The organism is Desulfurella amilsii (assembly GCF_002119425.1).
Classification (GTDB): domain Bacteria; phylum Campylobacterota_A; class Desulfurellia; order Desulfurellales; family Desulfurellaceae; genus Desulfurella; species Desulfurella amilsii.
On record NZ_MDSU01000001.1, the window covers coordinates 1 to 57,671 of the forward strand.

General features: G+C 33.7%; 58 protein-coding genes, 2 tRNA genes and 2 rRNA genes (1 of these 62 running past the window's edge). 34 read left to right on the forward strand and 28 right to left on the reverse strand.

The genetic code is table 11. The features are described 5' to 3' along the window. The 3 genes from DESAMIL20_RS00005 to DESAMIL20_RS00015 form a co-directional block, all read left to right on the forward strand. Positions 1-560 (forward strand): 23S ribosomal RNA (locus tag DESAMIL20_RS00005); the annotation flags it as partial. A gap of 35 nt (positions 561-595) precedes the next feature. Beyond that, positions 596-710: ribosomal RNA gene (gene rrf / locus DESAMIL20_RS00010) — 5S ribosomal RNA — on the forward strand. Between the two features lie 49 nt (positions 711-759). After that, positions 760-1,215, forward strand: coding sequence for a tRNA (cytidine(34)-2'-O)-methyltransferase (locus tag DESAMIL20_RS00015; RefSeq protein ID WP_086033093.1), 456 nt, complete (start codon positions 760-762; stop codon positions 1,213-1,215). On the opposite strand, the gene queA is transcribed toward DESAMIL20_RS00015, so the two are convergent. From queA to DESAMIL20_RS00040, 5 genes are all read right to left on the reverse strand, one after another. Further along, positions 1,208-2,233 carry a tRNA preQ1(34) S-adenosylmethionine ribosyltransferase-isomerase QueA gene (gene queA, locus DESAMIL20_RS00020; RefSeq protein WP_086032833.1) on the reverse strand — a complete coding sequence of 342 codons (1,026 nt, stop codon included), beginning with the start codon at positions 2,231-2,233 and terminating at the stop codon, positions 1,208-1,210. The genes DESAMIL20_RS00015 and queA overlap by 8 nt on opposite strands. Beyond that, positions 2,230-2,673: a PaaI family thioesterase gene (locus DESAMIL20_RS00025; protein ID WP_086032834.1), complete on the reverse strand. Its 444-nt coding sequence runs from the start codon at positions 2,671-2,673 to the stop codon at positions 2,230-2,232. The genes queA and DESAMIL20_RS00025 overlap by 4 nt, the downstream gene beginning before the upstream one ends. Before the next feature lie 70 nt (positions 2,674-2,743). Next, positions 2,744-4,735, reverse strand: a complete 1,992-nt coding sequence (locus tag DESAMIL20_RS00030; RefSeq protein WP_086032835.1) for an elongation factor G — start codon at positions 4,733-4,735, stop codon at positions 2,744-2,746. A gap of 15 nt (positions 4,736-4,750) precedes the next feature. After that, on the reverse strand, positions 4,751-5,290 hold the full coding sequence (locus DESAMIL20_RS00035) for a hypothetical protein (RefSeq protein ID WP_086032836.1): 540 nt from the start codon (positions 5,288-5,290) through the stop codon (positions 4,751-4,753). A gap of 2 nt (positions 5,291-5,292) precedes the next feature. Next, positions 5,293-5,880 carry a DedA family protein gene (locus DESAMIL20_RS00040; RefSeq protein WP_086032837.1) on the reverse strand — a complete coding sequence of 196 codons (588 nt, stop codon included), beginning with the start codon at positions 5,878-5,880 and terminating at the stop codon, positions 5,293-5,295. 315 nt (positions 5,881-6,195) lie between these two features. Between DESAMIL20_RS00040 and aroF the strand changes: the two genes are divergently transcribed. Beyond that, a complete protein-coding gene (gene aroF, locus DESAMIL20_RS00045) occupies positions 6,196-7,224 on the forward strand; it encodes a 3-deoxy-7-phosphoheptulonate synthase (protein WP_086032838.1) in 1,029 nt (342 codons plus the stop codon). 27 nt (positions 7,225-7,251) lie between these two features. Here aroF and DESAMIL20_RS00050 read toward each other — a convergent pair whose 3' ends face one another. Beyond that, a complete protein-coding gene (locus tag DESAMIL20_RS00050; protein ID WP_086032839.1) occupies positions 7,252-7,848 on the reverse strand; it encodes a 4Fe-4S dicluster domain-containing protein in 597 nt (198 codons plus the stop codon). 12 nt (positions 7,849-7,860) lie between these two features. After that, positions 7,861-10,185, reverse strand: coding sequence for a molybdopterin-containing oxidoreductase family protein (locus DESAMIL20_RS00055; protein WP_158090462.1), 2,325 nt, complete (start codon positions 10,183-10,185; stop codon positions 7,861-7,863). 669 nt (positions 10,186-10,854) lie between these two features. Here DESAMIL20_RS00055 and DESAMIL20_RS00060 point away from each other — a divergent pair. Together DESAMIL20_RS00060 and DESAMIL20_RS00065 are read left to right on the forward strand one after the other, a co-directional pair. Next, entirely contained in the window at positions 10,855-11,226 is a 372-nt protein-coding gene (locus DESAMIL20_RS00060) for a hypothetical protein (protein ID WP_086032841.1), read from the forward strand. 139 nt (positions 11,227-11,365) lie between these two features. Further along, on the forward strand, positions 11,366-12,358 hold the full coding sequence (locus DESAMIL20_RS00065) for a potassium channel family protein (RefSeq protein ID WP_086032842.1): 993 nt from the start codon (positions 11,366-11,368) through the stop codon (positions 12,356-12,358). Between the two features lie 436 nt (positions 12,359-12,794). On the opposite strand, the gene DESAMIL20_RS10735 is transcribed toward DESAMIL20_RS00065, so the two are convergent. Further along, positions 12,795-12,917 carry a hypothetical protein gene (locus DESAMIL20_RS10735; protein WP_275074196.1) on the reverse strand — a complete coding sequence of 41 codons (123 nt, stop codon included), beginning with the start codon at positions 12,915-12,917 and terminating at the stop codon, positions 12,795-12,797. A 117-nt stretch (positions 12,918-13,034) separates the two neighbouring features. Between DESAMIL20_RS10735 and DESAMIL20_RS00070 the strand changes: the two genes are divergently transcribed. From DESAMIL20_RS00070 to DESAMIL20_RS10535, 10 genes are all read left to right on the forward strand, one after another. Further along, positions 13,035-13,110, forward strand: a tRNA-Lys gene (locus tag DESAMIL20_RS00070). A 6-nt stretch (positions 13,111-13,116) separates the two neighbouring features. Continuing rightward, a tRNA-His gene (locus DESAMIL20_RS00075) sits at positions 13,117-13,194 on the forward strand. A gap of 8 nt (positions 13,195-13,202) precedes the next feature. Further along, positions 13,203-13,778 carry a Sua5/YciO/YrdC/YwlC family protein gene (locus tag DESAMIL20_RS00080; RefSeq protein ID WP_086032843.1) on the forward strand — a complete coding sequence of 192 codons (576 nt, stop codon included), beginning with the start codon at positions 13,203-13,205 and terminating at the stop codon, positions 13,776-13,778. Further along, positions 13,775-14,533 (forward strand): fumarylacetoacetate hydrolase family protein, encoded by a 759-nt coding sequence (locus DESAMIL20_RS00085; RefSeq protein ID WP_086032844.1) that lies wholly within the window; start codon positions 13,775-13,777, stop codon positions 14,531-14,533. Before DESAMIL20_RS00080 ends, DESAMIL20_RS00085 begins: the two co-directional genes overlap by 4 nt. Positions 14,534-14,536: 3 nt before the next feature. Continuing rightward, complete coding sequence (locus tag DESAMIL20_RS00090; RefSeq protein WP_086032845.1) at positions 14,537-15,688, forward strand: LL-diaminopimelate aminotransferase; 1,152 nt, start codon at positions 14,537-14,539, stop codon at positions 15,686-15,688. Then, on the forward strand, positions 15,685-16,170 hold the full coding sequence (gene folK / locus DESAMIL20_RS00095) for a 2-amino-4-hydroxy-6-hydroxymethyldihydropteridine diphosphokinase (RefSeq protein ID WP_086032846.1): 486 nt from the start codon (positions 15,685-15,687) through the stop codon (positions 16,168-16,170). Before DESAMIL20_RS00090 ends, folK begins: the two co-directional genes overlap by 4 nt. Before the next feature lie 127 nt (positions 16,171-16,297). Next, on the forward strand, positions 16,298-17,092 hold the full coding sequence (gene panB, locus DESAMIL20_RS00100) for a 3-methyl-2-oxobutanoate hydroxymethyltransferase (RefSeq protein WP_086032847.1): 795 nt from the start codon (positions 16,298-16,300) through the stop codon (positions 17,090-17,092). After that, positions 17,085-17,930 (forward strand): pantoate--beta-alanine ligase, encoded by an 846-nt coding sequence (gene panC / locus DESAMIL20_RS00105; protein WP_086032848.1) that lies wholly within the window; start codon positions 17,085-17,087, stop codon positions 17,928-17,930. The genes panB and panC overlap by 8 nt, the downstream gene beginning before the upstream one ends. A gap of 8 nt (positions 17,931-17,938) precedes the next feature. Beyond that, positions 17,939-18,304, forward strand: a complete 366-nt coding sequence (panD, locus tag DESAMIL20_RS00110) for an aspartate 1-decarboxylase (RefSeq protein WP_086032849.1) — start codon at positions 17,939-17,941, stop codon at positions 18,302-18,304. A 134-nt stretch (positions 18,305-18,438) separates the two neighbouring features. Next, complete coding sequence (locus tag DESAMIL20_RS10535) at positions 18,439-18,879, forward strand: L-lactate permease (protein ID WP_204218534.1); 441 nt, start codon at positions 18,439-18,441, stop codon at positions 18,877-18,879. On the opposite strand, the gene DESAMIL20_RS10540 is transcribed toward DESAMIL20_RS10535, so the two are convergent. Beyond that, complete coding sequence (locus tag DESAMIL20_RS10540; protein ID WP_204218535.1) at positions 18,874-19,023, reverse strand: hypothetical protein; 150 nt, start codon at positions 19,021-19,023, stop codon at positions 18,874-18,876. The genes DESAMIL20_RS10535 and DESAMIL20_RS10540 overlap by 6 nt on opposite strands. Positions 19,024-19,135: 112 nt before the next feature. On the opposite strand from DESAMIL20_RS10540, the gene DESAMIL20_RS10545 reads away from it, so the two are divergent. Then, a complete protein-coding gene (locus tag DESAMIL20_RS10545) occupies positions 19,136-19,576 on the forward strand; it encodes an L-lactate permease (protein ID WP_239393337.1) in 441 nt (146 codons plus the stop codon). A gap of 16 nt (positions 19,577-19,592) precedes the next feature. Then, positions 19,593-20,564 (forward strand): class 1 fructose-bisphosphatase, encoded by a 972-nt coding sequence (gene fbp, locus DESAMIL20_RS00120; RefSeq protein ID WP_086032850.1) that lies wholly within the window; start codon positions 19,593-19,595, stop codon positions 20,562-20,564. Here fbp and kdsB read toward each other — a convergent pair. The 10 genes from kdsB to DESAMIL20_RS00170 are packed head-to-tail and all read right to left on the reverse strand — an operon-like array spanning position 20,551 to position 29,560. Next, entirely contained in the window at positions 20,551-21,270 is a 720-nt protein-coding gene (gene kdsB / locus DESAMIL20_RS00125) for a 3-deoxy-manno-octulosonate cytidylyltransferase (RefSeq protein WP_086032851.1), read from the reverse strand. The genes fbp and kdsB overlap by 14 nt on opposite strands. Continuing rightward, on the reverse strand, positions 21,267-22,193 hold the full coding sequence (gene rfaE1, locus DESAMIL20_RS00130; protein ID WP_086032852.1) for a D-glycero-beta-D-manno-heptose-7-phosphate kinase: 927 nt from the start codon (positions 22,191-22,193) through the stop codon (positions 21,267-21,269). The genes kdsB and rfaE1 overlap by 4 nt, the downstream gene beginning before the upstream one ends. A gap of 1 nt (position 22,194) precedes the next feature. Beyond that, a complete protein-coding gene (locus DESAMIL20_RS00135; RefSeq protein ID WP_086032853.1) occupies positions 22,195-22,875 on the reverse strand; it encodes a flagellar brake protein in 681 nt (226 codons plus the stop codon). Positions 22,876-22,878: 3 nt separating this feature from the next. Continuing rightward, positions 22,879-25,416, reverse strand: coding sequence for a [protein-PII] uridylyltransferase family protein (locus DESAMIL20_RS00140; protein WP_086032854.1), 2,538 nt, complete (start codon positions 25,414-25,416; stop codon positions 22,879-22,881). After that, entirely contained in the window at positions 25,413-26,123 is a 711-nt protein-coding gene (locus DESAMIL20_RS00145) for an HAD family hydrolase (protein WP_086032855.1), read from the reverse strand. Before DESAMIL20_RS00145 ends, DESAMIL20_RS00140 begins: the two co-directional genes overlap by 4 nt. Then, on the reverse strand, positions 26,120-27,097 hold the full coding sequence (locus DESAMIL20_RS00150; protein ID WP_086032856.1) for a BUD32 family EKC/KEOPS complex subunit: 978 nt from the start codon (positions 27,095-27,097) through the stop codon (positions 26,120-26,122). The genes DESAMIL20_RS00145 and DESAMIL20_RS00150 overlap by 4 nt, the downstream gene beginning before the upstream one ends. Next, positions 27,094-27,843 (reverse strand): YebC/PmpR family DNA-binding transcriptional regulator, encoded by a 750-nt coding sequence (locus DESAMIL20_RS00155; protein ID WP_086032857.1) that lies wholly within the window; start codon positions 27,841-27,843, stop codon positions 27,094-27,096. Before DESAMIL20_RS00155 ends, DESAMIL20_RS00150 begins: the two co-directional genes overlap by 4 nt. Before the next feature lie 23 nt (positions 27,844-27,866). After that, complete coding sequence (gene dcd, locus DESAMIL20_RS00160; protein WP_086032858.1) at positions 27,867-28,430, reverse strand: dCTP deaminase; 564 nt, start codon at positions 28,428-28,430, stop codon at positions 27,867-27,869. Between the two features lie 3 nt (positions 28,431-28,433). Further along, a complete protein-coding gene (locus tag DESAMIL20_RS00165) occupies positions 28,434-28,727 on the reverse strand; it encodes a hypothetical protein (RefSeq protein ID WP_086032859.1) in 294 nt (97 codons plus the stop codon). Further along, on the reverse strand, positions 28,727-29,560 hold the full coding sequence (locus tag DESAMIL20_RS00170) for a methylenetetrahydrofolate reductase (protein WP_086032860.1): 834 nt from the start codon (positions 29,558-29,560) through the stop codon (positions 28,727-28,729). The genes DESAMIL20_RS00165 and DESAMIL20_RS00170 overlap by 1 nt, the downstream gene beginning before the upstream one ends. 250 nt (positions 29,561-29,810) lie before the next feature. On the opposite strand from DESAMIL20_RS00170, the gene tig reads away from it, so the two are divergent. From tig to DESAMIL20_RS00235, 13 genes are read left to right on the forward strand one after another with little or no spacing between them, the layout of a single operon-like run. Then, complete coding sequence (tig, locus tag DESAMIL20_RS00175) at positions 29,811-31,118, forward strand: trigger factor (RefSeq protein ID WP_086032861.1); 1,308 nt, start codon at positions 29,811-29,813, stop codon at positions 31,116-31,118. After that, positions 31,115-31,711 carry an ATP-dependent Clp endopeptidase proteolytic subunit ClpP gene (gene clpP / locus DESAMIL20_RS00180; protein ID WP_086032862.1) on the forward strand — a complete coding sequence of 199 codons (597 nt, stop codon included), beginning with the start codon at positions 31,115-31,117 and terminating at the stop codon, positions 31,709-31,711. Before tig ends, clpP begins: the two co-directional genes overlap by 4 nt. Before the next feature lie 2 nt (positions 31,712-31,713). Then, positions 31,714-32,967, forward strand: coding sequence for an ATP-dependent Clp protease ATP-binding subunit ClpX (gene clpX / locus DESAMIL20_RS00185; protein ID WP_086032863.1), 1,254 nt, complete (start codon positions 31,714-31,716; stop codon positions 32,965-32,967). A gap of 3 nt (positions 32,968-32,970) precedes the next feature. Beyond that, the gene (gene hslV / locus DESAMIL20_RS00190) at positions 32,971-33,513 is read left to right on the forward strand and encodes an ATP-dependent protease subunit HslV (RefSeq protein ID WP_086032864.1); all 543 of its coding nucleotides are present in this window, start codon (positions 32,971-32,973) and stop codon (positions 33,511-33,513) included. Continuing rightward, positions 33,510-34,877, forward strand: coding sequence for an ATP-dependent protease ATPase subunit HslU (gene hslU, locus DESAMIL20_RS00195; RefSeq protein WP_086032865.1), 1,368 nt, complete (start codon positions 33,510-33,512; stop codon positions 34,875-34,877). The genes hslV and hslU overlap by 4 nt, the downstream gene beginning before the upstream one ends. A 49-nt stretch (positions 34,878-34,926) precedes the next feature. Beyond that, positions 34,927-36,009: an HlyD family secretion protein gene (locus tag DESAMIL20_RS00200; RefSeq protein ID WP_086032866.1), complete on the forward strand. Its 1,083-nt coding sequence runs from the start codon at positions 34,927-34,929 to the stop codon at positions 36,007-36,009. Positions 36,010-36,018: 9 nt separating this feature from the next. Next, positions 36,019-37,563 (forward strand): DHA2 family efflux MFS transporter permease subunit, encoded by a 1,545-nt coding sequence (locus DESAMIL20_RS00205; protein ID WP_086032867.1) that lies wholly within the window; start codon positions 36,019-36,021, stop codon positions 37,561-37,563. Next, positions 37,560-38,231, forward strand: a complete 672-nt coding sequence (locus DESAMIL20_RS00210) for a response regulator (protein WP_086032868.1) — start codon at positions 37,560-37,562, stop codon at positions 38,229-38,231. The genes DESAMIL20_RS00205 and DESAMIL20_RS00210 overlap by 4 nt, the downstream gene beginning before the upstream one ends. After that, positions 38,212-39,573 (forward strand): sensor histidine kinase, encoded by a 1,362-nt coding sequence (locus tag DESAMIL20_RS00215; RefSeq protein WP_086032869.1) that lies wholly within the window; start codon positions 38,212-38,214, stop codon positions 39,571-39,573. The genes DESAMIL20_RS00210 and DESAMIL20_RS00215 overlap by 20 nt, the downstream gene beginning before the upstream one ends. 58 nt (positions 39,574-39,631) lie before the next feature. After that, complete coding sequence (locus DESAMIL20_RS00220) at positions 39,632-40,969, forward strand: TolC family protein (protein WP_086032870.1); 1,338 nt, start codon at positions 39,632-39,634, stop codon at positions 40,967-40,969. 13 nt (positions 40,970-40,982) lie between these two features. Next, positions 40,983-42,032 (forward strand): efflux RND transporter periplasmic adaptor subunit, encoded by a 1,050-nt coding sequence (locus DESAMIL20_RS00225; protein ID WP_086032871.1) that lies wholly within the window; start codon positions 40,983-40,985, stop codon positions 42,030-42,032. After that, positions 42,029-45,079: an efflux RND transporter permease subunit gene (locus DESAMIL20_RS00230; protein ID WP_086032872.1), complete on the forward strand. Its 3,051-nt coding sequence runs from the start codon at positions 42,029-42,031 to the stop codon at positions 45,077-45,079. The genes DESAMIL20_RS00225 and DESAMIL20_RS00230 overlap by 4 nt, the downstream gene beginning before the upstream one ends. Positions 45,080-45,113: 34 nt before the next feature. Next, a complete protein-coding gene (locus tag DESAMIL20_RS00235) occupies positions 45,114-45,917 on the forward strand; it encodes an HD domain-containing protein (RefSeq protein WP_086032873.1) in 804 nt (267 codons plus the stop codon). A gap of 77 nt (positions 45,918-45,994) precedes the next feature. Here DESAMIL20_RS00235 and DESAMIL20_RS00240 read toward each other — a convergent pair whose 3' ends face one another. From DESAMIL20_RS00240 to DESAMIL20_RS00280, 9 genes are read right to left on the reverse strand one after another with little or no spacing between them, the layout of a single operon-like run. After that, positions 45,995-46,336, reverse strand: a complete 342-nt coding sequence (locus tag DESAMIL20_RS00240) for an ATP synthase subunit c family protein (RefSeq protein ID WP_086032874.1) — start codon at positions 46,334-46,336, stop codon at positions 45,995-45,997. Between the two features lie 27 nt (positions 46,337-46,363). Further along, positions 46,364-47,038: a F0F1 ATP synthase subunit A gene (atpB, locus tag DESAMIL20_RS00245; RefSeq protein ID WP_086032875.1), complete on the reverse strand. Its 675-nt coding sequence runs from the start codon at positions 47,036-47,038 to the stop codon at positions 46,364-46,366. Next, positions 47,038-47,388: a hypothetical protein gene (locus DESAMIL20_RS00250; RefSeq protein ID WP_086032876.1), complete on the reverse strand. Its 351-nt coding sequence runs from the start codon at positions 47,386-47,388 to the stop codon at positions 47,038-47,040. Before DESAMIL20_RS00250 ends, atpB begins: the two co-directional genes overlap by 1 nt. Further along, complete coding sequence (locus tag DESAMIL20_RS00255) at positions 47,366-47,620, reverse strand: AtpZ/AtpI family protein (RefSeq protein ID WP_086032877.1); 255 nt, start codon at positions 47,618-47,620, stop codon at positions 47,366-47,368. Before DESAMIL20_RS00255 ends, DESAMIL20_RS00250 begins: the two co-directional genes overlap by 23 nt. Continuing rightward, the gene (gene hemL / locus DESAMIL20_RS00260) at positions 47,617-48,918 is read right to left on the reverse strand and encodes a glutamate-1-semialdehyde 2,1-aminomutase (protein ID WP_086032878.1); all 1,302 of its coding nucleotides are present in this window, start codon (positions 48,916-48,918) and stop codon (positions 47,617-47,619) included. The genes DESAMIL20_RS00255 and hemL overlap by 4 nt, the downstream gene beginning before the upstream one ends. A 2-nt stretch (positions 48,919-48,920) precedes the next feature. Further along, positions 48,921-49,586 (reverse strand): phosphoribosylformylglycinamidine synthase I, encoded by a 666-nt coding sequence (gene purQ / locus DESAMIL20_RS00265; RefSeq protein WP_086032879.1) that lies wholly within the window; start codon positions 49,584-49,586, stop codon positions 48,921-48,923. Then, a complete protein-coding gene (purS, locus tag DESAMIL20_RS00270) occupies positions 49,567-49,809 on the reverse strand; it encodes a phosphoribosylformylglycinamidine synthase subunit PurS (protein ID WP_086032880.1) in 243 nt (80 codons plus the stop codon). Before purS ends, purQ begins: the two co-directional genes overlap by 20 nt. Positions 49,810-49,822: 13 nt before the next feature. Further along, the gene (locus DESAMIL20_RS00275) at positions 49,823-51,892 is read right to left on the reverse strand and encodes a sodium-translocating pyrophosphatase (protein WP_086032881.1); all 2,070 of its coding nucleotides are present in this window, start codon (positions 51,890-51,892) and stop codon (positions 49,823-49,825) included. Between the two features lie 13 nt (positions 51,893-51,905). After that, positions 51,906-53,204: a DRTGG domain-containing protein gene (locus DESAMIL20_RS00280; RefSeq protein ID WP_086032882.1), complete on the reverse strand. Its 1,299-nt coding sequence runs from the start codon at positions 53,202-53,204 to the stop codon at positions 51,906-51,908. Positions 53,205-53,356: 152 nt separating this feature from the next. On the opposite strand from DESAMIL20_RS00280, the gene DESAMIL20_RS00285 reads away from it, so the two are divergent. The 3 genes from DESAMIL20_RS00285 to DESAMIL20_RS00295 all read left to right on the forward strand — a co-directional run. Beyond that, a complete protein-coding gene (locus DESAMIL20_RS00285) occupies positions 53,357-54,700 on the forward strand; it encodes a GGDEF domain-containing protein (protein ID WP_086032883.1) in 1,344 nt (447 codons plus the stop codon). A gap of 70 nt (positions 54,701-54,770) precedes the next feature. Beyond that, positions 54,771-55,628 carry a complement resistance protein TraT gene (locus DESAMIL20_RS00290; RefSeq protein ID WP_158090463.1) on the forward strand — a complete coding sequence of 286 codons (858 nt, stop codon included), beginning with the start codon at positions 54,771-54,773 and terminating at the stop codon, positions 55,626-55,628. 74 nt (positions 55,629-55,702) lie between these two features. Next, a protein-coding gene (locus tag DESAMIL20_RS00295) for a helicase-related protein (protein WP_086032885.1) crosses the window boundary here: on the forward strand, positions 55,703-57,671 show its 5' portion. 1,103 nt of this gene lie beyond the right edge of the window; only the first 1,969 of its 3,072 coding nucleotides appear in the window; the start codon lies at positions 55,703-55,705; its stop codon lies beyond the right edge, outside the window.

Consider the following 57,671-nt stretch of genomic DNA (forward strand, 5'->3'; position numbering starts at 1 on the left):
ACTGTGAGAGGGACACCTCGATCAGACACGAAAGTGGGCCTTAGTGATCCGGTGGTTTCCGTATGGAAGGGCCATCGCTCAACGGATAAAAGGTACTCTGGGGATAACAGGCTGATACCGCCCAAGAGTTCATATCGACGGCGGTGTTTGGCACCTCGATGTCGGCTCATCACATCCTGGGGCTGGAGAAGGTCCCAAGGGTTCGGCTGTTCGCCGATTAAAGTGGTACGCGAGCTGGGTTCAGAACGTCGTGAGACAGTTCGGTCCTTATCTGCCGTGGGCGTAGGAGATTTGAGGGAATCTGTCCTTAGTACGAGAGGACCGGGATGGACGCACCTCTGGTGTAGCAGTTGTGGCACCAGCCGCAGGCGCTGCGTAGCTATGTGCGGATATGGATAACCGCTGAAAGCATCTAAGCGGGAAGCCAATCCCAAGATGAGATCTCCCAAGCCGTTAGGCTTCTAAAGGTCCCTTGGAGACTACGAGGTTGATAGGCGCAAGGTGTAAGTGCAGTAATGCATTAAGCTGATGCGTACTAATAGACCGTGTGGCTTAAACTTTTTTGCTCTTTAATAGTTAGATGCAAAACAATCCCTCTGGTGGCGATAGTATAGCGGGAAACACCCGATCCCATCCCGAACTCGGCAGTTAAGCCGCTATGCGCCGATGGTAGTCTGGGAGCGCCCAGGCAAGAGTAGGTACTGCCAGGGGGATAAAAAAATCATGCAAAGGACATTCGTTTTAGATAACTTCAAAAATATTTTTTTAAATATAGTATTGTGCTGTCCGGATATCCCTCAAAATACCGGAAATATTGCCAGACTATGCGTAGGAACTGGAGCAAGACTTCACTTAATCAAGCCTTTTGGCTTTACTCTTACAGATAAAAAACTAAAACGCGCAGGCCTTGACTATTGGGATAATCTTGATCTTGTAGTTTATGATTCAGTAGAAGATTTTTTTGAAAAAAATAACAATGTCAATTTTTACATAGCTACTACAAAAGCAAAAAACTTCTATTATGAAGTTAAATACACTCAGAATGATTATTTAATTTTTGGGTCAGAAACCAGCGGTTTTGCGCTTAAGTATGTTGATAGGTATTTTGATAGATGTATAAATATACCCATGAAATCGACTGTAAGATCGCTTAACCTTGCCAATTCAGTTGCAATTGTTTTATATGAAGCTCTAAGACAAATACTGTTTAAATAACTAAAAATGCATCTCCATAGCTAAAAAATCTGTACCTTTCTTCAATGGCTTTTTGGTAGCAAAAATGTGTGTTTTCTACACCTATTAGGGCACAAATGAGCATAATCAGTGTCGATTTTGGCAGATGGAAATTAGTTAAAATATTTTTTACTGTTTTAAACTGATAGCCAGGATAGATAAATATATCTGTTTTTGTTGAGATTGGTTTTAAAAATCCTTGAGTATTTGAAGCGCTTTCAAGCGCTCTTACTACCGTCGTGCCCACAGGCAGAATAGTTCGATTTTCTAATAGTGCTTTATTGTATATTTGTGCTGTTTTTGGCGATATTTCAAAATATTCTTCGTGCATTTTGTGTTCTTTTATGTTTTGTGTTTCTACGCTTTTAAATGTGCCAAGACCCACATGGAGTGTGATGTAGGCTATTTTAATACCTTTTTGCTTTATTTTTTCGAGCAACTTACTTGTGAAGTGTAAGCTTGCAGTTGGTGCAGCAATTGAGCCTTCAATTTCAGCAAAAACTGTTTGATAGTACTGTTTATCAAGCGCATCAAGCTGATTGTCTTTTCTTTTAATGTAAGGCGGCAAGGGCATTGAACCAATATCATATAAATAATCTTTGATATCAGAGTTTATCTCAAACTTTATAATTTTTTTTTGCTCATTTGTTTGTAAAATCGTAGCTTTTAGGCTTTTTGGTAAAATGACTTTTGTATCGTGCTTAATTTTGCCTTTAACAAAACAATAATAAATATTTTTTTCGATTTGCTCAATTAGCAATATTTGAAGTGAACCACCGCTTTCTTTAGTTGCAGATAGTTTTGCTGGTATAACTTTGGTATTGTTTAAAACAATTAAATCGTTTGGTGACAAGTAGTCTATTATATCTCTAAAAATCTTATGCGATATTTTTTTTGTTTTTTTGTTATAAATAAAAAGCTTGCATTCATCAGGTGGTATATGTGGGCTTTGAGCAATTAGTTCTTTTGGAAGAGCATAATCAAAAATATCTAAATTCATTGGACAATATAGAATGTACCAATCCCTACTGCTACGATATCATCTTGATCATCTTTTACATAACATTGGGCTACAATTGTTGTAAATCCCAGATGGAGGATTTTAGTTTGAGTAATAAGTGTACTGTGATTTGTTGCTTTAATAAAGTTTACTTTTAATTCAAGTGTGTAAAATTTTTTATCTTCACCAATGGTTTTAGAAATTTCAGCGCCAAGTGCTATATCGATAAGGCTGCAAATGGCTCCACCATGCACCACGCCGTATATGTTTTTATTGTTAATACCTGGCTTTAAAGTTACGCTATTTTCTCTTTTTATTCCAATTAGTTTATCAAAGCAGCGCAAATTTGAGCCATCTAAGCTTTTTATTAATTCACTTAAGAAATCTAGTTCTTCCTGTTTTGCATTGTTTATAAACTCAATTAGTTCTTTTTTACTCACAAGTTTTAATTATAATCATTTAATTTAAAAAATCAAATGAATAAGGAGGCTAAAGTAGAGCCCCCTTGAGTTATTCTTGAGCTTTAAAGCTTTCTATAATTTTTTGAGCTTTTTGAGCTGGTACTTCTTCGTACCCAAAAAATTTTGCTCTAAAAAAGCCCCTTCCCGCTGTTAAAGAGCGCAGCGTTGGAGCGTATTCTAAGATTTCAGCCTCTGGTATCAAAACTATTACTTGCTTGAAGTTATGCCTTTTCCCATAAGTTTCCATTTTTAGCATTTTACCTCTTCTTGCATTAATATCGCCTATTATGTCACCTACATTTTCTTCTGGTACAAAAACTTCCATTTCAAGAATTGGTTCTAAGAGAGTGGGTCTGCATTTTAAAACACCTTCTTTAAAAGCTATGGATCCTGCCATTTGAAATGAAAAATCACTTGAATCCACGGGGTGATACATACCATCAATGAGCTTAACTTTAATGTCTGTCATGGGATATCCTACCAAAGCTCCTTTTTCCATAGCAGATTTGACGCCTTTTTCGACAGAGGGTATAAATTGACGCGGTATAGCACCACCTACAATCATATCAACAAACTCAAAGCCAGCCCCCCTTGGAAGAGGTTCAATTTCAATGGTAACATCTCCAAATTGGCCATGGCCACCCGTTTGCTTTTTGAATCTTGCTTTGTACGTTGTTTTATCTTTTATCGTTTCTTTGTAAGCCACTTTTGGTAACTTTAACTTTATATCAAGACCAAATTTTTTCAGACGAGAAACTACTACTTCCAAGTGATTAGTACCCATTCCAGTTAATATAAATTCGTTTGTTTCCGTATTTTTTTTAAATGAAAGTGTTAAATCTGATTCAAGGATTTTACTCATGTATGTAGAGATTTTTTCATCATCATTTTTGGATGAGCCATAGACTGCATAAGAGATAAAAGGCAGCGGCATCTTTACAAATTCAATAGGCGTATCTTTTTTGTCGTTTGATAACGTATCTGCAGTTTGAGTGTATTTTAATTTAGCTACAGCAATAATATCACCTGCCTCAGCAGATGTCATATTGGTTGGGTTTTTTCCAATTAGCGTTTGAATAGAGCCAATGCGTTCTTCCTGGTCTTTATTGAGATTGTAATATATAGTATCGGGTGTAAATTTACCACTTAAGATTCTAAGAAGGCTTAATTTGCCTGATTGAGGATCATTGTAGGTTTTAAAAACAAGAGCCTTTGAAGTGTTTTCTTCATTTTTTGCTGACGGCAGATAAGCATTTGCAAATTCTATTAATTTTTGTGTATTGTACCCAGATAGTGCGCTGCCAACAAGTATAGGGATAATTTTTTGTGAAGATATGGCTTCTTTTAATATAGCATTGAAAAGCTTGTTGTTAAGTTCTTCGCCTGATAGATAATTCTCCAACAGCTCATCATTTAGAGATGACACTTCTTCTATTATCTGGGAATGGTAATTATTAGCCTCTTCTGTAAGCTCGCTTGGTAAATTAATCTCTTTTTGGTTAAAATCATAAGCTTTTAAATTTAATGTATCGATATAACCAACAACTTTATCATTTTCTTTAATGGGTATTTGGAAAGCGACAGCTTTAAACAATTCATTTATAGATTTAAAAGCATTTGCAAACTGGCTATTTTCTTTGTCTATTGCATTAACAAAAACAATAAAGGGTTTATTTTCTCTTTCAATATCATAATAAAAACGCTCTGTTTGGGCTTTAACACCTTCTTGTATGTCAACTACCAAAATAGCACTATCAGATGCCCTAATACCACATAGAGCATCGCCTATAAAATTGTGATAGCCTGGTGTGTCAATTAAATAAATTGTTGAGTTGTTTTGCGATATATTTGCTATAGAAAGCTGTATTGAAACTTTGCGCTCAATCTCTTCACTGTCAAAATCCATCGTGAGGTTGCCTTTTTCCGTTGAGCCTTTTCTTGTGATTTTCTTATTTACAAATAATATATCTTCTACTAATGTGCTTTTACCACAACCACCTGCTCCGCATATTGCAATGACCTTTTTATCTACCTCTGCCATAACTTCCTCCCCTTTTTAAGAAAGTGATTTTTGTCTTAGCTGCAAGCAGTAGTCTTTGTATTGCGAAAAATTGTTTTCTTTTGAAGAAATTGCCTCATACCAATCTTTAAGCCATTCAGCATATTCTGGATGGTTTTGACTATTGGAACGCAAAATCTTGTTTTGCAGATTGTATGCTATTATTTTATCTGAGACATCTATGGCATCATTTGTTGATACAAAATGTGCTTTTTGAGTAGTTATTTGATACTTGCCTGGCGCAATTTCTTTGATGTCTAAAGTATCTGCTTCGTAAAAACCAATAATTAAGTGCTTAATTTGCTCATTGCGCATAATTGCCCTAAATAGAATAATTATAGGACTATGTTCGTTTTTAGATACTCTTTGTAATTTTTCGAACTCTTTAAAACCAACAATACAATCTAATTTGCCATCTAGATTAAAACCTTCAGGGTAGGGACCATATTCGAAACCATTTGACTTGGTAATTCTTGCTGCAAATTCGTCGTGTGAGTTTGCAGCAAAAAAAGGGATGCTCAAGATAAGCTTTTCCATGATTACCTCCTTTTTGATTTGTATTTATAAAAAATGTACAAAACCAAAATTCCACCAATAAGCATAATTATGCCAATTATACCAAGGTATTTTTCAACTTCTTGAAACTGCAAACCTAGAAAATAGCCCAGATACACATAAAAAATACTCCACAAGACAGCACCTATTGCATCGAAAATGAGAAATGTAATAAAATTCATTTTTGACATACCGGCGACAAGAGCAGTAAAACTTCTCAGAAGTGACAAGAATCTGCTAAATAAAACAGATATACCACCATATTTGTCAAAAAAGTATTGTGTAGGCTTATAGTATTTATCTTTTAACAGTTTTTTTCTTATGATAATATCACCAAAGTAGCTTCCCAAAAGATAGCTTGTTAAATAGCCTAGAAATGCTGAAATTATAACAACAACAAAAAGATAATCAATTTTTATGTATCCTTTTGAAGCCATCATGCCTGCTATTACAATCACAGTTTCGCCTGGTATTATAAGGCTTGCAAATGCGACAGTTTCTAAAAAGGTAAAAATAAATACAAAGAGTAAACCATATTTTTGAATGTAGGTTGTTAGCTCAGATATTTCCATAAATTCATCCTTATTTTTAAATATAAACTAAATTTATTCTAATATCAAGAAGTTTGTTAAAAATTTGTAAAAAGCTTATTGTTTAAGCTTAATGTTTTTTGGGATTTTTTTCTTGAAATACGAAAAATTTTATGATATAAGAAAGCTTATGGAAAAACTAACTGTGTTTTCGCCGATTATAAATGTATCTTATTGGTGGTATTACTTTAATAGCTGGCAGGAGTAGTCTATCCTTTTTTTTAGGCTTTAATTGGCCGGTTGGGGTGGACTACTCCAACCGGCTTTTTTTTTGCACAAAATTTACGAGGAGGTTTTATGATAGTGATAATGAAAAAATTTGCAAGGGACGAGCAGATTGAGGGTGTTGTTAAAAAGATTAGTGAACTAGGCTTTGTGAGTCATGTAAGTAAAGGCAGTGAGCGCACTGTAATAGGCGTTGTTGGGGAATTTTCAAAAGATAAACTCAAAATAGATCCTTTATCGTTATTATCTATGGAAAACGGCGTAGAGACAGTTTATAGAGTTTCAAAACCATACAAATTAGCAAGCATAGAAAACAGACCCGAGCCTACGACAGTGTATGTAGATGGTGTTGCTATTGGTGAGGGGAAGTTTACGGTTATCGCAGGTCCGTGTTCTGTGGAAAACCATCATCAAATGATAACTACAACAAAAGGTGTAAAATCAGCTGGCGCAAAATTATTAAGGGGCGGTGCGTATAAGCCTCGAACAAACCCATATACTTTTCAGGGTCTTGGAGAGGAAGGTTTAAAGCTTTTAAAAGAATCTAAAGAATTAACTGGTTTGCCCATTGTGACAGAAGTTATGAACCCAAAAGATCTAGATTTAGTTTTAGAGTATGCTGATGTGTTGCAAATTGGAGCAAGAAGTATACAAAATTTCGCCCTACTTAAACTTGTAGGTCAAACTACAAAGCCAGTTTTACTAAAAAGAGGCATGTCAACGACCATAGAAGAGCTATTGATGAGTGCTGAGTATGTAATGAGTGAAGGCAATGCAAATGTTATACTGTGCGAAAGAGGCATTAGAACATTTGAAACAGCTACGCGAAATACACTTGATATATCTGCAGTGCCGGTTTTGAAAAAATTGACACACCTGCCTGTTATCATTGACCCCTCGCATGCGGCAGGAAAACGAGACTATGTTCCAGCGCTATCAAAAGCGGCTATTGCAGTTGGCGCAGATGGTCTTATTATTGAAGTACACTATAAGCCGGAAATTGCAATTTCAGATGCTTCGCAGCAGCTAACAATACCCGAATTTGAAAACTTAATGAAAGATCTTAAAAAAATAGCGCAAGTTTTAGGAAAAGAAATGTAAAAAAAGGGGCTAATTAGCCCCTTTTTTTTATTCAACTTTTGCAGAGTTACTAATGTAGAAATCGTTAGGGAAAGTACCGTCTTCAGGCTTTAAGACCCAGTAGTTTGTAGCTTCTTTTAATAGTTTTGATACTACGGAGTTTGGATCATTTAAATCGCCAAAATTTCGAGAGCCACCAACGCATGTTTGAACGCAGGCAGGCTCAAGACCACTTTCAAGCCTTGGTAGGCAGAATGTACATTTATCCACTGCGCCTAATTCTTCATTATAGTATCTTGCATCATATGGACATGCTTCCATACAGGCTTTACAGCCAATACACATATTTGGTGTAACTAATACTATACCATCGCTTTTTCGCTTATAGCTTGCACCAGTTGGGCATACCCAAACGCATGGTGGATTATCGCATTGATTGCACAAAATGGGCATAAATATCATTTTGCGCTCACTATTTTCTACCTTATCAATATCTAAAACTTTTGTACGGTAGTTTAGCTTTCCATCTGGCACTTCCCACATTGCTTTGCATGCAACTTCACAAGCTTTGCAATCGACGCATCTATCTTGAACAATAACCATTGCGTAATTTTTTTCTTTTTTTGGTCTTTCAAATAAAGCCATTTTAACCTCCTATTATACCTTCTCAATGCTAACAAATGAATTCAGAAAAGCTGCGGCGCCACTCAAAGGATCAGTGTCGTTTGAGCAAAATTCAGCATCTGAAACACCTTTTTCGTAGCATCTTGTTGTATATGGAGAAAATCTTCCCCATCCGTGTACTATAAATACCGTGCCTTGTATTATTTTATCAGTGACTTTAGCTTTGACGGGGTAGAGTGATTTGAGGTTACCTTTAACCAATACTACCTTATCACCATCTTTTATATTTATTGATTTTGCATCTTGGGGGTTAATCCACACGTTGTTGTCATCATAATGCTCAAGCAGCCATTCGTTATCCTGCGTTCTTGCATGAGTATGTACTGCTACTCTGCCAAAAATAAGCCTAAACTCATTTTGTTTTTTTGGTTTGTTTGGTGGTGTATAGTTTGGTAGTGGATCAAAACTATTTCCAGCAAGAGAATCGCTGTAAATATCAATTTTCCCACTGCCAGTGTTGAAGCTTACATCTTCACCTAAAGCAATCGGGTATGGATTGAATGGTGCTTTTTTGTATGCATCGAGCATTTTTTGATAAGCTACCTTTGGATCGATATCACCGCTTAAATCAGCATCTTCTGGTATAGGCCCAAGTGAGATCACACCGTCTTTGAGCAGTTTATCTCTTTGATCTTTTGGCATTTGGTTGAGTGAACTGTATAGTACACCTTTTGCATCACTGAATGGAAAAAATTCACCAAGCCCCATATGTTTTGCAATACCGTGTGCTATTGCCCAAATATCTCGTGTGTCATAAATCGTATCTACTGCTGGTTCTCTAAAGTTAACATATGGATACTTCCAACCTATAGATTTGAGCGCAGCATACATTTCAAGATACGTAGATTCGGGAAATACTATATCAGCATAAAGCGTATGTTCCCATGGTAAAATATCTACAACCATATAGAAATCAAGTTTGCTAATCGCTTCTTTTACTTTGTTAGAGTCACCAGTATGGAATAATGGATTTGTAGCATAGCTTATCATTGCCTTGATTGGGTATGGTTTTTGGGTTCTAATTGCTTCCCATAAGATATTATCAAGCCCAAGCACGCCTACAATCTCTTGTGTAGTAGTTGGAAGGTTTGTGAGCGATAAAACGGCATTTGCTGCATTTTTTTGCTGGGCTAGCTGGGCATATTTTGATTCTTCTACATCTGGCATATCGGCATTTGGAACTTTAATCTTATTTGGTTTGAAAAAGCCACCTGGCTGAAACCAGTTACCAAGCAGTACGTTTGCTATGGCAATAGCTCTTGCAAATTGCGTATCATCACCATACCTTGTGGACCTTCTTGGGGGAACTATGATACAGTTTGGCGCAAAAGAAGAAATCTCTCTTGCAATCTGGATGATTTCTTCTGCTTTGATGCCAGTTTGCTCTTGAGCCCACTGTGGGGTGTATTTTGCTATGTGTGGCTTCAGTTTATCATAGCCCGTTGTATATTTATCTACAAAATCGTGGTTAATTAGATCTTCTGTTACCATAACATTTATAAGAGCCAAAACAAAAGCAGCATCTGTGCCTGGTTTAATCTGTAAATATTTATCAGCTTTTGCTGCAGTATGAGTATACCTTGGATCAACATAGACTATTTTTGCCTTATTACCAATGGCTTTTGAAAAGTGATAAAGCTCGCTCACATGAAGCGACTCCGTCTCATTTCTACCAAGCATTATAATGTATCTGCTGTTTGATAAATCAAATGGCTCATGTCCACCAAGAGCTGCACCAAATGTATAATAAAAGCCTACATCTCGTGAGCCTGTGCACTGAGAGTATGCAGGTATAGCAAAGTTTGTCGTACCGCCCAAAACTTCAAATAGCCTGTGGATTCCAGGCTCACCTGTGCCGTGCATTTCAAGCCCAATTGTTTCTGGACCGTATTTATCTATTACTTCTTTGAATTTTTTTGCAGCGAACTCAAATGCCTCTTCCCATGAAACCTTCTTCCATTTACCTTCGCCCCTTTCACCAACTCTGATCAAGGGGGTTTTTAGTCTATTATCATCGTATAGAGTTTTAATACCCGCTTGACCTTTTGCGCATAATTTACCAAAATTCAGAGGGCTTTTATCATTACCTTCAAGTTTTCTAACCTTGCCATCGTTTACAAAAACTTTCTCTGTGCAATTCCAAAAGCACATTTCACAAAAGTTAAAGGTTACTTTATCAGGCTTGTAAGGCTTTAGTTCTTCCCTTGCGTCAGCTTTTGAATCAAAAACTAAAGGCAAAGACAACAGTGCCGACCCAGCTAAAGCGCCCTTCAGAAAGGTTCTTCTTTTAATTTGCATACAACCTCCTTTTTTCCATCTCGCATCATCTATATCATTCATGTGCTATTTTAGTCAAAAAATAAAAAAAATCCACTAAAATCTTGTTTGTAATATTATTTTAATAGTTTGGTTTTATTTTAACTGTTTACTCCAATTTTTTTGCTTGCTAAAACAAAAAACTACCATTACAAGAGTTTTTATTAGCTCAAAAAACATTTGATGATTTACTTGCTTTACTACAACCATCAGAAGAAATTGAAGGCATTGAGATTCAAAGCACCGTATGGTATTATTATGCTTAAAAAGTTTAACTTAAATTCTGAACTTTTTAAAGACAACCCGTACAGGATCCCTAAAGGCAAAAGATGAGAAACAAATCTATGAAGCACTGAAATTAAAACTAGTGCCAATAGAAAGAAAAAGCATAATAAAATAAACCACCTACTACAAATTTAACAAAAAATGTTCTACTCCCCATAGAAAAAAAATAATGTTGTAATAATAACATTATCGAACTATAGATGATAAAGATGGGTTAACTTTTTACACAAAATATACAATTCAACCTTAAATAGCAGATACGAGAAAAAAGATTTTTATATTATTTACATAAATATGCAAATATTTTTTAATACAAAGAGTTTAAAAGAGTTTGTAGTTTATGATTTAGAGAAAAGGAGGCTCATAATGGATAGATCTTTAATTGATCAGGAGTATCAGAAGTTGCAGGATGAATCAAACAATTTAGCTCAAAAAATTCAAGCTTTTGCTAACAAATTACAACAATCAAAGGAATCCGGATCATCAGATGCTAAAGAATGGATCTTAGATTTTAAGGAAATTGCTTTAGCAATTCAATCAGAGCAAAATCAGATGTTTTCTTTGCTTTTATCAATTCATGAAAATGCATCTAACGTGCAAAATCCAAACCCAGAAAATTCTCAAAAACCAACTAAAAAAGGCTTGTTTAGTAACTTATTTGGTAGCGGAATAGGTCAAGCAATGGAGATGGGGCTAGGGTTTGGATTAGGTGATGATCTTATAAATAGTATTTTTTAGCTGTTTCCACATTAAAATGTACTAAAAATCTAAGACATCTGTATGTTTTGATTAGTAGAATTTTGGGTATTTTGATAAAAAGTTATAAGTATTCTATGACACATACTTGTATTCATAATGTAGAGAATATGTCAATAAAATGTTTAGTTATTTACTTGTTATTTATCACAAGTTAAATATTGTAGCATCACGAAATAAAAAGCAATTTTTTCAAATCTTTGTAATTTTAGTTATAGTTTTAGCTTTGTTTGCATATCTTTTTAGCTATTATGAAAAGATTTCATTTTTTAATTCAATTTACTGGGCTTTAACAACCGCTTCAACGGTTGGGTATGGCGATATTGTTCCAAAAAACAATACTGGCAAAGTTATCGCTATGGGATTAATGATAATTGGTGTAAGCATGATTGGTGTTTTTCTTGCCAATTTATCTTCTATTGTGCTGGACTTTAAATTAGGGAGGTTTTTTGGAACAATGGAAAGCCATTTTGTAAAAGATCATATTGTAATTTTGGGTTTTAGCGATTACGTAAAAAATTCTTTGGAGGAAATTCTAAAGGACAATAATAAAAACGTTGTTTTGATGGCAGATATTGATAATAATCCTTTTAGCAATTATAACTTAATATTTATAAAAGGAGATATAACTATAGAGAATGACATTTACAAAACAAAACTTGCCAACGCAAAACTATGTATTGTCTCTGATAGCGATGATTCCAAAACTCTCATAGCTGCTATGACTGTAAAAAATCTTTACAAAGATTTATATATAGTAGCTTTAGTGTTCAAAAAAGAACTAGCAAAAGTATTGAGAAATTTTGGAATTAATGAGGTATTTTCATCAGGAACGTTTTCTAGTAAATTATTGGTTAAGACTACTTTTATAACTGGAATTTCTAAATTCTTTAGCCAACTATTAGATGAAGAGTTTAAAGAATCACTGGTAGAGAAAATAACTCCTGATAGTTTAATAAATTCAACTTTTGATGAGGCCATGTACAAGCTAAAGAATGAAACGGGCGAACTTTTGGTAGGAGTTAAAAGAGACAAAGAAAATATTATTATTAATCCTACCGAAAAAGACTTCAAATTAAGTGCAGAAGATAAACTTTTGCTTATAGGAAAGTAAGATTGACTGGGTTTGTTGTATATATTTTAGAGTTAACTTAAATTTCCTACCTTTGGTGCGTTTATAGCAGCGGAATAGTATGAGATAAGCATAGATAAAGTAATTAGCAATATTGCACGAGAATTTATCAAAAAGGACAACAAAAGACATAGAAATTGAAACCAGAAAAAACACAGAGGTATCTGATTATTTTAATATTGAGATTAAAAGAACAGAAAAAAGCGAGTTTTTCATATATTTTAACAAGCCAAAAATAACCTTTTTCATCCAATAATGATCTGAGCTGCTCTCCTAAATAGCAATAGTATAATAACTATGGGTAACGACAAATTTCTTTTGTCTTTTGTCAAAGTAATCTCCACTTATCAGTTCAGATTTAATTTTTACTTCTATCTTTTTTGCCGTATTTAAATCGGGTATTCTTTTAACGATACGTTCATTTTGTACCCCACCACCACCTTATAGGCAGACTTTTGGCATTGATTGACTGCATTTCCTTGCAAGTTTTATTCTTTGCATCTTGCTCAGTTTTGCAAAAAGGACACACCAGGTAAATCATAAATCACCCCATAGATTTATTTAAAAAAAATGATTTCCTAAAATCCTATTTTCTAAAGATTTTATTTTATATATTGACAAAATTGGGAAAATATAGTAAGTAGTACTTGTAAATCGTGGGCCGCTAGCTCAGCTGGTAGAGCAACGGACTCTTAATCCGTCGGTCGAAGGTTCGATCCCTTCGCGGCTCACCATTTGTGGTGGGTATAGCTCAGTTTGGTTAGAGCACCAGGTTGTGGCCCTGGGGGCCGTGGGTTCAAGTCCCACTACTCACCCCATATTTTTTATGAAAACAATTATTTGTAGAGATAAAGGTTCATTTAATTACTTACCTTACATAAAAAATGGCATGATTATTTACCCAGCAGATACCATATACGGCCTTGGTGCTTATATATATAATGCTTTTGCAAATAAACGAATATTTGAAATAAAGAAGCGTTCTATACAAAACCCATTCATTGTACTGTGTGATATGGACTTTGTTTTAAAAAATGTTTTTGTGGATGAAACTGCGCTTAATTTACTAAATCTGGGTGCTACAGTAATTTTAAAAAATAAAACAACATTGCCTTTTTATGTTTCAAAAAATGGAAAAACTGCGTACCGTCTTGCAGTTAATCCTTTTATGGTAAAAATTGTAAAAAAAATTCCTCTAACTTCAACAAGTGTAAATGTATCAGCAAAACAGTCTATAAATTCTACTAAGAAAATATTACAACGCTATTTTGGAATTGTTGATATTATAATAATAGGCAAAACTAGAAATGTAGCATCTAGTATTGTAGATTTTGAAAATAAAGTTATATTAAGAGAAGGCTATAATGCTGAAGCTATTAAAAAATTTTTGGGGGTAGTATGAAATTTTTAAGATGTTTTTATGAGGGAAAAGATTATCATGGTTTACTTGAAAACAAAAGTGTCAAGCTTTTGTCGAATAGTTTTTTAGAAGGCGATTATAAAATCTTAAAAGAAGTTAACATAAGTAATGTAAAAATCTTGCCACCAGTTTTGCCATCAAAAATCATTGGGATTGGTTTAAATTATAACGATCATATTCAAGAAATGAAAGACGAAAAACCCAATGTGCCAAAAATGTTTATAAAGCCTTCAAGCACGGTAATTGCTACCAAAGAGCCTATAATTTATCCAAAACATATGTCAAAGAGGGTAGATTATGAAGGTGAATTGGGTGTGGTAATTGGCAAAGTATGCAAGAATATATCAGCTTTGCAGGCAAAAGATTACATATTTGGCTATACAATAATAAACGATGTAACAGCCAGAGATTTGCAGTCAATCGATGGTCAGTGGACTAGAGCAAAAGGTTTTGATACATTTGCCCCGATAGGTCCTTTTATAGAAACCCAAGTTGATCATATGAATTTAAAAATTACTACTAAGCTAAATGGTGTAGTTAAGCAAGATTCTACAACATCCCATATGATATTCAATGTTTATGAACTTGTTTCGTTTATTTCTCAAATCATGACATTATATCCTGGCGATTTGATAGCATCTGGCACGCCAAGCGGTGTAGGGCCCGTTGTACCTGGTGATATTGTAGAAATCGAAATTGAAAATATAGGAAAATTGATAAATCCCGTGAAGGAGTAGTTGATGTTTAAATTATCAGAGAGGATTGAAAAATTACCACCTTACCTATTTGCTGAAATTGATAGGCTTAAGCAGGAGGTAAAGCAAAGAGGCATTGAAATTATAGATTTAGGCATAGGAGACCCTGACATACCCACACCAAAACAAATAATTGAAGTTGCTCAAAAAGCTTTAGAAAACCCCGCAAACCATCAGTACCCCTCTTATGAAGGCAGTTTTGAGTTTAGAGAGGCTGTAGCCCACTGGTACAAAGATAGATTTGATGTGGATTTGGATCCAAGCAGTGAATGTCTTGCATTGATTGGCTCAAAAGAAGGTATTGCGCATCTTCCGTTTGCATTTGTAGATGAAGGCGACTACACGCTTGTGCCAGATCCAGGCTATCCAGTTTACACAACATCCACGATGTTTGCAGGTGGTATGGTATATAAGATGCCGCTATTGAAAAAAAATGGTTTCTTGCCAGATCTTGATGCAATTGATAAAAGCGTTCTAAATAAAACAAAAATAATGTTTGTCAATTATCCAAATAACCCCACAAGTGCTATTGCAACAAAAGACTTTTACAATAGGGTTGTTGAGCTTGCGCTAAAGTACGGCTTTTTGGTGGCATCGGATAATGCGTATTCGGAAATTTATTATGATAATTACAAACCAATGAGTTTTTTAGAAGTGGATGGAGCTAAAGAAGTTGCTATAGAGCTACATTCATTTTCAAAAACATTCAATATGACAGGCTGGAGAATAGGTTTTGCAGTTGGGAACAAAGAAGGTATTTATGGGCTTGGAAAAATAAAGACAAATGTGGATTCTGGTGTATTTACAGCATTACAGCAAGCGGGTATTTTTGCACTCAATAACTATAAAACGCTAAATGAGCCAATAAGAAAAATTTTTCAAGAGCGCAAAAATCAAATGACCCAAGCCCTAAAGAAAGCAAATTTTGATTTTGAGGAGCCGCTTGCAACATTCTATTTTTGGGTGAAAGTGCCAAATGGCTACACTTCTAAAGACTTTGCCAAAAAATTGCTTGAAGAAAAAGGTATTGTTGTAACACCCGGTGTAGGGTTTGGCGAGTACGGGGAGGGTTACTTTAGAATAAGTATAACAAACCCAAACATTCAAAAAGCCGTTGATGCAATAAGATCACTATGAAATACAATAATGTCTTTTTAAGTTTGGGTTCAAATATCTCAGGCAAAAAGAAAAATATAGAAACAGCGTTTGAGTTTATTAAGCAAAACAATAAAATAAGCATTTTAAAACTATCGAGTATTTATGAAAGCCCTCCATGGGGCTACAAGAACCAGGAGAATTTTTACAATCAGGTTATAGAAATTGAGACTAATTTAGAGCCATACGAGTTACTGGTATTTGTAAAATCAATAGAAAAAAAAATGGGCAGGCAAACGGCTATAAAATGGGGTCCAAGAAATATAGATATTGACATTTTGATATTTTCGGATATCATAATCAAAGGTGATTTTTTAAATATACCGCATAGGTTTTTGTTAAATAGATGTTTTTGGCTTGTAGGGTTAAATGAGATAAACGAGCAGCTAAACATCTCAGGTAAGAATGTGTGGGCATTGCTTGAGCGCGAACAAGATCGCGACTTAATAAAAATTGTGTGTTAAGAGGTAAGTTTTTTGCTAAATAGCACAAAGACTCCAAAAGGAGCTTTAAGCGAACTAAAAAAAGAAATCAAAAGCTCAAATGTTAATTTTGACATTTGAGCTTTTTTTATTTAAGGAGGGATTTTTAATGAAAATGACAGTACCTAAATTTGTTGGGATGAAATCAAAAGAAAAAATAACTATGATTACTGCCTATGACTACACGCAGGCAAAAATTGCAGACGAAGCTGGTGTTGATTCTATATTAGTTGGCGATTCACTAAGTATGGTAATGCAGGGAAACAATTCTACGCTCCCTGTGAGTTTGGAAGAGATGATATACCATGGCAAGATTGTAAAAAAAGGTATAAATAATGCTTTATTGATAGTAGATATGCCTTTTATGAGCTACCAAGCTTCACTTGAGCAAGCTTTAGTAAGTGCTGGCAGAATTCTGAAAGAAACGCTTTGCGATGCAGTCAAACTTGAAGGGGGGCAAGAATTTGCTCAAACCGTTAACAAATTGGTTACAAGCGGCATACCGGTGGTTGGCCATTTAGGTCTAACACCTCAATCAATAAATATTTTTGGTTCATATGCTGTTAGAGCAAAGACTAAGGAGCAAGCGGAAAAACTTATTCAAGATGCGCTTTCGTTAGAGCAAGCAGGTGCATTTGCAGTCGTTTTGGAAGCAATACCTTTAGGGATTGCACGTGAAATTACACAGAGACTCAAAATACCTACAATTGGTATTGGAGCAGGTTTGCACTGTGATGGGCAGGTACTTGTGTTTCATGATATGCTTGGGCTTTTTGATGATTTTAAGCCAAAGTTTGTAAAAAGATATGCCCATTTGAAGCAGGATGCAATAAGTAGTATTAAAGATTATATAAAAGAAGTAAAAAATAGTGAATTTCCCACACTGGAGTATTCTTATGAGTGAAGTAATAACTTCGATTAATCAAATGAAAGAATTTTCCAAAAAGGCCGTTTTATCCCAAAAAAGCATAGGTTTTATTCCTACTATGGGCTATCTTCATGATGGTCATTTGTCTTTAATCAAAAAAGCGCGCAATGAAAATGATATTATTATAGTAAGCATTTTTGTAAATCCTTTGCAATTTGCACCAAGCGAAGATTTCAACGCGTACCCGAGAGATTTTGAGAAAGATAGGCTTTCGTGTGACCAAAATGGTGTAGATGTAATATTTTATCCAGGTTATGAAGACATGTATCCTCAAGATTATCAAACATTCACAGAAGTTTCTTTTTTAAGCAAACCGCTTGAGGGCACATCAAGACCAACGCATTTTAAAGGTGTAACAACAATTGTTTTAAAGTTGTTTAATATCGTAAAGCCCACAAGGGCTTACTTTGGCAAGAAAGATGCTCAACAGCTCATTATTATAAAAAAGATGGTTGAAGATTTAAACCTAGATGTAGAAATTGTACCTTGTGAAATTAAAAGGGGTGTTGACGGTTTGGCCTTAAGTTCAAGGAATGTCTATTTAAACGCCAAAGAACGCGCTCAAGCAATTTGCTTAAAAAAAGCGCTTGATAAGGCTAAAGAATTGATTGACGCAAAAATACTTGATTCTAAAACTATTATTCAAAGCATGAGGGATGTAATAAACTCTAATGATTTAGCTAGTATTGACTACATCAGTATAAATTCTATAGATTGTTTGTCTGAGTTAAATGAGGTTGTTTTGGGTAAAACTTTAATATCGCTGGCTGTTTTTTTTGGGAAAACAAGGCTAATAGATAACATATGGATTTAGGAGGAATTATGCTTAGAAATATGCTTATTGGTAAAATTCATAGAGCTACAGTTACTCAGGCGGATTTGCACTATATAGGTAGTATTACAATAGATGAAGACTTAATGGAAGCTGCAAACATGAAGGAGTACGAGTATGTGCACATATGGAATATAGATAACGGTGAGAGGTTTCAAACCTACACGATAAAAGGCAAAAGGGGCTCTGGCGTGATCTGCTTAAATGGTGCAGCAGCGCGTAAAGTAGCGGTAGGTGACAAAATAATTATAGCCGCATTTGGTTTAGTGGATGATAGGCAAGCAGATGCTATTGTGCCAAAAGTAGTAATAGTTGACAAAGATAATAAAATTGTAGAAAAGTACGAAGGCGTTTAAAATAGTTACTAAATAAAAGCTTATAAATCTATAAAATTAACAATTTTGCAAGCCGCAATTAGCATATTTTAATATTTTCTTGACATAATTTTTATTTTTAATTAACATAGGCAAAACACTACAATGTGGGAGTTATGGATTTTTTTATTGCAATTTCGCCTATATTGATAGTTTTAGTTGGAATGTTTGTGTTCAATCGCTATGGAACTTTTGTATCCATTCTTGGCTGGCTATTTTGCGTAGTTATTGCCATTTATTATTTTAAAACACCATTTAGTGTGGCAATAGGAGCAACATTAATGGGCATTGTAAAAGCCTTGGGCATATCTTTGGCAGTGATTTTTACAATGTTTTTAATCTTTTTAGTGAGCGAAACAAAGGCTTTATTAAGGATTATTGATTACATTAAAGATATAACATCCAATAAAGAAGAACAAACTATATTTTTGGGTATGGGTTTTGGTAGTTTGTCTAAAGCACTTGGTATGGTTACACCTGCTATATTTCCGCTAATATTTAGGTTACTAGGGTTTAGCCATAGTAGCTGCTATTGCAATAAGTATCCTTTGTTATGATCCGCTTACTTCATTTGCCTTGTTTTCTATACCTATTACGCTGCCTGCAAAAGTTGCTATGAGCTTTGGTATAAAACCGCAAAGAAGATTTAAATATTTTATCAAGTGTGTGGTTTTTAATAATGGTAGTTTCGATATCGTCAATTTTTATTCTAAAACCTACAGTAAATCAACTTAATAATGTTGTTAAGTTGTGGTTGAAAAGGATTTGGGGGCCATTTTTAGCTTATTTGCTTTTTTTAGCGTTGCCTATATTATGGCGTGGTATGGTATGGGTGTTATAGGTGGAAAATTGTTACCAACAGCAAGTTTTGCACACAACAATATGGATATTATTATCGCACAAAGCTTTGCGCATAGTTTTGGCTCATTTTACCCATTAATAGCGCCATTCTTGGGTTTAATTGAAGCGGTTGTAGGTGGTAGTGCCACTGCATCTAATGTTTTATTTGCAAAAATTCAATGGGAGGCTACAATATCAACTGTAGGGATAAATTCATTTATGTGGATTTATGCGGCCCATGCTGTAGGAGGTGGTATAGCATCAGCTATTACGCCATCAAAAATTACAAACGCCGCAGCTACAATTGGCGTTGGTGGCAAAGAAGAAGCTCAATTTATCAAGGCAACAATTTTGCCAGTACTTTTTATGTGTTTACTAGTTGGGATTTTGTCTATGATATTCTTATATTTGTAAAATTAGGAGGTGAATTATGGCTTTGATGAACTTAAGTAGGTTTATATTAGAAGAACAAAGGCGATTCAAGGAAGCAACAGGTGATTTTACAATCATTTTGGAGCAAATTGCCTTTGCTTCAAAAATCATAGCAAGAGAGGTAAATAAAGCTGGTTTGGTAAATATTTTAGGCAGTCTAGAAACCCAAAATGTGTTTGGTGAAACCCAACAAAAACTCGATGTATTTGCCAATCAAAAAATGATTGAGGCTCTAGAGCACATAGGCAAAGTGTGTGCTATGGCTTCTGAAGAAGTTGAAACTGCCATAGAAATACCTAGTAAGTATCAAAAAGGCAAATATGTTGTGGTATTTGACCCACTTGATGGATCTTCCAATATAGATGTGAATGTCAGCATTGGTACAATTTTTGGTATTTTTAGAAAAAAAGAAGAAGAATGTTTGTTGGTGGATAATCTATTACAAAAAGGGAGAGATTTAATTGCTGCTGGCTATGTTGTGTATGGTTCTTCTACTATGTTTGTGTATTGTGCAGGCAGCACTGTCAATGGTTTTACGCTAGATCCTAGTGTGGGTGAGTTTTTGCTATCGCACCCTAATATCAAAACACCTCAAAAGGGCAATATATATAGTGTAAATGAAGCAAATTCAAACAAGTGGGACAAAAAGGTACGAGAATACATTGAAACTTTAAAAAGTGAAGGATATACATCACGCTATATTGGCTCACTTGTGTCAGATTTTCATAGAAATCTACTAAAAGGTGGTGTATTTTTATATCCAGCAGACGAAAAGAACAAAAAAGGAAAACTAAGGCTATTATACGAAGCCTTCCCTCTTTCTTACATAGTTGAACATGCTGGCGGTGCATCTTGCGATGGCACAATTGATATATTAGATAAAGTTCCGCAAACACTTCATGATAGGACTCCGCTTATTATAGGTTCAAAACATGAAGTGGATTTATTTAAGAAGGTTATGGTTTCGTAGAGTTAACGTATTGCTCAAATAATTGCAAGTCTTCTTTTGTATCTATACCAATAAAGTGCCCAGAAGAGGTAAGTACGCCAATTTTTATCGAATGATCCAGGGCTCTTAGTTGTTCCAATTTTTCGGCTAACTCTAAAGCAGTAGGTTTTTGATTGTGTAAAAAAAGAAGGGTATCTTTGTCGTAAACATAAATACCAATGTGTTTTAAATAATTATCGTAGAAGTTAGCGTTATATGGTATTTTAGAGCGTGAAAAATACAATGCAAAGTTGTTTTTATCAATAACAACTTTTACATCGTTTACATTATCTGCGCACTCGTTGCATTTTACAGCCAATGTCGCCATTTGTAGTTTTTTTTCTGTAAAAAAGTTTATCAACTCATCTATCATGTTTGCATCTATTAAAGGCTCATCACCTTGCACATTGACAATAATATCGTAATCTTTATCTGCTATAAAGTGAGCAATTCTATCTGTACCGCTTGAGAAGGTTCCTTCTACAAGGTAGGCATTGCCTCCTATGTTTTCTATAGTTTCTTTTATTTCCAAAGAATCGGTTAAAACTGCGTTAAAATTAGCTAGTTTAGAATTCTTAACGCCCAAATACGTCCACTCAATAATAGTTTTGTCTTTAACTTTGGCAAGGAGTTTTTTTGGAAAACGCGTTGAACCCAGTCTTGCTGGTATTAAAACCGCTATATTCATAAATATTCCTTTATTTCTTCAAATTTAACACTTGATGTACCGCGTTTTCCAACAACAATAGATGCGGCAATGCTTGAGAGCTTTACTGCTTTTATAGGTTCAAAACCTAAAGCAAAGCACATTGTTGAAACAGCAATGACTGTGTCCCCAGCGCCTGTTACATCATAGACTTCTTTAGCCAAAGCTTTTTCATGACAAACAAGTCCTTTTTCTGAAAAAAGTGTCATACCATTTTCACCTTGTGTCACAAGCAAATACTTGCATTTTGTATTTTTAATTATCTCATACGCAGCTTTTTTTAAGTCATTATCGTTTTGTATTTCTACTTTGCTCATATCTTGTGTTTCTTTTAGGTTTGGGGTTATTAAATCCACGTTTTTATACATTTTTGTATGATTTACTTTTGGGTCTACGCTTATGAATTTATCAAATTTATTCCTTAAGTCTTCTATCAGTTTAGCAGAAATTACGCCTTTGCCATAATCAGATATAATAATTGCGTCGATGTGTTCTTTTTCAAGTGTTTTTAAAATTTCGCTTTTTGCTTTGGAATCTATAGGCTGTTTTAGTTCTCTATCAACCCTAACAATTTGTTGAGAGTGTGCTACAATACGGGTTTTTTTCGTTGTAATACGATTTAGCTCGATAAGTTTTGTATTAATGTTTTCATTTTCGCAGAGTTTTTTAAAAGTGTTTGCCGATTCGTCCTTGCCAATACAACCAATTAAGTATACATTGACACCTAGATCTCTTAAGTTTTTTGCAACATTCGCAGCGCCGCCTAAATAAAATTTTTCATCTTTTACATTTAAAACTGGTACAGGCGCTTCAGGCGATATTCTATCAACATTCCCAAATATATAGTGATCAAGCATTACATCACCAATAACAGCTATTTTTAAGCGGTTTATTTTTTCGATCATTTTATCCCCTTTGCATGCGCAAAAATTCCATTTGTTTTTTTAAACAAAATCTTATTAAAAAGTCTTTGTCTTTTTGGTTAATATCTTCAAATTTTAATCCATAATGAAAGGTTGATTTATCAATCTCTGATCTGCGCACTATTGTGGCATCTAAATTAAACGTTTGGTTTTCTAATGTAAACTCAATAATAATATGCTTGTTGAGCTCAAGATACTCATTAAGTGATATTTTAGCACCAGATGCGCTTAGGCTTAGAATGCTTGTTTGTCTTGTTTGTCTTGTTTGTAGTTGTTGGTTATGATCGTAAAAGTAACATTTTGCATTAATCAAAACATCCACTCTAAAGTTTTCTCTAAATTCATATTTGTAAAATTCCGTTGGCTTGCTTATTTTATAGAGTGTTTTATCGTCTTTTATTACCTGCAAAACCTTTGTTTCAAATCCTACCCTTATATTTTTTTTTGATATACAGCTTATTGTTACAGAATCACCTGCCCTTAAAAAAGCTGCTCTGCCTAAAGAATCTGTGGGAAGCAGTATGTAAAAATGATTGTCATCTTCATCATACACATATGAGTAGTAAACACCTCTATAGTCTCCGCTTGGTATTTCTAAGCTAATATTTTGACCTACATCAATAATTTCTTTTATGTTTTTTGCAAATACTTTTTCTTTTTCCATAAATTACGATAGAATCTCATAAAGTTTGGCTTTAATTAAATCAATGAATTTGTTGTCGTAAATTTTTTTGAAGTTAGATGACAAAACATAGAATGTATCCACTGCCACTTCCCCTTTTGTATCTATAATAATCGAACCAATAAAAATTTCCAAGTCTTTAAATACTTTTGTAATATCATACAAAAGTCCCAACTTATCTGGTGCATGGATTCTAACAACGCTGAAAATATCGCTTTGATTATTATCCACTTCCACTTCAATGCGCTTTATAGACATTTCAATCTTTGTTTTTTCTAATCTATTTAAGAACTTATTTGAATTTTTTTGCGCGCATTCATCTAAAAAAGATTCATTTTGTTCGGATTTTTCAAACAACTCCATAATGTAATTTTCGTCTAAATTTTTATTGCTTGTTGTGAAAACAACAATTGTATTATTTTTGTCTAAAGCGTAAGTTTTACCCAAAATAATGCTTGCATTTGCACAGAGCATAACGCCTGCAATTTTATTTATAAACCCTATTTTTTCTTTGGCAAAAACAAACAATCTGCCATATTCGTCTTTTTGCTCGATTAAAAAATTTATCTCCTTTTGAGATTGAGAGAATTTTTTTAAAAGCCTAAGTATTGTTTGCTTGTCCATATCAAATATTAAATTATCTGGTATGCTATTTAAAAATTTCAACATGCTGTTCTCTTGAATTTGCTTTACAATATCTTTTTTCTTCTTTTTTGCATCTATCAAAAGCAATTCATTTTGATCTTTTTTCTCAAGAGACATTATTAGTTTTAAGTACAATGTTTCTAAAAGCTGCTCTTTCCACTTGCTCCATACATTATCATTTACCGCATTCATATCAGCATAAGTTAGCAATACAAGCAAATTTAGCACCCTTTTATCTTTTATTATATTTAGCACATTTAGTACTGTTTTAGAATCATCGATGTCTTGATATGAAATAACCCTATTTATAAGCAAATGGTTTTTTATTAAAAAATAAAGGTCTTGTTTTAATTGTTCTCCTAAGCCAAACCTATCTGATATCTCCAGAGACATTTCAGCACCCAATATCTCGTGTTTTTGTTTTTTTAACTTGCCAATGTCGTGCAAAAGCACTGCAAATCTGATAAGAAATAAATCTCTTTCATTGAGTGATAAAAAAATATGCTGCAGCCTCATAATGAAAGCACTATCGGTTCTTTTGTTAAAAAGCTCATCTAAAAAATACAAGGCTTGTAATGAGTGTTCATCCACGGTGTACTTATGGTACATACTATACTCGCTCAAGCAGTATATTTTTCCGAATTCTGGTATCAATTTATTTAACAGGTTTGATTTATGCATTTGATAGATCTGTTTATAAATGGGTTTTGGAAAAGAAAATATCATCCTAAATAATTTGAATGTCAAGCTATCATTTTTTTGGCTTGTTATATTTGCAGTATTGATAGCGTGTATGGTTTCAAATGACAACGGAATACAGTAGTGAATACTGTAATAAAACAAAACTAAAATATTGTTGAGGTCTACCTCTCCAAAAAACTCTATAAAGTTGTTTACCGCTTTTGTTTTGCTATCTATTTCAAAAATTATAGGATTTTTGTTTTCGTTTACGTAGGCGCTAGTCTTATTAATAAGTTTTTCACATATGTCTTGCATTTTTCGAGCATAGTAATAATATTTTCGCATTAATCTTTCTTGAGCGCTAAAATATGAAGATGGGTAAAAAAGCATATCATTTGCAATGGCTTCCCTTAAATTTATATACAGTATGTCGTTTTTGCTGTTGGATACAAAATGCATAGCGTTTCTTAATCGCCATAAAAAGTAGAGTGCTGAGGTAAGTGTTTCGTAATCAAAATCAGTCATTAAGTTTTGTTTTTTCATATCCAAAGCATTTTTTGTGCCAAATATAGCTTTATAAATCCATATTACGCTGTGGTAATCTCTAAGTCCACCCACACCTTCTTTAATATTAGGCTCTAAGACAAACACAGTATTACCATACTTTGTATGTCGTTTTTGGTAAGATTCAATTTTTGTTTTTACATAAGAGGTTTTATCTATCTCAATTATTTTTTTTAACACACACCCATAATGACAAAAAAGCTTTTGACTGCCACATACGTATTTACTATCCATTAATGATGTTTTGATCGTATCGTCTTTTTTTGAAAACTCATAACAATCCTTCAGTGTTCTAACCGTAACAGATGTGTCGTAGCCTAATTTATACAGTAAGTCAGATAGGTTTTTTGATAACTCTTCTATTGAATTATCAAGTTTGGTATATAATATCATTAGATCTATGTCAGAGTAGGGGTTTAGTTGATTCCTGCCATAACCGCCAAGCCCAATTATGCAATTTTGCTGGTTGTGTGAGAAATTCTTATAAAATTCTTGAATGAGTTCATCAACCCACCTAGAGTGTATTTTTAATACGCTCCTTCCACTTTTTGTTTTTTTATTTATCGCTCTGAGATGTTCGAATAAGATTTTTTTTTGATGTAATTTTTCAGTTATGAATTCTGAAAAATTCATATATTTGACCTAATAAAGTGTTGGGCTTCTTCAAGTGTATTAACTACAATATCCGCTTCGCTAAATTCTTCATCATAAATTGACTCTCCGCGTTTAATCAAGATAAATGTCATGCCTACTTTTTTTGAGCCTATATCCCTTTTTATACTATCGCCTATATAGATACTTTCGTTTGCTTTTGCATTGTGTTTGTCAAGCGCTATTTTAAAAATCCGCTCATCTGGTTTTCTGAACCCTAACACGCTTGAGTGTGTAATACTTGAAAAATAGCTATCTAAAGATAGGATGCTGATTTCTTTGGATAAAAAAAGCGTTTGGGCGTCTGATATTAAACCTAAGCTAAAATCTTTTTTTAGACTTGAGAGAACTTTATGTACGTCATCAAAAACTTTAAACTCTAATAAGCTTAAACTTCTGTATATTTTCATTATAGTATCCAAAATATAATCACATGTATTGTACCCAAAGCTTAAAATTGTCTCAAAAAAAGCTTTTTTTATGTCTACATCTGGATATTTTTCTAATGAAACGGCCAATTGATGTTTTATGTTTTCTTCAAATCTTGATTGGAAAAATTCTTTCTCGATTCTTATGCCTTCATAATTAAGATAATTTACTAGATGATAAAATATTTCTGGCCTATAATCATCAGTTTTTATGTCAATTAGCGTGCCATATAGATCAAAAAAAATATTTTTGTATTTCATTTTAACAACCACATTGCTTTTTCAACAAGCAGGTGCCTATAATTGGTGTCTAAATACCAATTGCGCGCTATCCTAAACAAACCCAATGCAATAAAAATTTTTAAATTATTTTCAATATCGTTTAGATTTTTTCCAGATAAAAGACTGTAGTTGTATAAAAAGTACGAAATATACTCAGAAGCATCTGCATCTTGCAGTCCGAATAACATAAAATGGTGTTTTAGCTCTGCTGCAACAAACCCTAAATCAAGTAAATACGAAGCAATTTTTGATTTTTCGGTATCAATGGCGTAGATAGAGCCATTTGAAAAAATAAAATTTGTTGTTGTTGCATCTCCGTGGATGTTTGTGGCGTTTGTTCTAACTTTTGAAAATTCATTTTTGCAAATATTTTTAATATTGATTAATTTATATTTATCAATTAAATGGTCTTTGTATAATGTATGGAGGATTTTGGAGCAATAGTTTTTTTCCGCCAACATCTTATAGTTTTCTTCTATGGAGATTCTATGTATGCAGCTAAGTAGTGTGGCGAGTAAGTCAAGTTTTTTGAAAAGTCTAATTTTTCCATTGTTAAATATTGCATCTTTTATGTAGTAATCCAGAGTTTTTCCATTTACGTAAGGTTCCACTAATGCGCAATCAACATCCGGTAAATAACAGTATGGGTTTATAACTTTAGTTTTTTTGCTTGAGCAAGTTTGAAAAAATTTTAATCTATTAAATTCCCACATAAGTCTTTTTTCCGCAATTTTTCTGTTTATCGTGCCAGATTGCCCAAAAAATTTTACAACAAAAGACGTGCCGTCAAAATTTGCTGTATATTTATAAACATTTGTTTTTGTGTTTGAGAACGATTGAACCAAGTAGAAATCAACAGGCACAAAATTATGCAGTTTTAATTCTTTTATTTTGTTTAAATAAAAAAACAGCGGATCGTTGCTTTTTAAAATCCCAAGGTATTTTTCACTCATTCAAGCTCTTCTAAAATCTCGTTTGGTATATCAAAATTTGCATAAACGTTAGATACATCATCGTCATCTTCTAAAGTATCCATGAGTTTTATCATAGTCTTTGCCTGTTCTTTATCTAGTCTTACAGTTGTTTGAGGCATGAGTGTTAATTCTGCAGTCTCAATATTAGAAACATTATTTTCTAATTGTGATTTTATATTCATTAAATCTTTAGGTTCTGTGATTATTTCATAAACATTATCTTCGCTATTGTATTTTACATCTTTAGCGCCAAACTCAAGTGCTATTTCAAGCATTTCTTCTTCGTTTTTGTCTGACTTTAGCGAAATAAAGCCTACATTATCAAACATCCATGACACACACCCAACCTCACCAAGACTGCCACCGTGTTTACTCAAAATGTGACGTACATTTGAAGTTGTGCGCTGTCTGTTGTCTGTTGTAGCCTTTATTATCATTGCAACACCAAACGGACCATAGCCTTCATAGAGCACTTCTTCGTAAGAAACGCCAGATAACTCTCCAGCACCTTTTAAAATAGCTTTTTCAATGTTTTGCTTAGGCATGTTTGCTTCTTTTGCACGATCTATTGCTAACCTTAATCTTGGGTTGGATTCTGGGTCTTTACCGCCAAGCCTTGCTGCTATTGTAAGTTCTTTGATAATTTTTGTGAAGACAGCCCCGCGTTTGCTATCTTCTTTTGCTTTTTTGTGCTTAATTGTGCTCCATTTATTATGACCTGACATAAAAACTCCTTTCTAAAGATTGATTACAATTTTGCCAATGTTAATTCCATTTGCTTTTGATATTTACCGCCCTTATCTGCGTAGCTTGTAGCACAAACCTTATCAGCCTTAAAGAATATTACCTGTGCTATGCCTTCATTGGCATAAATCTTGGCAGGCAGTGGCGTTGTATTTGAGATTTCTATTGTAACGTATCCTTCCCACTCTGGCTCAAACGGCGTTACATTAACGATTATACCGCACCTTGCATAAGTAGATTTACCCACGCATATAGTTAGGATATCCCTTGGGATTCTAAAATACTCTACGCTTTTAGCTAAACAAAAGCTGTTAGGCGGTATAATACACACATCACCTTTAAAGTCCACATAAGCGTTTGCATCAAAGTTTTTTGGGTCTACAATTGCAGTGTTTACATTTGTAAAAATTTTAAACTCATCTGATATACGCATATCGTAGCCGTAGCTTGAAGTGCCAAAAGATATAACCCTATTGCCGTTAACTTCTTTAACCTGTTTTGCTTTAAATGGTTCAATCATACCTTTTGAAGCCCTTTTAATAATTTCAGAATCGCTTAAAACTGACATAACTTACGGCCCCTCTTTTTTAATAATTTTTCCAACAAAATGAAGCAATAGCCATTTTTTTTCTTTTTTAAATTCCTCTTCATCTTCAAATTTTAGTTTGTTCATGTCAGTTTTATCTAGTGCTATACCATTTTTTTGCAAAGCTTTTTCTAAAATTAGGATATACTCGGCTATTTCTTCAAGTTCTTCAACTATTGTCCACTTTGGTGCTTTATCTAATATCATGTTGATAGCATCAATTACATCTTCTTCTGTTGGTTCTTTTACAGGCTCTAAGCCTTCATCAAAAACATCCATCAAACCTCCAAGTATTTTTTTGTTAAATTTACAATCTCATAATCCAATTTCATTATATGTAAGCCCTCGATATATGGCAATAAATTACTAATATCGTTTAAAAGTTTTTCGTGTAAATCAAAAGCTATCAGCCTTGAATCTTCTTTTGATGCGTTCTCAAATTTGGATAGTATTGATTTAGGTATATTAACGCCTTTTACATTGTTATTAAGGTACATGGCGCTTTTGTAGCTTAAAATGGGCATAATCCCAATGATTTTATAAATGCTCATTTGACTTGTTGCCTCTAGAAATCTCTCTAAGTCGTCCTGTGAAAAGACAGGCTGTGTAATAACAAACTTTACACCTAAATCAGTTTTTCTTTTAAGTCTTGCTTTTATTGAAAAGATAGTGTTTAGCTTTGGTATGTCGCTTGCGCAGCCAATAAAAAAATTTATATTGAATTGCTCGTTTAGGCTTTGTATTAATTCAATTAGCTCAAATACATTGATCTTGTACACGCTGTTTGAGTCTTTTGTGGGGTCACCTGTTATGGCAAGGATATTTTTTAAACCTAAAGCGCTTGCTGCAAGTAAATCAGACTTTAGTGCTATTTTGTTTTTATCCCTACACGTTAGGTTGAAAATAGGTTCGCTAATATGCTTAATAAAATTTGATGATACTATAGAGTTCATTCTGGGTTTTGCCATAGGAGAGTCTGTTACATTGATAGCATCTATTATACCTCTAAATTGTTCAAGCTCTAAAATGAATTTTGATATGTCAGTATTTTTGGGTGGATTAAATTCTATAGTTAATAACTTTTTTTTGCCAATAAGCGATGCAAAGCTCATAACTTAAAGATATTACAATTTTAGATACAATTTTTCAAGTTTTATTGTCTTGTAAAAAAAAGGCGTGAAAAGTTTATGAGGGGGAACACTTTTCACGCCTTAAAAGAGGGGGAAAACCAAGCTAGAATTAGTATATAGCTCTCAAAAAAAAAGTCAAGATAAATCTAAGCTTTTTTGCTAGCTTTTTTATTTGAAAAAATGAATAGTATTTGTTATATTCAAAAAAGCGCGTTATTTTTTTGGAGGTCAAATGTTTGAAGTAAAAATTGAAAAAGTTCAGCCATCTAAAAGGAAGATGTTTATAAAAGTTCCAATAGAAAAAGTTCAAAAAGCAAAAGAGAATTTGATAAATCACCTTAAAAGGACCGTTAATATCAAGGGTTTCAGAAAAGGCAAGGTGCCTAAAGAAATTATTCTTAAAAACTACAGCAAGGATATTGATGAGGATGTTAAGAGAGATTTATTAGAGGAAGGGTATCGTTTTTGTATTTCGGAAAACAATCTTTCTGTTGTTTCAGAGCCAGTTTTTTTGAATGTTAAAGATTTTAGTGATGATGATTTTTACTTTGAAGTGGAAGTTGAGGTGAAGCCAGAAATTGAGATAAAAGAATACAAAGGTGTAAAGGTTACGCAAAAACCTTATGAAGTTACACAAGAAGATATTGATAAATCGCTTAATCAACTAAAAAATGCCTTTAGCTCGCTAGATGATTCAAAAGAGCCTGCAGGCCAAAATGATGTAGTGGTATTTGATATTAAAGCAAAAGATGCCCAAACAGGCGAAGAAATTGGAGATTTGACTGGTGCAAATTTATACTCTCAACTTGATTCAAACCAACTGATCCCTGAAATTGAAAACGAGATTGTCGGTATGAAAGAGAACGAAGGAAAAACAATTACAATTACGTTTCCCAAGGAACACTCCCTAAAACCTATTGCAGGCAAACAAGTGGAATTAACTATAAACCTAAAAAGCGTAAAAAAGGTAATCGAGCCAGAGCTAAATGATGAATTAGCACAAAAAATAAACAAAGATTTTAAGACTTTAAATGATTTAATAGAAGACATTAAGAAAAGGTTACTTGAAAATAAAAGATTACAGGAAATAGAAAGACAAAAAGAAGAATTATTGGATAACTTACTCAATTTTCATGAGTTTGAACTTCCAGAAACTATAGTAAGCAAAGAAACGAGCAACTTAATAATGGATTTTGTCAAGGATGCATACTACAAGGGGGTTGACTTAAAGCAGGACGAATATAAACCTGCAAAATTGAGAGAGCGCTTTGAACCAGAAGCAATTAAGCGTGTAAAAGCGACATTTTTACTATTAGAAATTGCAGAGAAAGAAAATATCGATGTAAGCGGCGAAGAGATAAGAAATGCAATAGAAAATGAAGCAAAGTTAAGTGGGAAAAATTTCGAGCAGCTCTATAAAGAGTATGAAGAAAAAGGTATGTTGCAACTAATTAAGGTTGATTTGTTAAGTGATAAGGTGCTGGACTTTTTGCTTGAAAACGCTAGCATCGAAAAAATCGAAGAAGAGGAAAATATATGAGTCTAGTTCCGATAGTTATTGAAAAAACGCCTCATGGCGAAAGAGCCTATGACATATACTCAAGACTCTTAAAAGATAGGATTATAATGCTTGGCGGCGAGATAGATGATTACCTTGCAAATATAATAGTTAGCCAATTGTTGTTTTTAGAGTCGGAAGACCCAGATAAAGACATATATTTGTATATTAATTCACCTGGTGGCATTATTACCAGTGGTCTTGCCATATACGATACGATGCAGTATATTAAGCCAGAGGTGTCCACAATTTGCATTGGCAGCTGTGCTTCTATGGCAGCAATCCTTTTAGCAGCAGGCGTGAAGGGAAAGAGGTTTGCTTTGCCTCATAGTCGTATAATGATACACCAGCCTTTAGGTGGTGTGCAGGGTCAAGCAAGCGAGATTGAAATTCACGCTAAAGAAATATTGAGACTCAAGAAGGAATTAAATAGTATTTTAAGTAAACACACCAATAAGCAATTGCGTACTATTGAAAAAGATACAGAAAGGGATTATTTTATGAGCGCGCAAGAAGCACTCGAGTATGGTATTATAGATAAAGTGCTTCAAAAAAGAGAAATAGGAGAAAAATAATTATGGCAAAAGCCAAAGAGCCACTTAGATGTTCGTTTTGTGGTAGATCCCAGGATGAGGTAAAAAAATTAATAGCAGGCCCAGGTGTTTATATTTGCGATGAATGCATTGCACTGTGTAACAACATTCTGGCCGAAGACATAAGAAAAGAAAGCGAGGATACTCAAGAGTATAAGCTTACTCCAGAAGAAATTAAGAAGAAACTAGACGAATACATAATTTCTCAGGAAAAAGCAAAGAAAACTTTATCTGTTGCAGTTTATAATCACTATAAACGCATTAATTCAAATCAAAATTTACTTAGCTCAGAGGTTGAATTAGAAAAAAGTAATATTTTACTTATAGGCCCGACGGGTACAGGTAAAACTTTATTTGCAAAAACATTTGCAAAAATTTTAGATTTGCCATTTGCCATTGCTGATGCTACGAGCCTTACAGAAGCTGGATATGTTGGTGAAGATGTAGAAAATATACTAGTTAGGCTTTTACAATCTGCCGATTATAACGTAGCACTTGCTCAGAAAGGAATTGTGTATATTGATGAAATTGATAAAATTTCAAGAAAAAGTGAAAATCCCTCTATCACGCGCGATGTTTCAGGTGAGGGTGTTCAACAAGCCCTACTTAAGCTTATTGAAGGAAGTGTAGTAAACGTACCGCCATACGGAGGGAGGAAACATCCTCAACAAGAATTTATTCAAGTAGATACTACCAATATATTGTTTATTTGTGGTGGTGCATTTGAGGGTTTGGCAGACATTGTTGCACGCAGACTCAATCAAAAAAGTATTGGGTTTAACAGCCCCATTAAGTCAAAAGAAGAGTTAAATATATCAGAATTATTGCAAAAAGTTACGCCACAAGATTTAGTGCATTATGGTCTTATACCCGAGCTTGTGGGGAGACTCCATGTTACAGCTACATTGGAAGATTTAAAAGAAAACGAGTTAATTAAAATACTTACAGAACCCAAAAATGCGCTTGTAAAACAATACCAAAAATTATTTGAACTTGAACATGTAAAACTAACAATACAAGATGAAGCTTTAGGATCCATTTCAAAAAAGGCATTGGAGCGCAAGGTAGGCGCAAGAGGTTTGCGCAGTATTATGGAAGAAGTAATGAATGATATAATGTATAAAATACCGTCTATCAAGCATGAGATCAAAGAGTGTATAATTACAAAAGAAACTGTTGAAGAGGCGAAAGAGCCTATTTTGATTAGAAAATCTAAGCTTGCAACTCAAGGAAAATAAAAAATGGAACAGTTTTATTCGACAACAATTATTGCTGTAAAAAAAGATCATATGGTAGCGCTAGCTGGTGATGGGCAGGTTACGCTAGGCAATACCGTAATGAAGGCTACTGCAAAAAAAATTAGGAGGCTCTATAATAATAGCATACTAGTAGGATTTGCCGGTGCGAGCGCCGATGCTTTTACACTCTTTGAACACCTCGAAGAAAAACTTAACAAATACAGTGGAAACCTTACAAGATCAGCAGTTGAGCTTACAAAAGACTGGCGTACAGACAAAATATTGCGCCGACTGGAAGCAATGCTTATTGCTTGCGATTTAGATAGTATGTATTTGATATCAGGCAATGGTGATGTACTATCGCCAGATGAAAGTGTATGCGCTATTGGATCTGGCGGGTCTTATGCTTTGGCTGCTGCAAAAGCATTGCTTGGCCACACCGATCTACAGGCAGATCAGATTGCTCTTGAATCATTAAAAATAGCTTCTTCGATATGCATTTATACAAACGAAAATATTATAGTCGATAAATTGGAGAAAACATGAAAAACAATTTAAATGAATTAACGCCAAAAAAAATAGTTGAGTTTTTGGATAAATATATTGTGGGTCAAACCCAAGCCAAAAAAGCCATTGCTATAGCACTAAGATCAAGGTATAGAAGAAGCAAGCTGCCCGATGATATTAAAGAAGACGTAATACCTAAAAACATACTAATGATTGGCCCAACAGGCGTAGGAAAAACTGAAATTGCCAAACGCGTGGCAAAAATTGTCAATGCTCCATTTGTTAAATTAGAAGCTACAAAGTTTACTGAAATTGGCTATGTGGGAAGGGATGTTGAGTCAATTGTTAGAGATTTAGCAAGTGTAGGCTATGAGACAGCAAAGACCCAAGAGTTGGAAAAAGTTTACGCTCAAGCCGAAAAGATTGCTATGTCGAGGATATTGGATATTTTAGTGCCGCCTGTTAAAAAAAAGATTTCTATTTACGAAGAAAATCGCGAGGAAGAAGAAGGAATCAAAAAAACACGTGAAAAATTTCGTGAAAAATTAGAAAAAGGCGAATTTGACGATAAAATTATTGAAATTACAATCGAAGAAAAAGATCTATCTATGCAGATACCATTTATTGAAGTTTCACAACCGATGATGGAAGATTTTGATTCAAACCTAAAAAATTTACTTTCAAATATGATCCCATCAAAAAAAAAGACAAAAAAAGTAGCAATTAAAGAAGCCAAAGAAATCCTCAAAGAAGAAGAAGCGTATAATCTAATAGATAAAGAAAAAGTGAAAGAAATAGCACGAGATATTGTAAGCAATATGGGCATAGTATTTATTGACGAAATTGATAAGATTGCTGGTAAAACTGCAGGAGGTGGGCCAGATATTTCAAGAGAAGGTGTACAAAGGGATTTGCTTCCAATCATTGAAGGTAATGCTATAAATACAAAAATTGGTGTGATTAAAACCGACCATATTTTATTTATAGCAGCAGGGGCTTTCCATCAAACAAAACCCAGCGATTTGATACCAGAGCTTCAGGGAAGATTTCCAATCCGTGTTGAGCTGCAGGCTTTAACTAAAGATGATTTTTATAAAATCCTAACTCAACCAAAAAATGCTCTAATAAAACAATACATTGAATTGTTAAAAACAGAAGGTGTTAATTTAACTTTTACAGATGAGGCAATAAAAAAGGTTTCAGAGTTAGCTGAATACTTTAATGAAAAGAATGAAAACATTGGCGCAAGAAGATTGCATACGCTTATTGAAAAAGTATTGGAAGATATTTTATTTGAAGCTCCAGATGTTCAAAGTAACGATGTTATCATAGATGATAAGTACGTATTGCAAAAAGTTGCTGACGTAGTTGAGAACTTAGATCTAAGTAAGTATATTTTGTAATTTTTTTATAAGAAAAATTAATTAATCGTTTGTTTGGAGGTTTTGCCCCATGTCTAACTCTAAGAAAAAGCTTATTCTTATTGCCAGCGTAGTAGTAATTACCATTGCTTTGATAATCTACTGGATATACACAAGAAACCAGGTTTCTACAAATGATGCCCATGTAGATTCACATATTTACTATGTATCGCCAAAGGTTGGAGGTCTTATAAAGTCTGTATATGTTGACAACTTCTTTCATGTAAAGAAGGATGAGCTCCTTGTAAAAATTGATCCGATTGATTATGAAAATCAGCTAAAGAGCCTAACTCACCAGTACAATGCAACACTTGATACCATAGCAAGCCTAAAGCAAGAAGCGCTATCAGTGCAAAAAAGCTCAACAGGCCAGATAGGCTCGTTAGAAGAAAACATCAATGCCGCGCAAGCTCAGCTTGAATCATACAAGGTAAATCTTCACAAAGCTCAACTTGACTTAAAGCGCTACCAAAACCTCTACAACCAAAGGGTAGTATCTGCAAATGAATTTGAAATAGAAAACCAAAAATACCATGGAGCTTTATCTGCATTTGAAGCCCAGCAAAGAACAATACAATCCCTTCAATCACAAATTGCTTCCGTATCAAGCTACACCCACCAAGTAGCTAAGATTAACGAGCAGATAAAATCCTATGAAAACCAGCTAAAAAGCTTAAAGAACCAGATAAACATAGCCCAAAATAACCTAAAACACACAAATATAATAGCTCCAGTTGACGGTATTATAACACAAAAAAACATAGAACCAGGCCAATACGTCCAGCCAGGTCAAACCATGCTTATGGTAGTGCCATTAAGGGTTGCCTGGGTTAATGCAAACTTCAAAGAAAACCAGATCCACAGAATTAAAATAGGTGACAAAGCTACAGTAACCATAGATGCTTACCCGGGTGTAAAATTCAAAGGCTATGTAAAAGACATAGATGCAGGCACAGGCGATAGGTTTTCTTTGCTTCCACCGCAGAATGCTTCTGGCAACTACATAAAGATAGTCCAAAGGGTCCCTATAAGAATACAGCTCTACCCCTACGATTACAAAAAATATCCCCTAAGGGTTGGCCTAAACTCTGAAGTAACAGTGCATGTTAAGTAAGAGACCAATATGCAGCAGAAAGTAAACCCGTATATAATTGCACTAACTGTGATGCTAGCCACATTTATGGAAGTGCTTGACACATCTGTTGCGAATGTGGCTTTGCCTCATATCGCGGGTTCTCTTTCTGTTACCGTTACAGACTCTACTTGGGTTTTGACTTCATATTTGGCAGCAAATGCTATAATCTTGCCCATTACTGGGTGGTTGTCGCAAAAAATTGGCAGGAAGCGCTATTTTATTGGAAGTATTGTCCTGTTTACGCTTTCTTCTGCTTTGTGTGGCTTATCTTTTGATTTTTATTTTTTGCTCGTCGCAAGAGCATTACAGGGTTTTGCTGGTGGTGGACTCCAGCCTGTGTCTCAGGCTATATTGATGGAGAGTTTTCCAGAAAAAAAGCGCGGTATGGCTATGAGTATATTCTCGATTGGCGTGATTTTTGCGCCAATTCTAGGTCCTGTTATTGGAGGCTGGCTTACAGATCAGTATTCTTGGCGATGGGTATTTTATATTAATTTGCCTGTTGGGATTTTAGCTACAATCCTAACAATGATACTTGTAGAAGACCCGCCATATGCTAAGGCAAATTCTAAGTTAAAAATTGATTATTTAGCACTGAGTTTTATATTTATTGGCATAGCCTCACTTCAAATTATGCTTGACCAAGGCCAAAATAAAGACTGGCTGAACTCAAATTTAATAGTTGTATTGGCATTGTCTGCATTCTTTTTTATATCTATGTTTATTATAAAAAATGCTTTTTCTAATGAACCCATAATAAAATTTAGTTTGTTTAAGGATTTAAATTATTCTATTGGCGTTTTTCTTATGTTTATGACTGGATTTGTGCTGTATTCTTCTTTAGCTCTTTTGCCTATACTTCTGCAAACACTAATGGGCTATGATGCACTAAAAGCAGGCTTAGTCATTGCCCCAGGAGGTATTGCAAGTTTAATAATTGCGCCTATAATAGGTAAGGTATCTAATAAAATTAATGTGAAGGTGCTTGCAGGTTTAGGTATTTTACTTGTTGCTTATTCACTAGATTTAATGTCAGAATTTAACCTGACGGCCTCATTTGATGTATTTGCATGGGCGCGTATTGTGATGGGTTTTGGTTTGCCTTTAATGTTTATTCCGATAAATTTGGTTGCCTATAAGTTTTTAAAAAAAGAGGATATGGGTGATGCAAGCGGTGTAATTAATTTTGCTCGCAATATTGGTGGTTCTATTGGAATATCTTTTGCTGCAACAATGCTTCAGCGCAGAGAAATATTTCAGAGGGATGCTTTAGTGCACAATTTTACTCAATCCAGCATAATTTTTCAAAATTTTTTAGATAATACAAGGCAATACTTAGTAACGCGAGGTTTTTCTTTTTCCGACAGCTATCATGCTGCAATCGATATAATGAATAATTTGCTTTCAGCGCAAAGCTCTATTATTGGCTATCAAGATGTATTTCAGATAATTATTTATTTTACACTTCCATTGTTTATTTTAATATTATTTATAAGAACAAAACAAACTAAAAATAAGAGGGTGCAGTCATGAAAATTGTTTTAGTAGAAGACGATGAAAAAATCAGTAGCTTTATTGCAAAGGGTTTTAAAGAATTAGGTTACATTATCCAGGTATTTGATAATGGTGAAGATGCTTATTACTTTCTTATGAACGAAAATTATGATATTGCAATTATTGACATTATGTTGCCAAAACTAAATGGTTTTGAGCTAATTCAAAAGCTTAGAGAAAGATCAAACAAGATACCTATTATCGTACTTAGCGCAAAAAATGCTACAGACGATAAGGTAAAAGGTTTAGAACTTGGGGCTGATGATTATTTAACAAAACCATTTGCATTTAGTGAACTTTTGTCACGCATCAATGCAATTTACAGAAGAGTTAATAATATTAAAGAAACTGTTTTGCAGTATGCAGATTTAAGCCTGGATATACTCACAAGAGAAGTTACAAAAGCTGATAAAAAAATAGAGTTACAAAAGAAAGAATACTCATTGCTTGAGTATTTAATGCGTAATGCAGGTCGTATTGTTACAAAAACTATGATTTTAGAAAGTATATGGGGGTATGATTTTGATCCACAGACAAATGTCGTTGATGTGCTTATTCACAGATTGAGAAAAAAAATCGATGATCCATTTGAAAAAAAGCTTATACATACGGTACATGGCGTAGGCTATGTTCTTAAAGAAAAGTAATTTCTTTTCTAAGATTTCTATCAAAATATTGTTATGGTATAGTGCTATATTTATATCGAATGCTATTTTTTTGTTTCTTTTGGCTTATTTTATAGTTTCTGCAACCCTAAGGGATAAAGAGTCAACATCAATAAGTCTTGAAATGGAAAAAATTCTCTTAGATGCTCAAAAATACGGTATGTCAAATGTTAACAAACACATTAGTCACAAAGAAAAAGAAGATTTTTTCATTGAAATATTGGTAAAAAACAAACCCGTTTATGTTAATGACAATTTCAAAAAATTACGGCCAGAAAGCAAAATCATAGAAAAAGCCAAATTAAAAAATACTTTTTTTACTATCAAATCAAACGAGAGGACGTTTAAATTTCAACCCTATAAAACTAAAAATTTAATGATTATTGTAGGAAAAGATGTTGCAGGCACAGAAGAATTGCTTGAAAAATTTAGAGAAATTTTTTTTGGGATGATTTTATTTACAATGCTTTTGGGTATAATTGGTGGTCTAATTGCTCTAAGAAAGATACTATTGCCTATAAAAAGCATAACGCAAACGGCTCAATATATCATAAATACAGGTAAATTAAATGAGCGTATAAAAGTAGAAAATACACAAGATGAATTTTATGAGTTGAGTATTATTATAAATAAAATGCTTGATAAGATAGAAGTGCTTGTAAAATCCCTAAAAGAAACGATTGACAATGTAGCTCATGACTTAAGAACGCCTTTGACAAGAATTAAAATTACAAGTGAGCTTGCTTTAAGTGATCAGTCTAAATTAAACCCTAAAGAGGCACTTTTAAGCTGTCTGGATGAGTCCGATAAAATTTTAACTTTATTAAATGCCATTGTTGATATATCTCAGATTGAAACAGGTTCGTTGAGATTAAATATTGAAAAAATTCAATTAAAAAAACTGATAGATGATGTTATTGATTTGTACGATTATGTTATAGAAGAACATGGTATTAATTTAAATGTTAAATGTGATGAGAATATTTTTGTATATGGTGATTTTAATAGATTGCGACAAGCTTTATCAAATTTGATGGATAATGCTGTAAAGTACAATAAACCAAATGGTAAGATTTCGATTAAAGCTTTTTTAATTAACAGCAAGGTATCTCTTTTTATACAAGATACAGGCATTGGCATAAGCAATACAGATTTACCCTACATTTTCGAAAGGCTTTATAGGGCAGACAAAAGCAGATCCAAACAAGGCCTAGGCCTTGGATTATCTTTAGTTAAAGCAATACTTAAAGCGCATGAAGCAAAAGTAAAAGTAAGAAGTATCTTGAATTGTGGCACCATTTTTTGTATAATCTTCCAGCATTAAAATAGTGTAATATTTGTGAAATGAATTTGCAAATAAAATTCCTTAGTGTGGTACCGCTATGTTTAAGTATGCTTTTTTTGTAATGTTGGCTTTGGTATTTTTTATATCTGATTGTGCTGAATATAAGCCGCTTAAAATTAATAATGCGCAGATTAATAAAAAAACAAGCCAGATCGATAAAAAAGCGCTAGAAAGTATGCCAAATGGTAAAATTATACTATCAAAGCTTGAAAATGATGAGCCATTAAATGAAAACGATATAGCGAGCTTAGCGTTAATCCTAAACCATACATTAAAAATTGAAAGGGACAATTTACAAATTGCAAAAGCACAAATTAAGAATTCACAAACAATACCAAATCCCAGCGTATCAGCTGATACGGGTTTTCCTATAGCTGGCAATATTCTAAATACATACAACAGTTATTCGATTGGACTTTCTTATCCCATTGATTGGATTTTTTCGCATAGCGCAAAGGTAAAAAGTGCTGTACTTGAGTATGAAGCAAAAAAATTAAATTACGATTTTAATGCTTACCAGATAATGCAGGATGCAAAAATCACAGCTGCAAATGTATATTATTTAGAACAAATATTGAAACAATTATCAGATAAACTAAATTTATATAAGAAAATTTACGACACAGTAAAAAATGCCTACAGCAAACAGCTGGTTTTATTAAGCGATTTGCAGCTTGCAAAAAATGAGTATGAAACGTCAAAATTGACGTATCTGGATACTAAAAATTTATTAGATAAGCAAAACGATAAGTTAAAAGAAGTACTGGGTCTTCCTTTAAATGTAACTCTAAAAGTCAATTTTAAACCTCGCTACACTTCAAAATTACCACCTTTGAAAGAACTATACAAAAATATAGAAAATCGTTTAGATATAGTGGCTTATAGGCTGGCATATCAGGCTCAAGAAGAAAGAACTCGTCTTGCATTTATTCAGCAATTTCCAAGGGTTTCTATAAATTTTCCATTTAATCGCGACACTTCAAATGTTCAAACATTAGGTGTTGGTATTTCTATAGATTTTCCTATCTTTAATACAAATAAGGCACAAATAGACATACAAAAAGCCACTCGAAAAAAAATGTACGACGAATATATATCTCGTATTATTACGGCCAAATTTGATATAAAAAGGCTAAAATCTGATATAGAAAATATACAAAACCAATTGAGATTTTTAAATGCAGATTACGAAAATAACACAGATCTATTGCGCTACTATAATCAAGCATACAGGGACAATTATATTAACATAATAGAGTTTTATAAAAATTCCAATGACGTGATTGATAAAAAAATAAACATTTTAAACTTAGAAAAATCTTTGTACAGTATGCAAATAGCTTTAGAGATTGCTTCTGCAAAAAAGATTAATTGAGGTAGGTGTCAAAATGAAAAGGGTTATCTGGATAGCAATAATTATATGTGCAAGCGTTTTTTTTGTAGCTTATTTATTATTAAATAAAAATAAATCAACTTTAAATAATTCATCCAAAGAGGTGCTTGTTGCTAGTGTAAATGCTGTCCCAATTCAACTTAGAGCACTTTCAAGGGATATAGTAGCATACGGCATTATTGAATCTAAACCAGGAACAGCCAAAACCATTACTCTGAATTTTGATGCTACTATTAACAAAATGTATGTTATTGATGGTCAAAGTATAAACAAAGACCAACTGCTTTTTAGCGTAATTCCATCGCCTGCTACGCAATCTCAATTAATGCAAGCGGAAAATTCAGTAAAATTATCACAAGAAAATTTAAAAATCACCCAAGAAAAATTTAAACTTCATTTATTAACACAACAGGATATCTTGAATGCCCAAAATGCACTTAATCAAGCTGAAATTGTATATGAGAATTTGAAAAAAGTATACACAGATAAAGTTTACTCTCCCACAAACGGGGTTATAACAAAAATTAATTATACAGAGGGCGCTAATGTAGTAGCAGGCAGTCCAATTTTATCGGTAGCAAACACTAACAATATTGCTGTAAAATGTGGCGTAGAGCCAGAAGATGTTAATTTTTTAAAATTAGGTATGCCAGTTACAATATTTCTTATAGATTACAATAAAAACATTACAGGTAAAATTGTTTCTATATCCAATATTATTGATCCAGCGACTCATCTAATTAATGTTTATATTTCGCCTGATGCCAATGAAAGTCTTTTGCTAAATAGTTATGTAGAAGTAAGTATTCCCGTTTCTAAAAGTACAGGTTTTAGTGTTCCAAAATTGGCTCTTTTGTATGAAAATGGACACTACATTATTTATACTATAAAAAATGGCACAGCTAAAAAGCATATTGTTAATGTAGTTTTGAAAAATCAAAATTATGCTTTGATTACATCTTCTGAGATTACAGATAAAGACCTTGTTGTAACGCAGGGTGCGTATGAATTAAAAAATAATATGAGAGTGAAGGTTCAAAAATGAAATTTCAAGATCTTTTGTGGAGGAAAAGAAAAGCAATTATATTTTTAATTATTGTAACTGTATTTGGTGGTATTTTTGCAACATTTAAAACACCTGTTGCGCTTTTTCCAAATATAGAGTTTCCACGCATTAGAGTTATGGTAGATAGCGGTGATATTCCTGCAAATACTATGGTTATTGAAGTCACAAAAAAAATTGAGCAAGCCTTAAGGGCAGTACCAAATGTAGTGCATGTTAGATCAACTACAAGTAGAGGATCTGCAGAGTTTATGCTTGACTTTGGTTGGGGACAAAATATGAATGTCAATTTACTTAATGTTGAATCTACATTAAATGGCATTCTGCCAGAATTACCAAAAGGTAGTACGTTTCATGCAATCAGGATGTACCCCACTGTTTATCCTGCAATAGCATACAGTCTTACATCAAAAAATCATTCTTTGGTTGAGTTAAGAAACATTGCTTTATACGAGATAAAACCTTTGCTTTTAAATATCAAAGGTGTAGCTAATGTTCAAGTTGTAGGTGGCGATAAAGAAGAATACCATGTTTTAATTAACCCAATGAAGCTTTATACATATAATCTTACAATGGATGATGTAATAAAATCATTATCTAACTCAAATATTATTAGTGCAGTTGGCAGGCTTGAAGATTATTATAAGCTTTATTTAGTGGTATCTAAATCTCAGCTACATAATATAAAATCCATCGAAGATACCGTTTTGAAAACAAGCACGAACGGAATTGTGCGATTAAGTGATATAGCAGCGATAAAAAAATCTACCGTACCAAATTGGACAAAAGTTGTAGCAAATGGTCAAAATGCCGTTTTGGTGCAGATTATACAATCCCCGGGGGGTAATACTGTAAAAATTGCTCATGATGTTGGTAAGAAATTGCGCAAGTTTGAAAGTAAACTACCTAGTGGTATTAAGATTGCTAAATGGTATGACCAAAGTAAATTGATTATCTCTTCAGCGTATAGCCTAAGGGACGCTATTATAATTGGCATAATACTTGCTATAATTGTGGTGCTGGTTTTTTTAAGAAACTTAAAGATTACCGCAGTGCTCCTTATAAGTTTACCTACGATTTTGTTTTCCACAATATTATTGATTTATGTATTCAAAATGAGCTTCAACATCATGACTTTAGGTGGTATAGCAGCAGCAGTTGGTTTAGTTATCGATGATGTAATCGTAATGATTGAGTATATTATGCGCTATATTGAAGAGAACAAAGACTTAGAAATTTCAAAAGCTATACCCCGTGCTGTTAAAGATTTTTTAAAGCCTCTTTTGGGTTCATCTTTATCAACCACTGTAATTTTTATCCCATTTGCTTTTTTATCTGGCATAACAGGTGCTTTTTTTAAAACTTTATCCATTACTATGGCAATGAGTCTTATTATTTCTTTTTTAGTGACAGTAATTTTAGTACCTTTAATTGCAAGGAAACTGTTGATTAAAGGTACTAATCAAGAAAGAAAAAATACGCTTGTTGATTACTTAAATAAAATATATCAGAAAGCTATAAATTTTTCTTTTCGAAAACCATTGTATGTTTATTTGCTTGTTATAGCATTGATTGGGCTTGGTATATTCAGTTTCAAAAATATTGGAAGTGGATTTATGCCTTCTATGGACGAGGGCGGGTTTGTTTTAGATTATGTTACAAAACCAGGTACTTCGCTAAATGAAACGCAATATACTTTAAGCAAAATAGAAAAGATAATACAATCAAATAAATACGTACAAAATTACACTGCAAGAACAGGCTTGGGGTTAGGTGGTGGGTTAAACGAACCAAACACAGGAGATTTTTTTATTAAACTTAAACCCTTCCCCAGACCTTCTGTTGAGAATATAATGAATCAGATAAGAAATAAGATAGAAACAACAGTACCTGGTATACGCATAGACATGTCTCAGCTTATGGAAGACATGATAGGTGATTTAGTAGGAACACCATCTCCAATTGAAATAAAAATTTATTCCGATAATTATGCTCAATTACTAGCCCTTGCACCGAAAGCCGCAAATATAATATCTAAAGTCCCAGGTGTTGTAGATGTTAAAAGTGGTGTTGTGCTTGCTGGCGATGCTTTAAATATTGAAGTTAATCGCTCTAAAGCAGCAATAGAGGGCGTTGATCCAATGTATGTTACAAACCAGCTGTATCAATACCTAAATGGCGTCGATGCTACCTACATATTGGAAAGTCCAAAATTAATTGGCGTTAGAGTTTGGACACCGCAGGATTTTAGACAAAACATTACAGATATAGAAAATTTACCCATCCGTACACAAGATGGCAGGCTTATCCCTCTAAAGCGCATTGCAGATTTACATATAGTAACAGGTCAGCCAGAGATTGTTCATGATAACTTAAAAAATATGATAGCAGTGAGTGCAAGGATTAGCAATACAAGTTTAGGTCAGGCTGTAAATAGGGTTCAAAAGGTCTTAAATAAATCTCAAATTTTAAATACCAAGGGTGTGTATTACGAATTTGGCGGACTTTATGCTCAGCAAAAGAAAGCATTTGCAGGTTTGTCTATTGTGCTTATTAGCGCTGTTGTTTTAGTTTTTATAGTTTTGCTATTTTTATATGAGCAATTTTCTATGGCGTTTATAATTCTTTTGACCTCACTTTTGGCTTTAGCTGCGGATTTTATTGGCTTGTATATAACTCAAACACAATTAAACATAACATCGATAATGGGTCTTATTATGAGTGTTGGTATTAATACGGAAACGGCAATATTTTATGTAAGTGAGTATAAAGAGTATATTGAAAATAAAAGCAACATCGAAGCAATTATACATGCTGGCAAAAATAGAATGCGTCCCATTGTTATGTCCACTTTAATTGCAATACTTGCCCTAATGCCTATTGCTATAAATCTGGGGCATGGGTCTGACATGCTAAAGCCACTTGCTATTGCCATTATCTCTGGTTTATTAGCGCAACTTTTTATGGTGTTATTTTTTTTACCAACTACTTTGTTTAATATAGAAAAGTTTAAAAAGCGAAGCTCTTAAATTTGTGCAACAATTGTAGTATAATGCATGTAGCATGAGAGAGTTAGAAGACTTAAGTGTAGGGCACGTTATAAAATTAAAGCTTTGGTTTGATAATTATGCGGATAATATTATAAAAGATAATTTTAGCAAAAGACAAAGCCTTGGGTTAAAGCGTATACATACGCATAATGTTTGTAAAGAATCACTGAAAATTATGCAGCGTTACAGAAAAAATCAAAATTGCAGTCTTAGCTCATATATAATTGCGCTTTTCCATGATGTTGGCAGGTTTGAGCAGTATGTAAAATACAATACATTTAATGATGCAGTATCAAAAAATCATGCAGAACTTTCTATAAAAATCATGATGGAAAATGATTTATTGAAAAATGTTAATGATTACACAAAAAATATAATTATAGAAGCAATAGAAAATCATAATAAAGCATATTTACCGAAACTTAACGATCATAAGCTTATTTTTTTATCAAAAGTTGTTAGAGACGCCGATAAAATTGATATATATAGGATTATTACGCAAAATTACATTTCAGAAAAGCCCAACGATGCAGTAAATCTTGAATTATTAGCGTCTGTCGACATATCTGAGAATGTCTACAAAAATATATTAAATGGACAGTGCGTTAAATACGAAGATTTAAAAACGATAACCGACTTAAAAATATTGCACCTAAGCTGGGTATATGATATCAATTTTATTTACACATTTGAAAGAATAAAAAAAGAATTTTACTTGGAAAAGATTTACAATGTGCTACCAAAGAATAAAGATACGCAACTCATATATCAAAAAGTTAGGGACTTTATTGTTCAAAAGCTAAAAACAATGGATTAGTAGCTACGAAGAATTAACTTTAAAAAAGACACTTTCTTAAAAAAGAAGGGCAAAAAACCCTTCTTTTGGATAATTTCTTAAAATACAATATGGAACGGATTTGCATAGAAAATAATCAGCACAATAACAAGCATGTAGATAACAAGTGATTCAATCATAGCAAGACCAATCATCATAACGGTAAGTAACTTACCAGAAAGACTTGGGTTTCTGGCTGTACCTAATACTGTACCGTTAACTGCATGGCCTTGGCCAATACCGCCACCGCCTGCAGCTAAACCTAAACCTATAGCGCCACCCATAGCTACTAGCATATAGTATTCTTTAAGTGAGCTTGCAGCTTGTGGAGCTCCTGCTGCAAATGCTGGTACAGCAGCAAGTAGTAAAAGTGCTGTTAAGAATAAAACCTTACCCTTCATAAAACCTCCTCACAATAAAAAAATTGTTTACCCTTCATGGTGTGTTGCAACAGCATCTGCAATATAGAGTGTCGTAAGTAAGGGAAAGATAAATGATTGCAACACAGCAGCAAATAATATTAAAAACATAACTGGAATTGGCACAAGCGCGGGGACCAAAAAGAACAATACGGCCAAAAGTAAGTCATCGCCACCTATATTCCCAAAAAGCCTCACAGATAGTGATAAGATTCTTGCAAAATGACCAATTATTTCAACAGGTATCATTAATGGTGTAAGCCACCATACAGGCCCCATAAAGTGCTTTATGTATTTTAAACCATTGTGTTTTATACCTAGGTACTGGTAATAAACAAACACCAAAAAAGCCAAAGCAATTGTTGTATTCCAACTAGAAGTCGGCGGGACAAACCAAGGCACAAGCTCTACTATGTTTGAGAAAAATATAAATATACCAAGCGACGCTATAAGCTTGAAATGTTTTTTTGTTTCTTTTGGGCCAAGTATATCTTCGACAAAATTATACATACCAAATATAAATGCTTCTACCACATTTTGGAAACTAGAAGGCATAAACTTTAATGTTAAACGTACACTTATAGCTAAAACGATAATAACAAGCATAATAAACCATGTAAAAACCATAAAGTTTGGCACATGAAGCATGTTTGCTACAAACTCCAAAAAATTAGGTGCTTCCATTAACCCTCCCTATCTAACTTTTTTCCGTATAAAACAAAGTAAACGAAAACTGCAACAGGCATAATTGAAAAGCCTATTACTAAACCTACAAAGCTATACAAAAGCAATTTATAACTTAAAATAATCAAAACGGCAATAGCGATGAGTCTAGCTATATTTCCAAAGAAAGAAAACTTTCCCTTTTTGACCCACCCAAATGACATCCTTTTTAGTATAAACCAATCTATAACCGCTAACGCTCCACCCACCAAAACACCAACAAATAAAAAATTAATTACAAAAAATGCAACTAAAGACGCTATAAGATACAATATAACTAAAATAATTTCAAGTTTTTTTATCTGATTCATTTTTATTCATTTCGTCTTTATTTATTTTTTTTGTTCCTATGTATAAGTTTCTAAATGCTGCCGCAATACCAAGAAATAAAAAGGCAAGCAAAAGCCAGGGATGTGTTGATGGGAATCTCTTATCAAGAAAATAACCAATAAGACCGCCTATAAGTATAGAAAATACAAAGCTCATTCCAATTGTTGAGGCATCGTATAGATTTTTATACAAGTCTTTGTTGTTTTTTTTCATACTATGAATTTTGCGTCTTTAAGTTCTTTAAATATTTCTTCTGCAGCATTAATTGTTATTTCAATATCTTTTTTTGTGTGTGCCGTTGATAAAAAGTTTGCTTCAAATTGAGAAGGGGCAAAATATATACCGCGCTTAATCATACCTAAAAAGAAATTTTTGAATAGTCGTTCATTTGATTTTAATACTTCGGGATAATTTGTGGGCTTATTTTCTGTAAAGAAAAATGTAAAACATGATCCAAAAGAATTTTCGCTCAATGGTATATCGTATGTATTTGCAAGACCCATTGTTCTTGAAACCAAAATTTGTGTGTTTAATTTCAATTGATTGTATGGATTTGTATTTTTTAGCATGTCAAGCGTCGCAATACCTGCTTGCACTGCAATGGGGTTTCCTGATAGTGTGCCAGCTTGATATACTGGCCCTTCTGGACTGACAAGACTCATGATGTCTCTATTGCCTCCATACATAGCAAGGGGAAATCCTCCGCCGATTATTTTGCCTAATATTGTCAAGTCGGGTTTTATATTTTCTAACGTTTGTATACCACCATAACACGCGCGAAAGCCTGTTATAACCTCATCAAAAATAAGCAAGCTATTATACTGATATGTAATATCTCGCAAAAATTGCAAAAAACCAGGTTTTGGTAATACTACACCCATATTTGCAGCAATTGGCTCAACTATTACGCACGCTATGGTGTGTCCGTAGTCTTGAAAGATTTTCTTAACAGCGTCAAAGTCGTTGTACTCGCAAATCAACGTGTGTTTTGCAATATCTTCTATAACACCCTTGCTTGTTGGCACGCCAAATGTGGCAGCACCAGAGCCAGCACCTACAAGCATTCCATCATAGTGTCCATGGTAACAGCCTTTAAATTTAAGACAGTTTTCCCTTTGCGTAAACCCTCTGGCAAGCCTAATAGCACTCATTACAGCTTCTGTGCCTGAATTAACAAAGCGCGTTAGCTCTACTGAGTCAAAAGTCTCTACTATCCTTTTTGCAAGATCAACTTCTGCTTTTGTGCAAGCGCCGTATGTAAAGCCATTTTCTAAGGCTGCTTTTACTTTATTTACGATAGTGTTGTTTGCATGCCCAAGTATATTTGGTCCAAAACTCGAAACATAATCGATAAATTGTCTATCATCTTCACTGTATAGGTATGCGCCTTTTGCGTTTTTGATGAAAATTGGGTCAATACCAACGCTTTTAAATGCCCTAACGGGGCTATTAACACCACCTACAATGTATTTTTTTGCCTCTTCGAATAATTTCTTGCTTTCGTCAAACATTTTTACCTCAAAAAACTAAAGAAATATTCACCGTCTTCACCCAAAAAACTCACTTTTCTTTCTGGGTGCGGCATTAAGCCTAATATATTACCTTTTTTGTTGCAAATACCCGCGATACTTTCAATACTACCATTTGGGTTCGCATGTGTGTTTATATTCCCACTATTATCGCAATATTTAAAAACAATTCTATTTTCGTCGTTTAGTTTTTTTAATGTTGACCCATCGCAGTAAAAATTGCCTTCTTTATGTGCAATGGGCATTTGTAAAACTTCTTTTTCAATGTTTTGTGTTAATTTACATATAGACGTTAGCAATTTTATATAAACTTGTCTGTGTATAAATCGCAAATTTGTATTTGTAATAAGCGCCCCATCGAGTAAGTGGATTTCGGTTAACACTTGAAAACCATTGCAGATACCTAATATATATCCGCCATATTTATCAAAATCAAGGAGCGCTCTAGCAAGTTTTGTAAACTTTGCCAGTGCGCCTGCCCTTAAATAATCCCCGTAAGAAAAACCACCCGGTAGAATAATACAATCGAACTCTTTTAGATTTGTTTCTTCATGCCAAATAAATTTTGTTTTAGCACCCATGTATTGTGCTGCAAAATCGCAATCATAATCGCAGTTTGTGCCCAAAAATCTAACTATCCCTACTTTCATAAATTATCTCATAATCCTCTATTATTTCGTTTGAAAGTATTTTAGATGCAAGCTGTTCAATGATATCTTTCACATTTTCATGTTCAATTTCTATTTCAAAATACTTTCCTGATTTAATTTCACTAAATTCTACGCCAAAATAGTTGTTTGCAACTTTTTTTATAGCGTTGCCCTGTGGATCTGAAACGCCTTTTTTAGGTTTTACGATAATTGTTGCTTTCATTTTTTTACTCGTTTTACGCAAAAATTAATACTATTAGTATTGCTACTATGTTAATAATTTTTATCATAGGGTTAATAGCAGGTCCTGCCGTATCTTTTAGCGGGTCTCCGACTGTGTCGCCAGTTACAGCGGCCTTGTGTGCCTCGCTACCTTTGCCACCAAGATTGCCATCTTCTATATATTTTTTAGCATTATCCCATGCCCCACCACCGCTTGTCATTGATACAGCCAAAAAGAAGCCTGTAACAATAGAGCCAATAGACATCGCACCCAGTGTAACAGGTCCAAACAAGAAATAAACAATTATTGGCGCAAGTAAAGGTATGAGTCCTGGAGCTACCATTTTTTTAATTGATGCTTTTGTTACGATATCAACGCAAGCTGCATAATCGGGCTTTGCTTTTCCTTCTAATATACCTTTGATTTCCCTAAATTGCCTTCTAACTTCTTCCACCATTAAGCCACCCGTTTGTCCAACTGCTTCCATTGACATAGCGCCAAAATAAAATGGTAGCAGACCACCAAGCAATAAGCCTACTATAACGTATGGATTACTTAAATCAAAACTTGTTAAATGTCCACCTATATTTGATGAACTTAAAACCCTTGTATACTCAGCAAATAAAACCAATGCAGCAAGTGCAGCAGAACCTATTGCAAAGCCTTTTGTCACAGCCTTTGTGGTGTTGCCCACAGCATCTAGTGGATCTGTAACTTTTCTTACCGATTCATCTAGTTCAGCCATTTCGGCTATACCACCAGCGTTATCGGTGATTGGTCCATATGAGTCTATGGATATTATGATACCAGTTAAAGACAACATTGAAGCAGCAGCAATACCTATGCCATACAAACCGGCTAATTGAAATGCAAAGTATGTTGTAAGTGCAATTACAATAGCTGGCAGTGCTGGCGCTTTATACATTACAGACATACCCTGAATAATATTAGTTGCATGGCCTGTAACGGAGGATTTTGCTATTGATTTTACTGGCTTAAAACTGTAGGATGTATAATATTCTGTAATTACCATAATAAGCCCAGTAAGTATCATACCAAGCACGCTTGTAATAAAAATATTTATTGTTGGATATTGTCCAATTGTTTGTGGTATAAAACTATTCATTGCAAACCATATTGCAATAAGTGAAATAATGGCTGTTGCCACTAGACCTTTGTAAAACGCCCCCATGATATTACCAGATTTTCCTACATTAACAAAGAAAGTACCAATTATACCAGCAACTGATGCAATTGACACGATAAGCAGTGGAAGCATGCCAGCAATACCCATTAGATTCTTTGGATCAAACAAAGAATGCCCCAAAATCATAGCAGCTACTGTAGTAACTGTAAATGTTTCAAAAACGTCTGCTGCCATACCTGCGCAATCACCTACGTTGTCACCCACATTATCTGCTATAACGGCTGGGTTTCTTGGGTCATCCTCTGGTATTCCAGCTTCAACTTTACCTACAAGGTCTGCGCCAACATCGGCTGCTTTTGTGTAAATACCACCGCCAAGCCTTGCAAAAACACTAATTAAACTTGTACCAAAAGCTAAGCCAATTAAGGCCTTTATGGTATGATCAACCGAATTTCCTAATAAATAAACTGATATATAGTAAAAACCAGCGATTGCCAAAAGCCCAAAACCCGTAACCAAAAAACCCGTTACAGAAGCCCCTGTAAATGATAATCTTAAAGCTTTTTTTAAACCTTCTTTAGCAATATTTGCTGTTCTTACATTGCTTTTTACAGAAACTACCATGCCAATAAACCCGGCAAGGCCTGATAAAAATGCGCCAAGCAAATACCCCATAGCAGTAAGTAGGCCAAAATGACTTGACACAGATCCTAATGCCCACAAAATAGCAAAAATTACAATCGCAACTATTGCTATGTATCTATACTCTCTTGCTAGAAAAGCGTAGGCACCTTCTTGTATAGCTTTTGCTATATCTTTCATGCGCTGCGTCCCTTCTTCTTTTGACATAACTAAATAGGCGCTAATAACAGCGTAAATAATCGAAACCAAAGAACTACCAAAAGCAATTAGCAAAATAGCTTTTGCTACATCCATCCAAAAACCTCCTCTAACTATTAATGATATTTTTTATTTGCAAAGCAAAAGTTTGATAATCAATATTTGCAACACTACACAACCACTCAAGCATTTTTATATCATAACTGCATGTTTTGTCTGGTTGTAAAAAAAGCGTATTTACAATGATACCGCTTGCAAGCAGCAAAGCTATTTTTTTATCCGGAGTAACATTATGCGTTAACAATTCATCCGCTATTATTGCAGCCGTTGCACCAAAGGGTTCTATTCTATATCGTGTTAGACTTGAAGTTTTTATATCTCCAAGTCTATGATGATCTATTATTTCTAATACTTCAGAATCAAAAGTACCCTCTGGTGCATTAATAGAATCAGAATGATCTATTAATATTACCGTTCTTTTTGAATATTTTATAATATCAGTCCTTGTAATAATACCAAGTATATTGCCAAGTGGGTTTAGGACTATAACAGCACGACTTTTTGAGCTATAGACTTTTTCTGTAATATCTTTTACGAATTCTCCTTCTTGAACAACAGAAGGATTTTTATCCGCTATAGTAAAAATGGATGCACTCCACTCTACAAGCCCAGCTGTTGCAAATGAACCGTACAAAGATAAAATAATTGCAACCTGATTTTTCTTTGCTAAATCTATAATTTCTTTTGATGGTTTTGCATTGTTTGAAATAATTAAACATTTAATGCCAATTTCAACAGCCTTCTTTTGTATATCATGCCTATTTGCTACGATTAATATGACATTGCGAGGATCAAAGTTTTGTATTTCTTCTAGAAAACTATTGGCATCCATTGTACCCAAAATTACATTTGCTAAAAATTCTTCATCACTAAAGGGGTCATTTAAAATTTTGCCATCTAATGACTTTGAAATTAAACTAATTTTAGTTTTTATTTTTCTAAATATGTCTGGTATTATAGTAGATATACTTTTTCTTGCAATATCTAGCATGTCTATAGATCCGCAAAATTTATTTTCTTCGTCTACTATAGGTACGATTCTTAAATCCTTTTTTAGCATTAATTTAAAAACATCGGTTATAGGTGCGTTTTTTTCTACAGTAATAATACCTTGTGTCATAATATCGCAAACCTTTAGATTTAGATTTGTGATGAAATTTGGTAAAGATATATTTAAATAGCTTAAAACTTTTTGCGTTTCTACGTTAATGCTTCCACTTGCGCAGGCAATGTATTCATTTTCATTTGAAATTTTATTTTTTAAGTAAGCGTACCCAATACATGAAGCTATACTATCTAAATCAGGATTTTTTCTTCCTATTACAAAAATATGTTTTGCACTTCTCATAAGCTTTCTCCTTTTTTATAACTCAAAGCCGATATTACCATAAATGAAAGAATTTGTAAATTATTAGAACATTATTTTTTTTGGAAATTTCCCTTGAAATTATTACTCAATTGTGATTTAATTTTTCCAACTTACAGGAATGTGGTGGTTTAATGCGCTTAAAAGATAATGTGATTTTGCAATCAGCACTATTAATGCTTGGTTTTGGGGTATTAATTGGTGTTTTATTTCCTTTTTTTAGTGATGTAGTATTGGCGCTGCCAAAAACAAAAGTTTATACGACTGCTTTTTTTGTTGTATGCATAATAGCTGGCATAATTGTTGGCTTCATTGGTTTCCTAATAATAAAAATCACAATTATAAAAAGATTAGGAAACCTAAAAGACAAGATCAATACAATTTCAACAAATATACAAAATTACATAGAAGGTAAAATCAAGTATGTAGAGACATGTACAGATTGTTTTGTTGAAAGCAATAAGGATGTTTATGAGTTAGGCATTAAATATAATTTGTTCATTAGTATCATTAGACAATTTTTCTGGCAGTATCAAAAAAGTGATGAGTTTTATTTAAATCTTAGTGAGTCTTTAGAAATAAAAGAACTTAATAATACTTTTGCTAAATTTATTACTGATAACTTCAATTGCCTTGGTATTGAAATTTTTAACTTGGATAAAACGGGCAATGTAGGCATAGTGTATAGTTATTTAGCAAGGCAAGATCTTTCTGAGAATAAAAAAGAGTCAATCAAAAACATATTGGAAAAAGGTCAATTGGTACGCTTTCAAAACCCAAGTATTGAGGTCAGCATTGCAGTGGTATCTATTAAACCCAAAGAGGTTATATTTATACCAATAGAAACAAAAAAAAGTGAAAGTTATTTAGTTGTATTTTATTTTGATATATACTTAAAACCAGATGATATAAACTTTTTTAAACGATTGATGTATCAATATTCTTTGGCTTTAGAGCGATCCCTTGCGTATGAGCATATGCAAGGGATCGCTGCTATTGATGAGCTTACTGGTATTTATAACAGAAGATTTGGCATGCTTAGGCTCTCAGAAGATTATTCAAGGGCAAAACGCTTTAGTAGCCCATTTTATGTTATGATGTTTGATATAGACCATTTTAAAGACATTAATGATGCGTTTGGCCACCAAACGGGCGATTATATATTAGAACAAGTAGCAAAAATCATAAAGAGTTTATTAAGAATAGAGGATGTTTTATTGCGCTATGGCGGAGATGAATTTGTAGCAGGACTAATATGCAAATTTGAAAATGTTTTAGAAAAGGCACAAAGTATAAGAAATGCTATAGAAAAACAAATTTTTTTATTTAGTGATTTAGAAATCAAAGTTACAATTTCGGTTGGTATTTCAAAAAGCCAGCCAAGCGATGAGGTAAAGCTCGAAAGCCTTATCAAAGAATCGGATGAGGCTTTGTATAATGCTAAAGGCGCCGGACGCAATAGAGTGTGTGCGAAATGATTTTTTTGTTGAATATTTAACAAAGTTTTCGTTTTTTTAAAATGGAAATTTTTTATGTATGGAGGTTGTTGTGAAACGTTTCTATAAACACTTTTTTAGTGTGTTTTTTGCATTGGGATTAGTTTTTTATTTATCATCTTGCGCTACCGTTATGAGTGGGATTGAGAATACGAAACTACAAACTCAAGCCAAAATGAGCAATACTATTTTCTTAAACCCAGTTAGTCCAGCTCAAAAAACAATATATGTGCAGGTTCGCAATACATCACAGGTGCCAATGCCAGATTTGAAAGCTATGGTTATACAAAAATTACAGACAAATGGCTACCGCATTGTTGAAGACCCGCAACAAGCCCACTATTGGCTTCAAGCTAATGTATTGTATATGGGCAAACAAACCCAATTTGCCACATTTGATGGAGCACTTGCTGGAGGTTTTGGTGGCGCTTTGGCTGGTGTTGCAATTGGACAAGGCTATGGGAAAGGTGCTGCTGCATTAGGTGGTGCTGCAGTGGGTTCTTTACTTGGCGCAGCAGTGGGCAGTGCTATTCATGTTGATACCTATTTGGGTGTAGTTGATGTTCAAGTATCAGAGAGAGTAAATGGCACAATTAAACAAACTGTAACTTCAAATTACTCTCAAGGTGAATCAGGCCCTGTTGCTGGTGCAACCATAACGCATAAATCAAGTGGTAGCTATAACAGTAACGCAAATTACACACAAGGCACATACGGCACTAATTCAACTACACAAATTCAAGAAAACAAAGAAGGTACACAAATTTCAAGCCAGTATGAAAAAGAGTCAAATTATCAAGCTTCCCGAACAAGAATTGCGGTTGAAGCAAAGCAAACTAACATGGATTTAAAAAAAGTTACACCTGACATTGAAAATCTTATTTCAAACGAGATTGCAGGTATATTCTAGGTTTAGAGGCTAAATAGCTTCTAAACCTTTTTAATTAGATTGAAAATTAACAGTAAAAATGATAAAAATGGTGCATGTATTATGACTTTTCATTGCTGTCTTACCTTGCTTACCGTTTAATTTTACAAAACGATGTTTTGGTAGTCTTAAAAGACAATTTTGAAGCTAAAAATTTATATGAATCGCTAATTTTTTTTAGAGATTATTTTAGTATCAATGCCGTGATAAGTTTTTTTGAAGGCTATAGTATTGGGGCAGTCTCTTCTATTGCACCTTCCAAAGAAACGATTAAAAATCGCATAAATGCGCTATCTAACCTTAAAAATCAAAACAAAAATCACTTTTTAATAGCAAGCCTCGAAGCACTAATGCAGCCTACAATTAAAGAAGAAAGTTTTATTTTGCATGAGGTTGAAAAAAACAAAAGCATAGATAGAAAGGCTTTTATTGAGCTTTTAGCGAGATTTTACTATGAATTTACAACAAATGTTGAAGAGCTAGGTCAATATTCTATGCGTGGCAGCATTGTAGATTGTTTTGTGCCTATCTATGATAAGCCTCTAAGACTTGATTTTTTTGGTGATACGATTGACGATATAAGAACATTTTACCCACTAAATCAAACTACACACGAAAAAATTGATAGGGCTAATATTACATATGCGAAAGAATACTGCTATAATTATAATGAAGATGAGTTTGGTTTTTCGCTAATTGATGAAAGCATAAGGGGTTATGTTTTAGATTATGCAATAGTTAAAAAACTTAAAAAACATTGCTATTTTGATGAGCGATCATTGGAATTTGTTTTAAAAAAAGCCAGCTTAGATAAAAATCTTTACGATTTGCGTATATTAAATGAAGCAGCAACGGATGCTTTATCGTTTATCAATGAGTTTGAAAGTGTTTTTGCTCCAAGTTCACAGCCAGACCAAAAATTAGATTATCTTATAAGATTGTCAAAATCAATGAAGGTTGTCATTGCTTGTGCAAGCGATTACCGTGTGGAAAAGCTAAAAAGCATTCTTGAGTCAAAGGTTTCTGATATTTCACTAAATAGAGATAAAGGTATTTTGTTAAGCAGAGGCTATTTGAAAAGAGGTTTTAAGTTAAAGGATATCGCATTTGTTAGTTTTGAAGAAATTTTTGGCGTACCAGTTCAAAAAGACCAGGAAATACAGCCCAAGGCACAAATGGTACAGTTTCAAAAAGACAAGCTTATTGCTCACAAAAATTATGGTATCGGCATATACAGAGGTATTAAAACCATGCAGGTTGAGGGTGCTTTGATGGATTTTTTTGAAATTGAGTATGCAAACCAAGACAAAGTATATGTGCCTGTGACAAACGCAGACTGTTTATTTGAGTACGAAGGAGCAGCCCAGATTGATTCACTGAACTCAAAATCATGGCATACAAGAAAAGAAAATGCATCTAAAGCCATAAAGAAAATCCTTACAGAACTTGTAAATATTTATGCTAAAAGAAAAATACTTACCCGTACGCCATACAATACAGACTTGCTTGAGATTAAAGAATTTGAAGCGGAATTTGAGTATGAGGAAACCCAAGATCAGCTCCAGGCGATTGAGGATGTAAAAAACGATATGTGCACTTATCGGCCAATAGAGAGGTTGATTTGTGGCGATGTTTCGTTTGGCAAAACAGAAGTAGCAATGAGAGCTGCAGCTATAGCTTGCTTTAATGGAAGGCAAACTGTGGTCATTGCGCCCACTACTATTCTTTCTTTGCAACATTACAATACTTTTTGTGAGCGATTTGCTAATTTTCCTGTAAAAATAGCACTTTTGAATAGTTTTACAAAAAAATCAGAAAAAGAAAAAATAAAAAGTTCTCTTGAAGATGGTCAGATTGATATATTAATTGCGACGCACTCTGTTTATTTTGCAGATATAAATTTTAAAAATTTAAGCCTCGTAATTGTTGATGAAGAACAACACTTTGGTGTAAAAATTAAAGAGTATTTTAAACAAAAATACGAGTCCATCGATATGTTATACCTTTCTGCAACGCCTATTCCTC

Excerpts from the sequence above, each read along its gene's own strand:
- queA (WP_086032833.1), bottom strand. The coding sequence starts at position 2,233 with ATGAATTTAGATATTTTTGATTATGCTCTTCCAAAAGAACTAATTGCT.
- DESAMIL20_RS00030 (WP_086032835.1), bottom strand. The coding sequence starts at position 4,735 with ATGGCAGAGGTAGATAAAAAGGTCATTGCAATATGCGGAGCAGGTGGT.
- DESAMIL20_RS00035 (WP_086032836.1), bottom strand. The coding sequence starts at position 5,290 with ATGGAAAAGCTTATCTTGAGCATCCCTTTTTTTGCTGCAAACTCACAC.
- DESAMIL20_RS00040 (WP_086032837.1), bottom strand. The coding sequence starts at position 5,880 with ATGGAAATATCTGAGCTAACAACCTACATTCAAAAATATGGTTTACTC.
- aroF (WP_086032838.1), top strand. The coding sequence starts at position 6,196 with ATGATAGTGATAATGAAAAAATTTGCAAGGGACGAGCAGATTGAGGGT.
- DESAMIL20_RS00050 (WP_086032839.1), bottom strand. The coding sequence starts at position 7,848 with ATGGCTTTATTTGAAAGACCAAAAAAAGAAAAAAATTACGCAATGGTT.
- DESAMIL20_RS00055 (WP_158090462.1), bottom strand. The coding sequence starts at position 10,185 with ATGCAAATTAAAAGAAGAACCTTTCTGAAGGGCGCTTTAGCTGGGTCG.
- DESAMIL20_RS00060 (WP_086032841.1), top strand. The coding sequence starts at position 10,855 with ATGGATAGATCTTTAATTGATCAGGAGTATCAGAAGTTGCAGGATGAA.
- DESAMIL20_RS00065 (WP_086032842.1), top strand. The coding sequence starts at position 11,366 with ATGTTTAGTTATTTACTTGTTATTTATCACAAGTTAAATATTGTAGCA.
- DESAMIL20_RS10735 (WP_275074196.1), bottom strand. The coding sequence starts at position 12,917 with ATGATTTACCTGGTGTGTCCTTTTTGCAAAACTGAGCAAGATGCAAAG.
- DESAMIL20_RS00080 (WP_086032843.1), top strand. The coding sequence starts at position 13,203 with ATGAAAACAATTATTTGTAGAGATAAAGGTTCATTTAATTACTTACCT.
- DESAMIL20_RS00085 (WP_086032844.1), top strand. The coding sequence starts at position 13,775 with ATGAAATTTTTAAGATGTTTTTATGAGGGAAAAGATTATCATGGTTTA.
- DESAMIL20_RS00090 (WP_086032845.1), top strand. The coding sequence starts at position 14,537 with ATGTTTAAATTATCAGAGAGGATTGAAAAATTACCACCTTACCTATTT.
- folK (WP_086032846.1), top strand. The coding sequence starts at position 15,685 with ATGAAATACAATAATGTCTTTTTAAGTTTGGGTTCAAATATCTCAGGC.
- panB (WP_086032847.1), top strand. The coding sequence starts at position 16,298 with ATGAAAATGACAGTACCTAAATTTGTTGGGATGAAATCAAAAGAAAAA.
- panC (WP_086032848.1), top strand. The coding sequence starts at position 17,085 with ATGAGTGAAGTAATAACTTCGATTAATCAAATGAAAGAATTTTCCAAA.
- panD (WP_086032849.1), top strand. The coding sequence starts at position 17,939 with ATGCTTAGAAATATGCTTATTGGTAAAATTCATAGAGCTACAGTTACT.
- DESAMIL20_RS10535 (WP_204218534.1), top strand. The coding sequence starts at position 18,439 with ATGGATTTTTTTATTGCAATTTCGCCTATATTGATAGTTTTAGTTGGA.
- DESAMIL20_RS10545 (WP_239393337.1), top strand. The coding sequence starts at position 19,136 with ATGGCGTGGTATGGTATGGGTGTTATAGGTGGAAAATTGTTACCAACA.
- fbp (WP_086032850.1), top strand. The coding sequence starts at position 19,593 with ATGGCTTTGATGAACTTAAGTAGGTTTATATTAGAAGAACAAAGGCGA.
- kdsB (WP_086032851.1), bottom strand. The coding sequence starts at position 21,270 with ATGAATATAGCGGTTTTAATACCAGCAAGACTGGGTTCAACGCGTTTT.
- rfaE1 (WP_086032852.1), bottom strand. The coding sequence starts at position 22,193 with ATGATCGAAAAAATAAACCGCTTAAAAATAGCTGTTATTGGTGATGTA.
- DESAMIL20_RS00135 (WP_086032853.1), bottom strand. The coding sequence starts at position 22,875 with ATGGAAAAAGAAAAAGTATTTGCAAAAAACATAAAAGAAATTATTGAT.
- DESAMIL20_RS00140 (WP_086032854.1), bottom strand. The coding sequence starts at position 25,416 with ATGAATTTTTCAGAATTCATAACTGAAAAATTACATCAAAAAAAAATC.
- DESAMIL20_RS00145 (WP_086032855.1), bottom strand. The coding sequence starts at position 26,123 with ATGAAATACAAAAATATTTTTTTTGATCTATATGGCACGCTAATTGAC.
- DESAMIL20_RS00150 (WP_086032856.1), bottom strand. The coding sequence starts at position 27,097 with ATGAGTGAAAAATACCTTGGGATTTTAAAAAGCAACGATCCGCTGTTT.
- DESAMIL20_RS00155 (WP_086032857.1), bottom strand. The coding sequence starts at position 27,843 with ATGTCAGGTCATAATAAATGGAGCACAATTAAGCACAAAAAAGCAAAA.
- dcd (WP_086032858.1), bottom strand. The coding sequence starts at position 28,430 with ATGTCAGTTTTAAGCGATTCTGAAATTATTAAAAGGGCTTCAAAAGGT.
- DESAMIL20_RS00165 (WP_086032859.1), bottom strand. The coding sequence starts at position 28,727 with ATGGATGTTTTTGATGAAGGCTTAGAGCCTGTAAAAGAACCAACAGAA.
- DESAMIL20_RS00170 (WP_086032860.1), bottom strand. The coding sequence starts at position 29,560 with ATGAGCTTTGCATCGCTTATTGGCAAAAAAAAGTTATTAACTATAGAA.
- tig (WP_086032861.1), top strand. The coding sequence starts at position 29,811 with ATGTTTGAAGTAAAAATTGAAAAAGTTCAGCCATCTAAAAGGAAGATG.
- clpP (WP_086032862.1), top strand. The coding sequence starts at position 31,115 with ATGAGTCTAGTTCCGATAGTTATTGAAAAAACGCCTCATGGCGAAAGA.
- clpX (WP_086032863.1), top strand. The coding sequence starts at position 31,714 with ATGGCAAAAGCCAAAGAGCCACTTAGATGTTCGTTTTGTGGTAGATCC.
- hslV (WP_086032864.1), top strand. The coding sequence starts at position 32,971 with ATGGAACAGTTTTATTCGACAACAATTATTGCTGTAAAAAAAGATCAT.
- hslU (WP_086032865.1), top strand. The coding sequence starts at position 33,510 with ATGAAAAACAATTTAAATGAATTAACGCCAAAAAAAATAGTTGAGTTT.
- DESAMIL20_RS00200 (WP_086032866.1), top strand. The coding sequence starts at position 34,927 with ATGTCTAACTCTAAGAAAAAGCTTATTCTTATTGCCAGCGTAGTAGTA.
- DESAMIL20_RS00205 (WP_086032867.1), top strand. The coding sequence starts at position 36,019 with ATGCAGCAGAAAGTAAACCCGTATATAATTGCACTAACTGTGATGCTA.
- DESAMIL20_RS00210 (WP_086032868.1), top strand. The coding sequence starts at position 37,560 with ATGAAAATTGTTTTAGTAGAAGACGATGAAAAAATCAGTAGCTTTATT.
- DESAMIL20_RS00215 (WP_086032869.1), top strand. The coding sequence starts at position 38,212 with ATGTTCTTAAAGAAAAGTAATTTCTTTTCTAAGATTTCTATCAAAATA.
- DESAMIL20_RS00220 (WP_086032870.1), top strand. The coding sequence starts at position 39,632 with ATGTTTAAGTATGCTTTTTTTGTAATGTTGGCTTTGGTATTTTTTATA.
- DESAMIL20_RS00225 (WP_086032871.1), top strand. The coding sequence starts at position 40,983 with ATGAAAAGGGTTATCTGGATAGCAATAATTATATGTGCAAGCGTTTTT.
- DESAMIL20_RS00230 (WP_086032872.1), top strand. The coding sequence starts at position 42,029 with ATGAAATTTCAAGATCTTTTGTGGAGGAAAAGAAAAGCAATTATATTT.
- DESAMIL20_RS00235 (WP_086032873.1), top strand. The coding sequence starts at position 45,114 with ATGAGAGAGTTAGAAGACTTAAGTGTAGGGCACGTTATAAAATTAAAG.
- DESAMIL20_RS00240 (WP_086032874.1), bottom strand. The coding sequence starts at position 46,336 with ATGAAGGGTAAGGTTTTATTCTTAACAGCACTTTTACTACTTGCTGCT.
- atpB (WP_086032875.1), bottom strand. The coding sequence starts at position 47,038 with ATGGAAGCACCTAATTTTTTGGAGTTTGTAGCAAACATGCTTCATGTG.
- DESAMIL20_RS00250 (WP_086032876.1), bottom strand. The coding sequence starts at position 47,388 with ATGAATCAGATAAAAAAACTTGAAATTATTTTAGTTATATTGTATCTT.
- DESAMIL20_RS00255 (WP_086032877.1), bottom strand. The coding sequence starts at position 47,620 with ATGAAAAAAAACAACAAAGACTTGTATAAAAATCTATACGATGCCTCA.
- hemL (WP_086032878.1), bottom strand. The coding sequence starts at position 48,918 with ATGTTTGACGAAAGCAAGAAATTATTCGAAGAGGCAAAAAAATACATT.
- purQ (WP_086032879.1), bottom strand. The coding sequence starts at position 49,586 with ATGAAAGTAGGGATAGTTAGATTTTTGGGCACAAACTGCGATTATGAT.
- purS (WP_086032880.1), bottom strand. The coding sequence starts at position 49,809 with ATGAAAGCAACAATTATCGTAAAACCTAAAAAAGGCGTTTCAGATCCA.
- DESAMIL20_RS00275 (WP_086032881.1), bottom strand. The coding sequence starts at position 51,892 with ATGGATGTAGCAAAAGCTATTTTGCTAATTGCTTTTGGTAGTTCTTTG.
- DESAMIL20_RS00280 (WP_086032882.1), bottom strand. The coding sequence starts at position 53,204 with ATGAGAAGTGCAAAACATATTTTTGTAATAGGAAGAAAAAATCCTGAT.
- DESAMIL20_RS00285 (WP_086032883.1), top strand. The coding sequence starts at position 53,357 with ATGCGCTTAAAAGATAATGTGATTTTGCAATCAGCACTATTAATGCTT.